Consider the following 55,629-nt stretch of genomic DNA (forward strand, 5'->3'; position numbering starts at 1 on the left):
AAGGCAGCCTCGATCACGTCGGTGATCATGCCGACCGCGTGCTTGAAAACCTCGCGGCCTTCCATGCGCAGGTGGCCGACCGTGCCGGTGCTGGAAGGCCCGCCGTCCACATAGAGCTTTTCCTTGTGGCTGCCGTCGGAGCGCAGATGCGCGGTCAGTATGCCGCGGTCGGCATTGGTGCCCTCGCCTTCGGAAGCTTCGAGCACCAGGGCGCCGGCGCCATCGCCGAACAGCACGCAGGTGGTGCGGTCCTCCCAGTCGAGGATGCGCGAGAAGGTCTCGGCGCCGATCACCAGGGCGCGCTTCGCAAGACCTGCGCGAAGATGGGCATCGGCGGTCGCCATGGCGTAGACGAAGCCGGTGCAGACCGCCTGCATGTCGAAGGCATAGCCATGGGTCATGCCGAGCCGGTTCTGGATATCGACGGCCGTCGCCGGAAAGGTGTTGTCGGGCGTAGAGGTCGCCACCAGCACGAGATCGATATCGTCCGGCGTAAGTCCGGCATTATCGAGTGCCGCGCGCGCCGCAGCGGCGCCGAGCGAGGCCGTCGTCTCCCCCTCGCCCGCGATATAGCGCTGGCGGATACCGGTGCGCTGGACGATCCATTCGTCCGAGGTGTCCACGAGGCTTTCAAGCTCCCGGTTGGACATCACCCGCTTGGGGAGCGCCGCCCCATAACCACGAACCACTGAACGGATCATTCTGCTTCACATCCCATCGTCATGCCGCTTCCGGACCAGCCGGCGGCTGGTGTCGGGCATGATAAATCTTCAAATCCTGCACGATCTTCGCATTGAGGTCGTTGCGCGCCATATCATAGCCGGTATCGATCGCAGCCGCGAAGCCATCGGTATTGGCGCCGCCATGGCTCTTGATGACGATACCGTTCAACCCCAGGAAGACGCCGCCATTGACCTTGTTCGGGTCCATCTTCTCGCGCAGCCGGTCGAATGCGCTCTTGGCCAGCAGATAACCGAGCCTGGCCGCCCAGGTGCGGGACATAGACTCACGCAGAAGCTGGGCGATCTGACGGGCGGTACCCTCCGAGGCCTTGAGCGCAATATTGCCGGTAAAGCCTTCTGTCACCACGACGTCGACCGTTCCCCTGCCGATATCGTCGCCCTCGACAAAGCCGTGATAGGCGATAGTCGGCAGGTTGGCCTCGCGGATGAGCCGGCCGGCCTCCTTGACCTCTTCCTGACCCTTCACTTCCTCGACGCCGACATTCAGAAGGCCGACGGTGGGACGCTCGATCTCGAAGAGAGAGCGGGCCATGGCGCCGCCCATCAGCGCGAAATCGAGGAGCTGCTGGCTGTCGGCGCCGATCGTCGCGCCGACGTCGAGCACGATGCTCTCGCCCTTCAGCGTCGGCCAGATGCCGGCGATCGCCGGACGTTCGATATTGGCCATGGTGCGCAGACAGAACTTGGCCATGGCCATCAGCGCGCCGGTATTGCCGGCGGAAACGACGACGTCCGCCTCACCCAGCTTCACCGCCTCTATCGCGCGCCACATGGTCGAGACGTAGCGGCCCCGGCGAAGCGCCGCACTCGGCTTCTCGTCCATCCGGACGGCAAGCTCGCATTCGTGGAAAACCGATTTTTCCCTGAGCTTCGGGTATTTCGCCAGAAGCGGCTCGCACTCCGCCTTAAGCCCGTAGATGATGAATCTCACATCCGGGTGGCGTTCCAATGCCTTGGCAGCGCCGGGAATGACGACCTCGGGACCATAATCGCCGCCCATGGCATCGAGAGATATTCTGATCACGCGTCCCTGATCCTTGTGGTCCGCCGAAGACAGGGCGTCTTCGGCGAAATGGAGGCCAAAATACTGGTTCTGCGGCCGCTTACAACCCAATCATGTCGAATTGGCAACCGTCTTCATTCCTTTTTCCAGTCCTTAAGGACGGCGAAGGGCGATGGCCGTTTCGTGGTTTCTCCGGCATCTCCTTCAAGATGGGGCGAAAACTCGACATCGGACTTGCGCGGATAGGGATCAATCGCGAGCGCCGCAAACTCCGCCACGACGGCACCGGCATCGATCGTATCGCCGGAGAAGGTTTCCGGCAGGTCCGGGCCATCGGGATCGATCAGCATTTCGGCCGTCTCTCCGGTCACGATCCGCGCGAGCTTGGAATCCTCGGGAACGAAAATCTGCTCGAAGTGCTCATCGAGCCTGGCTTCCACCGGCTCCAGCGTCACCACGCAGGACTGCACGATATCGGCTTCCACCCTGCCCTTGATGCGGATGCCGTCCTTTTTCCAGCGAACGACCTGCAGGTCCGCCTTCAGCGACTTCACCGAAACCACCTGCCAGAGCTTGGCAAGCCCCTCCAGTTCGCGCTCGTTCGCCTCGACGTGAACGCTGACCGGATTGGCGGAGATGTGCCCCACCTTCACGGAATAGGAAAAGGGGGGCTTTTCATCCCCATCATGCCTCGTCTTCATGAGAACCTCGCATTCCCGGCTGCGGCAGGGCCGCCGCGCCTCGGGAAATTTCGTCTTCGGAAACCGCGACAAGCGCCGTCTCCGCCTTCATCATCCAGTCCGCGAGCCCGCGCATGTCCGGCGCCGCTTGCATATCCGGATGGATATTGCGCCGCAGGGCCGCCGCGAGCGCCTCGCGATCTTCGGCCTCCAGCGTCGCCGCATAGGATTCCAGCCGGCCGTAGAACATGCCCGCGAGCTTCTTCATGCGTTTCGGCACGCCCTGGTCGCCGATGCCAAGTTCGCGGATCGAATGGTCGATATCCTGGAAAAAGGCGTCGACGATTTCCTGAGCCAGCTCCTGACCGCTCACGCCCGATTTCGCCGTGCGGCGGAAAAACAGGATCATGACGATCGACAACATCTCGTAACGTCCCATCACCGTGTCCGGAACATCGAGATCGCTATAGAAGAAAGGAGCCCGGGCCAGCGATGTCAAGGTCGCGTATTGCCGGTCAACGATGGCGCGATTGTGGTTTTTCTTCTTCAATAGGCCGAAGATCATGGGAATTCTCTGGGTTGCCACTCGGATTCGGCTCTGCCGCGTTGCATGGAAACGAAAGCTGGTTTACCGAAGCAGGCGCGAATTGCAATGCCGTTCCGCCGCGGTCCGCTAAGACCGGAGCTTGCCGCAGGCGCGAATTCTCCGGTTCCCGGCGCGCCCGTGTCCCCGGAATAGCCACAATGGTATGAGCAGCAGGAAAACCGGCAACCGGTCGGTCTAGTGAAATTGGGGGATGTCGTTGAAGAAGCGGGTTTTCGGGTCTGACATGAAATTCTTGAGCAAAACCGCAGCCGCCGTCGTCGTGATGTCCGTGGCAGTCGCTGGCTGCAACAGCATGAACATCGGCGAGACGATGTATAACGGCTACGTCATCGACCAGGAGTCGCTGGCACTCATCCCCGAGGGTTCGAGCCGCGAACAGGTGCTGCTCACCATGGGAACGCCCTCGACGACTGCGACCTTCGATTCCGAGGTCTTCTACTACATCTCGCAGAAGCGCCAGAAGATCGCTGCCTTCGCCAAGCCGAGGCTGGTGGAGCAGAATGTCGTGGCGATCTACTTCAACAAGGACGGCGTGGTCGAGCGCCGCGCCAATTACACCCTCCAGGACGGCAAGGTCTTCGATACGATCTCGCGCACCACGCCGACCGGCGGCAGGGATCTCACCTTCCTGCAGCAGCTTCTGTCGGGCGGTGCGGCAAGCGGCGCCAATGCGGCGCGCAGCCTCTTCCAGAATCTCGGGCGGTAACTCCGCCGATTCGAAAAGCCCGCGGAGAGAGATCTCCGCGGGCTTTTGCCTGTCCGGTTCAGCCGTATCAGTGAGCGAGAACGGCTAGCAGCAGCAAGGCCACGATATTGGTGATCTTGATCGCCGGGTTGACGGCGGGGCCGGCGGTATCCTTGTAGGGATCGCCCACCGTATCGCCCGTGACGGAAGCCTTGTGGGCCTCGGACCCCTTCATGTGCCGGGTCCCGTCCTTGTCGACGAAACCATCCTCGAAGCTCTTCTTGGCATTGTCCCAGGCGCCGCCGCCCGAGGTCATGGAGATCGCCACGAAGAGGCCGTTGACGATGACGCCGAGCAGCGAAGCGCCGAGCGCGGCGAAGGCCGACGCCTTCGAACCCGAGATCGCGAGCACGCCGAAATAGACGACGATCGGCGCCAGCACCGGCAGAAGCGAGGGCAGGACCATCTCGCGGATCGCAGCCTTGGTCAGCAGGTCGACGGCCTTGCCGTAATCCGGACGCTCGCGGCCTTCCATGATGCCCGGTTTTTCGCGGAACTGCCTGCGCACCTCTTCCACGATCGAGCCGGCCGCCCTGCCTACCGCTGTCATCGCGATGCCGCCGAAGAGATAGGGGATGAGACCGCCGAAGATGAGGCCAGCGACGACATAAGGGTTGGAGAGGCTGAAGGAGATTTCGCCGATGCCGGCGAAATACGGGTAACGATCGCCATTGGCGGCGAAATAGCTCAAGTCGTTGGAATAGGCAGCGAAGAGCACCAGAGCGCCGAGACCGGCGGAGCCGATCGCATAGCCCTTGGTCACGGCCTTGGTCGTATTGCCGACCGCATCGAGCGCATCGGTGGACTTGCGGACCTCGGACGGCATTCCCGACATTTCGGCGATGCCGCCGGCATTGTCTGTCACCGGGCCGAAGGCGTCGAGCGCGACGATCATGCCCGCCAGACCGAGCATGGCGGTGACCGCGATAGCCGTGCCGAACAGGCCGCCGAGCTGATAGGTCGAGATGATGCCGCCGACGATGACGATCGCCGGCAGCGCCGTCGATTCCAGCGAAACGGCAAGCCCCTGGATGACGTTGGTGCCGTGGCCGGTGACGGAGGCCTGGGCGATGGAATTGACCGGCCGTTTCCCGGTTCCCGTGTAGTATTCGGTGATGACGACGATCAGGGCCGTCACCACGAGGCCGAGCAGGCCGCAGAGGAAGAGGCTGGTGCCGGTGACCTCCATGCCCGCCACATTGCCGATCGTACCCCAGCCGACGGTCAGGGAGGTTGCCGCGGCAAGGCCGAGGATCGACAGGAGGCCGGTGACGATGAGGCCCTTGTAGAGAGCACCCATGATCGAGTTGTTGGAGCCGAGCTTCACGAAGAAGGTGCCGATGATGGAGGTGACGATGCAGGCGCCGCAGATCGCCAGCGGATAGAGCATGGTGCTTTCAAGCACAGGCGCGCCGGCAAAGAAGATCGCCGCGAGCACCATGGTGGCGACCACGGTCACGGCATAAGTCTCGAACAGGTCGGCCGCCATGCCGGCGCAATCGCCGACATTGTCGCCCACGTTATCGGCGATGGTTGCCGGGTTACGCGGGTCATCCTCCGGGATGCCGGCCTCCACCTTGCCGACCAGATCGCCGCCGACATCCGCACCCTTGGTGAAGATGCCGCCGCCGAGGCGGGCGAAGATCGAGATCAGCGAAGCGCCGAAGCCGAGCGCCACGAGGGAATCGATAACCTCGCGCGAGCCGCCCTCGTAGCCGAAACCCGCTGTCAGGATCAGGTAGTAGATGGAGACGCCGAGGAGCGCGAGACCCGCAACCAGGAGGCCGGTGATGGCACCGGACTTGAAGGCGATGTCGAGACCCGCGGAGAGGCTCTGCGATGCCGCCTGCGCCGTGCGAACATTCGCGCGGACCGAAACATGCATTCCGATGAACCCGGCCGCGCCGGAAAGCAGCGCGCCGATCATGAAGCCCAGGGCCGCCGTGCCCGACAGCAGAAACCAGGTCGCCACGGCAACCACAGCGCCGACGATCGCGATCGTCATGTATTGACGCGTCAGATAGGCCTGGGCCCCCTCGCGGATATAGCCCGCGATCTCCTGCATGCGCTGATTGCCCTGATCAGCGGCGAGAACCGCCTGCGTTGCCCATACTGCATAGATGATCGCCAGCAAGCCGCAAACGATCACACCCAGAATTACGGTCATTCGCTTTTCCTCTCTCCCAGATAAGACCGGCTAAGAACACCCCCGCCGGCCGCGCGTGACGGCAAACCGCCTCCCCTCCCAAGGAGTTTACGGCTTGCCGAGCGAGGCGAGATTGCGGTGGAGATGAATTGGCGTCAAGCCCCGGCGGGAACAAGACCCGAGGAACGGCCGGTCAGATCGCCTTTGCAGGCCCCCTGCGGATGAGGAGCAGGACGAGGATGAGGCAGACAATCGTCACCGGCCAGATGACCAGATTGATGAACGACCACCCATAGGCGATGAAAATCTTGCCGGACGAAAAAGACGACAGGGCGACGGTGCCGAACAGAACGATATCGTGGAACCCCTGCACCTTGTCCGCTTCATGCGGGCGATAGCTGGACGCGACGATCGCGGTAGAGCCGATGAAGCCGAAATTCCAGCCAACACCCAGAAGCACGAGAGACAACCAGAAATTCCACAATTCGACGCCCATATGGGCCACGACGGCGCAAGCCATGAGGATGACGAGGCCCGCGGCAACCACCTTTTCCGCGCTGAAACGGGTAATGAGCATGCCGGTGAAGAAACTCGGACCAAACATGGCGAGCACGTGCCACTGGATGCCGAGCGTCGCCATCTCGGTCGGGAAACCGCAGCCGATCACCATCGCAAGCGGCGCGCCGGTCATGACGAAGGTCATCAGCGCATAGGTGCATATGCCGCAGATCATGCCGATCATGAAGCGCTGGGTCAGCACGATTTCACCCAGCGGCCGGGCGGGTTGAGCGTGGGCAGATGAGGTAGAGGGCTTCGGCAACTTCAGAAATGTCAGGATACCGAAGGCGACAATGCAAAGCGGGATGATTGCCAGGAAGGCACCGGCGAAGGTCACGGGCGCCAGGAGGTCCTTGGCCCAGATGGCGATCTGCGGGCCGAGCACTGCGGAAACGACGCCGGCACCGAGGATCCAGGAGATCGCCTTCGGCTTATAGGAGGAAGGCGACGCATCCGCCGCTGCAAACCGAATCTTCTGGGTAAAGCCTGCGCAGGTACCGATCAGGATGAGTGCGGCAACGAACAGCCAGAAATCGCCGCGCAGCAGGGCGATCGCGGCGACCGCTCCGCCAAGCACGCCGATCACGCTGCCGAGCATGAAGGCCTGCTTGCGGCCGAGCCAGCGCGATGCGATCGCGATCGCCACCGCACCGCAGGCGGTGCCGACGTTGAATCCGGTGATCGGCGCGGTCGCAAGCGACTTGTCTTCGGCGAGAAGCTGGTATCCGGCAAGCGAACCAAGAGAAATGGAGAGCGGCGCGATCGAGCCCAAAATCGCCTGAGCGCCAGCAAGAAGCGCGACACTGCGCCGGGCGGTCCGCATCTGCATTTGAAGATCCAGCCCAGCGTCCATGTCTTTCACCTCAGGCTACTTCTTCGCTTCGCCGCGTACCTGCTTGGCGATGCGGTCGAGAACGGCGTTGACGATGCGCGGCGGCTCCTCTTCGAAGAAGGCGCGGGCGATCTCGACATATTCGGTGACGATGACGGCGACCGGCACGTCCTTGCGCTCCAGGATTTCGAACGTGCCGGCGCGCAGGATGGCGCGCAGCGTCGAATCGAGGCGCGACAGCGGCCAATCCTCCTGCAGCGATGAGCGGATCAGCGGGTCGATCTTCGTCTGATCACGCACGACGCCCGAGACGATCGAGCGGAACCAGGCGGCATCCGCCTTCAGATAGGTATCGCCGTCGAGTTCCTGGCCAAGCCGGTGCGCTTCGTATTCGGCCACGACTTCCAGGACGCCGGTCCCGCCGACGTCCATCTGGTAGAGCGCCTGCACGGCGGCAAGGCGTGCCGCTCCGCGCTGATTGGCCGTTCTGACCGGCTGTTCCGGGTCCTTCGCCATTTTCTCAACCACCATTCAACTTCTCGCGCAGCGCGATCATCGTCAGCGCGGCGCGGGCGGCGAAGCCGCCCTTGTCCTTATCCGAGCGGCGGGCGCGCGCCCAGGCCTGCTCGTCGTTCTCGACCGTCAGAATGCCGTTGCCGATCGGCAGAGATTCCGAAACCGCCAGATCCATCAGCGCGCGGGAGGATTCGTTGGCGACGATCTCGAAATGATAGGTCTCGCCGCGAATGACCATGCCGAGCGCGACGAAGCCATGATACTCCGTTCCGCCCTCTTCCGCCGCATCGAGCGCCATGGCGATCGCGGGCGGGATTTCCAGCGCGCCGGGAACGGTCACCACGTCATAGGTCGCACCGGCTTCTTCGAGCGCGGCGGTCGCGCCTTCGAGCAGCGCGTCGGCCATGTCGTCATAGAAGCGAGCCTCGACGATCAGGAGATGGGGCTTTGTAGCGGGCATGGGTGTTCCTGGTGATAGACGGCCAACGGGCCCTTGAAATGCCGGGTCAAACCATGACGCGCGACGGAAGGCAAGTGTTTTTAACCCTCAGGTCCTCGGATCGCGCTTCGCTTTCCTCGGGTCAGGCCCGAGGACGAGGATGTCCTCGGGTCTCACTACGTTCGCCCGAGGATGACGAGTAGACGGACTCCTGCCTTGCCCTCGGGTCAAGCCCGAGGGTGACGAGTGGACGGACTCCTCTCTTGGCGATCCTCGGTTTCTTTCTTTCGTCATCCTCGGATGATCCTCGGGTTTAACCCGAGGACGAGGATCGGCCGGGACACGTCGTGTGCCTCGTATTGAATTTTATAGGTGACACGCGACGTGTCCCGTTCGGTGTGTTTTTCCGCGCAACTCCGGTCCCTCTGCGGCGGCCCATATGTTGTTGATTATTAGCCGGGCCGGGTTGTGTGCGACACACGCACGCCCCGCCGTTTCTCAGGCGAGAGGGAGACCATTTTCTGCGCAGCCCCTGACGCCCCGCCTGCATCAACGGCGGATCGAAAGGGCACCGGCCCCATCTCGCCGGCGATGCTTGACCGGTGCAGCCGAAACAGGACCGGGAGATTATGGAGCGGATTTGGAGAGCGGGGACGGAGAAATGGGTAAGTTATTGAAATATCGGGAAAGAGGTGCCGGATCATCCCCACTTGAACGAAGAGAACGGCTTGTTTGTGCGGTAGATCCTCGGGACAAGCCCGAGGATGACGAACCTTGAGGTTCTGCAAAAGGTGCCAAACTCGATGCCGTGCCTGGGCACAGCCAGCGATACCAGCCCTCGCTGCGGTGCCTCTAGTGATGCCGGCAGTGATCCAATCCTCGGCGACTGATCGGGACACCCTTGCTCCAACCTTCCCTTTCGTCATCCTCGGGCTTGTCCCGAGGATCTACGCACAAACAACAGCCTTAAGACGGCATGGGTCTTCTCGCCGTGCAGACGCACGGCGGCTGGATTCCTGTGACTGATCCCCGGATCAAGTCCGGGGACAGGAATGACGGGAGTGCGCGGCAACCGTGGCGTCCTACTTGCTCGCCGAGTGCCATCTCGACTCCACCAGCCACTCTGGCCTGCCGACCATTCCTCACCCCCTTGACGGCATCTGCCGGATCTCCATCTCAAGGGGATTGGCAGAAGGAAGACGGCCATGTCCGACGATCATGAAGCCGTGCTGGTGCGGGTAAGAGGCAGGGTACAGGGCGTCAGCTTTCGTGTCTGGACACGTAACGAAGCGGTGCGGCTCGGTCTCACCGGTTGGGTGCGCAACGAGGCGGACGGATCGGTGGCCGCGCTGATCGCCGGCCCGAAGGCTGCCGTCGCGGCGATGATCGAGCGCTTGGAGCGCGGGCCTCCCGCTGCCTCGGTCTCCAGCGTGGAGACGCAGCCGGCCGCGCCCGCCGAGATACCGAGAGAATTCCGCATCACCGGCTGACGACTCGGCAAATTCGCCAATACGGCCTGCCTCCGCGCGCCCGTCGAGGACCGCGCGGAAGCTTGTACCCGATGGCGGTTTTCAGAGCGCCATGTCCGGAACGCGGGGAACCTCGCCGGCCGGTGCGGGAGCTCCCAGAGCGGACGTGTCGATGGCCGGCGGCGCGATGGCCAATTGCAGCCGCTCGCTGGTGGCGGCCCATTCTTTGGCAAGAATCTCCGGATTTTCGTTGAGCTTCATGCCGTAGCTCGGAACGATCCTGCGGACCTTTTCCTGCCATTCGGGCGTTGCGAGCCGATCCGGGAAAACCTTTTTCAGCACATCCAGCATGATGGGCGCGGCGGTGGACGCGCCCGGCGAAGCGCCGAGCAGCGCGGCGATGCTGCCATCCCCGGACGCCACGATTTCCGTGCCCAGCTTCAGGACGCCACCCTTTTCCGCATCGCGCTTGATGATCTGCACGCGCTGGCCGGCCTGCCACAGGCGCCAGTCCTCGGCATTGGCCTGCGGGAAATATTCGCGCAGAGCCGTCAGGTGATCCTCATCCGACATCATCAACTGGCCGGCGAGATATTGGACAAGACCGAATTCGTCCATGCCGACCTTCAGCATCGGCCAGATGTTGTCGAGCGTGACGGAGGCCGGCAGATCGAAATAGGAGCCGTCCTTCAGGAACTTGGTCGAGAAGGTGGCGAAGGGTCCGAAAAGGATGACACGCTTGCCGTCGAGCATGCGGGTATCGAGATGCGGAACGGACATCGGCGGTGCGCCGACGGAGGCCTGGCCATAGGCCTTGGCGAGATGCCTGTTCACGATCTCCGGCTTTTCGCAGACGAGGAAGGACCCGCCCACGGGGAATCCGGCATAATCATCCCCCTCGGGGATGCCCGACATCTGGAGCAGCGGCAGCGCGGCACCGCCGGCGCCGAGGAACAGGAACTTCGCCCTCGTCGTGCCTTTCTGCGAGCCGTCCTTGGTGTCGACGTAAGAGACGCTCCAGGTGCCGTCGTCGTTGCGGCGGATATCCCGCACTTCGGACGAGGTGCGCAGATTGAATGCCGGCTGCTGCTTCAGATGCCCGACATACTGGCGAGTGATCTCACCGAAATTCACATCGGTGCCGAGCGGGCTCCAGGTGGCGGCGATCCTCTGCGACGGATCGCGACCTTCGATCATGAGCGGCACCCATTCGGCGATCTCGTCGTGATCGGTGGAAAAGCGCATTCCGGAGAACAGCGCGCTCGCCTTCAGCGCCTCGTGGCGCTTTTCAAGGAACGCGACATTCTCGTCTCCCCAGACGAAACTCATATGCGGCGTGGAGTTGATGAAGGAGCGCGGCTCCTTCAGGACGCCCATGTCCATCTGATGGGCGAAGAACTGGCGGGAAATCTGGAAGGCTTCGTTGATCTCCACCGCCCGGCCGATCTGGACATTGCCGTTCACGTCTTCGGGCGTGTAATTGAGTTCGGCGAGCGCGGAGTGGCCGGTGCCGGCATTGTTCCAGCCGTTGGAGCTTTCCAGCGCGACATCATCGAGCCGCTCGATCATCTCGATCGTCCAGGAGGGCTCCAGCTCGCTCAGCAGGACGCCGAGCGTCGCGCTCATGATGCCACCGCCGATGAGGAGGACATCGACCGTGGTTTCACCGGGAGCTGCCCAGCTCGGCAGCGCGGGAAGGCTGAGAGCGGCGGCGCCGGTGGCGGCAGAGCCGAGAAGTTGCCGACGGCTCATCGCGAAATCACGGGAGCGCGGATGGATGCTCTTGTTCTGGGAAGGCATCGCTCACCTCGAATGTTGGTTATCGATCCTCCCGAGGTGCGTCTATAAGGGTAAGGCAAGAGGGTGACAAGACCGCGCGCGACATCGTGACACCGGCGCAAGAGATCGGAAGGAGGGTTCAATGAACGGCATACCCACGCTCGAAACCAGAAGGCTGATCCTGAGGGCGCACCGGCTGGAGGATTTCGATGCCTATGCGGAATTCTGGGCCATGCCGGAGGTCGTCCGCTTCATCAGCGGCGTTCCGATGACCCGGGAAGGCGCATGGGGGCGGATGCTGCGCGTCAACGGCATGTGGCACCTGATGGGCTTCGGCTTCCTGGCGATCGAGGAAAAGGAGACGGGCCGGCTCCTGGGCGAGGCAGGCTTCCAGGACATGCGCCGCGGCTTCGAGCCTTCCATCGAAGGCACGCTCGAAACGGGCTGGGCGCTCATCCCCTCCGCCCACGGGAAGGGATATGCGACGGAAGCGATGGGTGCGCTGATCGCCTGGGCGGAAACGCATTTTCCGGACCGGCGGATGACCTGCATCATCAGCCCGGAAAACGAGGCTTCGCTGCGCGTCGCCTCCAAGTTCGGCTTCCGCGAATTCGCCCGCAGCGATTATCACGGCCCGATCGTCGTTCTCAGCCGCGAGAATGCGGGGTCGCAGGCGGCCTAAGCACTCAGGTCTTGGCGGGAAACTCAGCCAGGCGCGCGGCATAGCGCGCCATGGTATCCACCTCGAAGTTGACGAAATCGCCCGCCTTCCGCTCGCCCCAGGTGGTGACGGCAAGGGTATGGCGGATGAGAAGCACGTCGAAATCCGCGCCATCCACGGCGTTCACCGTGAGCGAGGTTCCGTCGAGCGCCACCGAGCCCTTGGGCGCCACGAAGCGGGCAAGATGCTCCGGCGCGCGAAGCCGGATGCGGACGGCCTCCCCTTCCGACTCGACCGAGAGGATTTCCGCCTTGTCGTCCACATGGCCGGAGACGATGTGGCCGCCGAGCTCGTCGCCGACCTTCAACGGGCGCTCCAGATTGACGCGGGTGCCCTCCCCCCAGGTGGAGATGGTGGTGAGCCGCAGGGCCTCTTCCCAGGCCTCGACCTCGAACCAGCGTTCGTTGCTGCCGTCCTGCGGCAGGCCGGTCACCGTCAGGCATACGCCGGCATGGGCGATAGACGCCCCCATGTCGATGGTCTTCGGATCGTAATTGGTGGCGATCCGGAGCTTCAGGCCCTCGTCCATGGGCGTGAGTTTCTCGACAGTGCCGACATCGGTGACAATTCCGGTGAACATCAGGAAACCCTTTCGTAATCGAATGCGCGATCGCGGCCGTAGACGCCCTCGCCGACAAGCCTGAACGCCGATGGCATATCGGATGGCGTCAGCGGGGATTCAAGCCCGCCCTCGCCTATCGCCTCGGGGCTCTGGAACAGGAGGATGCGGTCCACCAGCCCGGCATCGAGGAAGGCCCGGCCCGTGACGGCTCCGCCTTCCACCAGCAGCGAGGACATGCCGCGGGCGGCGAGCGTGGTCAGGAGGGTGGGGAGATCGGGTGTTTCGAGAATTTCGACGCCGGCGGCCTGGAGGGCTTTCATTTTACCGACCAATGCACCCCCCTCCGGCCCAGAGGGTAAAGCCACGGCAACTACCGGCACAACCTTCGCCGTCTGCACCAGTTTGGAATCAACAGGCAGTTCCAGCCGCCGGTCGAGCACGATGCGGACGGGGGACCGGTCTTCGAGGCCGGGAAGCCGGACGGTGAGCTCGGGATCGTCCGCCAGCGCCGTGCCGATGCCGATAAGGATCGCATCCGACTGGGCGCGCAGGCGATGAACCTCCTCGCGGACCTCGGGCCCGGTGATCGCCACCTCCTCGCCCCGCCGGCCGAGCATGCCATCGGCGGAAACCGCAAGCTTCAGAGTCACATGCGGGCGGCCGTTCGTCTGGCGCATGAGGTAGCCGGCGAGCGCGCGGCTCCCCTCCTCCTCCAGCACGCCGGTTTCCACCTCGATGCCGGCCTCGCTCAAGATCGCAAGGCCGCGGCCGGAGACACGCGGGTCCGGATCGGTGACGGCGACGACGACGCGCGCGACGCCGGATGCCACCAGCGCGTTGGCGCAGGGCGGCGTCTTGCCGTGGTGGGAACAGGGTTCGAGCGTGACATAGGCGGTGGCACCGCGGGCCGCCTCGCCGGCGATCGCCAGCGCCTGGGTTTCCGCATGCGGCCGGCCGCCGGGTGCTGTCACCGCCTCGCCGACGATCACGCCATCCTTGACGATGACGCAGCCGACGGAGGGATTGGTGCCGGTGAGCCCGAGATTGCGGCGCGACAGCCGAATGGCGGCCGCCATGAATTCCCGGTCCTCGGGCGCGCCGCCCATGACCTTAAGGCTCCCCGCCCGTATCGCGGGCGATCTTGGCGTTGATTTCCTGAATGACCTTCTCGAAATCCTCCGCATGGGAGAAATCGCGATAGACCGAGGCGTAGCGCACGAAGGCCACGTCATCGAGGCTCTTCAGCGCTTCCAGAACCTGCAGGCCGATTTCCTCGGAGGAAATCTCGTTCTCGCCGGAGCTTTCTAGCCTGCGGACGATGCCGGATACGGCCCGCTCGATGCGGTCGTTATCGACGGGCCGCTTGCGCAGCGCGATCTGGAAGGAGCGCACCAGCTTGTTGCGATCGAAAGGCACCTTGCGGCCGGTCTTCTTGGTGACCATCAGCTCGCGGAGCTGCACCCGCTCGAACGTGGTGAAGCGGCCGCCGCAATCCGGGCAGATGCGCCGCCGGCGGATGGAGGTGGAATCCTCCGCCGGGCGCGAATCCTTGACCTGCGTATCCTCCGAACCGCAATAGGGGCAGCGCATAAGCTCTTCCCGATCACATGTACGGATACATGGGGAAACGGTCGGTGAGCTTCACGACTTTTTCCCGCACGGCGGCCTCGACTGCGGCATTGCCCTCGTCGGAATTGGCGACCTTGAGGCCATCCAGCACTTCGACGATGAGGCGGCCGATCTCGGCGAACTCGGCTTCCTTGAAGCCGCGGGTCGTACCGGCCGGTGTGCCGAGGCGGACGCCGGAGGTGACGAAGGGCTTTTCCGGATCGAAGGGGATGCCGTTCTTGTTGCAGGTGATGTAGCCGCGGCCGAGCGCCGCCTCGGCGCGCTTGCCGGTGGCGTTCTTCTTGCGCAGGTCCACCAGCATCAGGTGGTTGTCGGTGCCGCCCGATACGATATCGAGGCCGCCTTCCGTCAGGGTCGCGGCGAGCGTCTTGGCGTTCTTGACGACCTGCGCGGCATAATCCTTGAAGTCCGGCTGCAGCGCCTCGCCGAAGGCGACCGCCTTGGCGGCGATGATGTGCATCAGCGGACCGCCCTGGAGGCCGGGGAAGACCGCCGAGTTGATCTTCTTGGCGATATCCTCGTCATTGGTCATGACGACGCCGCCGCGCGGACCACGGAGCGACTTGTGGGTCGTGGTGGTCGCGACATGGCAATGCGGGAACGGAGACGGATGCTGGCCGCCGGCGACGAGGCCGGCAATGTGGGCCATATCGACCATGAGGTAGGCGCCGACCGAATCGGCGATCTCGCGGAAGCGCTTCCAGTCCCAGATGCGGGAATAGGCCGTGCCGCCGGCGATGATGAGCTTCGGCTTGTGCTTCAGCGCCTTCTCGGCGACATCGTCCATATCGAGCAGGTGGTCGCTTTCGCGGACACCGTAGGAAATGACGTTGAACCACTTGCCGGACATGTTGACCGGCGAACCGTGGGTCAGGTGGCCGCCCGAGTTCAAGTCGAGGCCCATGAAGGTATCGCCCGGCTGCAGGAGCGCCAGGAAGACCGCCTGGTTCATCTGCGAACCCGAGTTCGGCTGAACGTTGACGAAATCAACGCCGAAGAGCTTCTTGGCGCGCTCGATGGCCAGTTCCTCGGCGATATCGACGAACTGGCAGCCGCCGTAATAGCGCTTGCCCGGATAGCCCTCGGCATACTTGTTCGTCATGATCGAGCCCTGCGCTTCGAGAACGGCGCGCGAGACGATGTTTTCGGAGGCGATCAGCTCGATCTCATGCCGCTGTCGACCGAGTTCCTTCTCGATCGCGCCAAAGATTTCCGGGTCGGATTCTGCAAGCGGACGAGAAAAGAATGCGTCGGTGTTCGACATGGGCTGAGCTCCTCGGAGGCAAGGGAAAGCGTGAGAACCGCGTCTTAACCTTACGGCCTTCCCAGAGCAATACGGGGAACGACATTTGCAGGCCGGACTCCGATTGCAAGTGCCCTAAAAACGAAAAAGCCGCGTTCGCGAACGAACACGGCTCCGTTTCCTCAGGGAGGAGATAGCTTACTGCGGCAGGAAATCTTCCTCAACCGAGCCGGCCGGCTGCTCGATGCCGGTGGTGGTCTGCAGCGCCAGTTCCTGGTTGCCGTCACGCTGGTAGATATCGTCGCGGAACTGGACAACACGGTCGGTCGCCGACCAGGCGGTGACGTAGACGATGTAGACCGGCACTTCCTGCGCCAGCTTGATCGGATTGTTCTGGCGGGTCGAGATCACCCGCTCGATCTCCTGGCGCGACCAGCCGGGCGTGTCGCGCAGAAGCCAGGTGATGAGATCGCGAACGTTCTGCACGCGAATGCAGCCCGAGGATTCGAAGCGCATCAGCTTGTTGAACAGGCCCTGCTGGGGCGTGTCGTGCATGTATTCGTTGTTCGGATTATGGAAGTTGATCTTCGTCGAGGCCATGGCGTTGATCTTGCCGGGGTCCTGCCGGAACATCAGGTTCGGCGCCTTGGGAGCAAACCAGTCGACCGTCTCGGGAGCCACTTCCTGGCCCCTGCCATCGATCAGGCGGATGTTGTTGCGGGTGAGATAAGTCGGATCCTTGCGCATCAGCGGCACGATGTCCTTCTCGACGATCGAGCGCGGCGCGGTCCAATATGGATTGAGGATGACTTCGTAGATCTTCGAGTTGATGGCGTGCGTCGGGCGATCGATACGGCCGACGACGGCGCTGTTGCGCAGGGCGACGCGGTCGTTCTCGACTGCCTCGATATAGGCTGCCGGAATATTGACCATCACATAGCGAGGTCCGAGATCGCCGGACATGGACTGCAGGCGCACGAGATTGGTCTCGAGCTGGCGCAGGCGGGTATCGGCCGGGATATTCATGGCCTTCAGCGTGTATTCGCCCATCACGCCATCGGCCGGCAGGCCGTGGCGGGCCTGGAAGCGCTTGACAGAGCCGTCGACGTAACTGTCGAACGCGTTCGACATGCCCGCGGAGCGGTCGAGGTCGCCGGAGATCATGAGGCGCTGGCGGAGCTGCTGAACGGCGGGATCGACGGCGCCGATGCGCAGCGTCTGACCCGGATTGACCTGCGGCCAACCGCCGTTGGAGACGATCATCTGGTAATCCATGATCGCCTGCTGAATATTGGCAGGACCCGAGGGACCGAGGACCGGATTGTTGGAGACGACGCTGACGGCCGAACGGGAAACCTTGGCGTCGAACTGGTCATCCCAGGTGCCGCGGCGCGGCGCGTTGATGAGATCGTCGAGAGCCGATTGCGCAAGCGCCGGTGCGGCAAGCGCGGCAGCCCCGGCGGAGACGGCCGAACGCAGCAGCGAGCGGCGGGAAATAGCTTCAGTTCCGATCTTCTTCGACATCATACTACCCATCTGGTCCCGAGCATTCGTCCATGCCTACGGGAATATGGTTAACAAACGCGCAACCGGCGCCGCCGGCCGTCCGTCTTTCGATCGAACGCAACGCTTCAAAAGTGCGATTTCGCCGGCTGTTCAATCTTGCCGGTCCCATAGCAATATGGCCAATTCGTGTCAGGTGTCCGGCGCGTCACGTTCGCGTGTAGGTGTGTGACTTTTTTGCTCTTTCCGGCCGCCTCGCCCAATGCCCGGCACACGCCCCGACCGGCATTCGGAAACGGCGAAAACCGGCTGCGCAGGGACGCATCCGGTTTGCTCTGGAGGTCTTTTTTACCCGGCGCCTTTCCCGTGGATGAGGCCGGCGCGGGTTTTGCCATTACAGGCGATAGAGGATCTGGTCGTTCCAGAAGCGGTCGAGGCGCTGCAGGAGCTTGTTCATCTGCGCGAACTCGCCCTCGCCGATGCCGCCAACCTTCTCGATCGAGCCGATGTGGCGCTCATAGAGTCTCGCCACGGTTTCTGCGATATCCTGGCCGGCCGGCGTCAGGCTGATGCGGACCGAGCGGCGATCGATGCGCGAACGCTGATGGTTGATGAGACCGAGATCGACGAGCTTCTTGACGTTGTAGGAAACGTTGGAGCCGAGATAATAGCCGCGGGAGCGCAGCTCGCCTGCCGTCAGTTCCGAATTGCCGATGTTGAAGAGGAGCAGCGCCTGGACGGCGTTGACATCGTCGCGACCCTGGCGGTCGAACTCGTCCTTGATGACGTCCAGAAGGCGGCGGTGGAGGCGTTCCACCAGGTGCAGCGACTCCATATAGAGGGAGCGGATGGTTTCTTCATGCGGATCAGCAACGGCCGGAGCCTGCGGCTTCAGTTTCGTGTTCATCATGACTGCCTCACTGTTTCGTTTGGCGGTGTATTTTTTCTTCCCGCCTTGAGACAGACCCTATCGAATGCACTTAAAATTCGAATTAAAACATATACTTAACGAGACATTAACGGATTTTTCCCGCCGCCGGGGATCGGTCACCCCTCCCCAACCCACAAAGTTCCATCCCTTGTTTTTCAATCACTTAGGAGGAATTTCCGAGCCGGATTCCGGCGCGAAAGCTTTAGGATCAAGGTAAATCAGTTCTTACCCGCTCGGCCTTGCGGCGTTCCTCCAGCCACAGAACGAGGCGGAAAAGCACGTAGACGAGCGCGACGAGGCCGTGCGTCAGCGACACGAGCATGTTCTGTCCGAAGATCTCCGGCCACATATGATACATGAGAAGCTGGGAGAGAGCGGCAAGCGCCCAGAGCACCGGCCCCCACGATACGGCGAGCCAGAGACCGAGCGAAGCGACCGGGAAGAGAACGGCAAGCGAGGAGGCCGCCACCTTCCAGGGAAGGTTGAGCAAATCGAAACGGGCCTGGCCGTTCAGCGAATAGCCCACCAGCATGCCCCAGTATTGCAGGCCGAACCAGAAGCAGGCGACAGCGACCAGCCTGAGGAAGATGACGAAAAGGATCTCCGTCAGCGTGCGCTTCGGCACGGTAGGTGAATCAGGTTCCATGTCCACACACTATCCGCCATGCCCGCCGATCGCCAGTGCCGGGCAGCCTGCACGATCGTTCAAGAGCCTCCGCCCCCGGCCTGCTAAGCATCAGCGCCAACCGAAGGAGCCGCTATGAGCAACAACAAGACTTCACATATGTCAATCAACCTCGCCGAGAAGCTGGGCCGGATTCCGGACCTCTGGCAGCCGCGCGTCGTCGCCGAGATGAACGACTACCAGTTCAAGCTGGTTCGCATCCAGGGCGACTTCATCTGGCACGATCATCCCGATACCGACGAGACCTTCATCGTGCTCGAAGGAACGCTGCGGATCGATTTCCGCGACGGCAGCGTCCATGTGGGGCCTGGGGAAATGTTCGTGGTGCCGAAGGGCGTCCAGCACAAGCCGTTTGCCGAAAAGGAGGTGAGGATGATGCTGATCGAGCCGCGGGGAACGCTGAACACCGGCCAGGAAGGCGGAGAACGCACGGCGCAGAACGACTTGTGGATTTGAGTGTTTCCACCCCAACCGGCCGGCTTGCGGCGATGGCGCGCATTCGCAAACCGGCAGGCTGCGTGATATGGAGCGGGAACGACGCATTCAAATGATGAGGCAGTTCCATGGACAAGACGCACCTGGTCGACGAGATCACCGGCCATCGCCGCATGCGGCGCAACCGCAAGGCCGACTGGACGCGGCGGATGGTGCAGGAGAACCGGCTGACCGTGGACGACCTCATCTGGCCGATCTTCATCGTGCCCGGCACCGGCATCGTCGACCCGATCGCGGCCATGCCGGGCGTCAGCCGCATGAGCATCGACAAGGCGGTGGAGGCCGTGAAGGAAGCCGCCGACCTCGGCATTCCGGCGATCGCCACCTTTCCGGACATCGAGATGGAACTGCGGGACGAGACGGGCTCCAACAGCCTGGTGGCCGACAACCTCATTAACAAGGCGACGGCGGCGATCAAGAAGGCCGTGCCCAATATCGGCGTCATCACCGACGTGGCGCTCGACCCCTTCACCAGCCACGGCCATGACGGCATCCTGCGCGACGGCGAGATCGTCAACGACGAGACGGTGGATCAGGTCGTCAGGGCGGCCGTCATGCAGGCCGATGCAGGCGCCGACATCATCGCGCCTTCGGAAATGATGGACGGGCGCATCGGGGCGATCCGCCGCGGGCTCGACGCGAGCGGTCACCAGAATGTCGGCATCATGTCCTATGCGACGAAATTCTCCTCGGGCTTCTACGGGCCCTATCGCGAGGCGATCAACACAAGCGGCCTCCTGAAGGGCGACAAGAACAGCTATTACATTTCGCCCGCCAACGGCACGGAGGCGCTGCGCGACGCCGCCCTCGACGTGGAGGAAGGCGCCGACATGCTGATGGTCAAGCCCGGCATCGCCTATCTCGATATCTGCTGGCGCATCAAGGAGGCCTTCGGCCTGCCGGTCTTCGCCTATCAGGTTTCGGGCGAATACACGCAGATCAAGGCGGCCGCGATGAACGGCTGGATCGACGGCGAGCGGATCATGATGGAGACGCTGCTCTGCTTCAAGCGCGCCGGCTGCGACGGCATCCTCACCTATTTCGCCGTGGACGTGGCCAGGAAACTGGCGAAGGGCGGCTGAGCCTTCCGGCTATATCTTGCGGATGAGGGCACTTCTTCCCATATTCCGATCGATAAACGGAGATATGCGACGATGAGCCTCGACCCGAACCCCGCCTATACCGCACCGGAGGACTGGCGCGCCTATAGCGGCGTTCTTTCCCGCCGGGTCTTCGCCTTCATCATCGACTATCTGATCGTGGGACTCTTATGGATTCCCGCCGCCGTGGTGGTCTTCTTCCTCGGCATCATCACGCTCGGGCTCGGCTGGTTCCTCTATCCGGTGCTCTACGTGGTCGTGGCGCTGCTCTATTTCGGCCTGACGCTCGGCGGACCGAGCCAGGCCACCCCCGGCATGCGCGTCATGGGCATTGCGCTGATGCGCGCCGACGGGCGCCCCATGGATTTCCTCACCGCCGTGGTGCACATGGTGCTCTTCTGGATACTCAATTCGGTGCTGACGCCGCTGATCCTGCTCGCAGGCCTGTTCCTCGAGCGCTCGCGGCTCGTGCACGACCTGCTGCTCGGCACCGTGATGGTGCGCACGAACTGACCCGGCCTCCGGGTCTCGCCGAGACGCGGCCCGGAAATATTCGTGCGAGGGGGCCGTTCCCCTAAAGGGCATGGTTGACCTTTTTCCAATCTGCGCCATGGTATGAACAGTATATGACATAGACGGGACCGGTCGCGACGCGATGAACACCCAGACGACGCCTTCACCGCAGTTCTATCTGACGGCTCCGGCAGCGTGTCCCTACCTCCCCGGCGAAATGGAGCGCAAGGTTTTCACCCATCTCGTCGGTCCGCGCGCAGCCGAGATGAACGACCTTTTGACCCAGGGCGGCTTCCGGCGTTCCCAGAACATCGCCTATCGCCCGGCCTGCGAGGGCTGCCGCGCCTGCGTTTCCGTACGCATCCTCGCCAATGAGTTCCGCCCCACCCGCTCGATGCGGCGGGTGCTTGCCGACAATCGCGATGTCGTCTCCACCGTCTATCCCGCCCAGCCCTCCACCGAGCAGTTCTCGCTCTTCCGGAGCTATCTGGACGAGCGGCACCAACGGGGCGGGATGTCGGACATGTCGGCGCTCGACTATGCGATCATGGTGGAGGACACGCACGTCAACACACGGGTGATCGAATACCGCCTTCGCCAGCCGGGCTCGGGCATCAGCGAGCAGCCGCGCGGGGAACTGCTCGCCGTCGCGCTCACCGACATGATGAGCGACGGGCTTTCGATGGTCTATTCCTTTTTCAATCCCGAGGTGGAGAGCCGATCGCTCGGCACTTTCATGATCCTCGACCACATCAGCCGCACCAAGACGCTCGGCCTGCCGCATGTCTATCTCGGATATTGGGTGAAGGGATCGGCGAAAATGGGCTACAAGACCCGCTTTCAGCCGCAGGAGCACCTGACGCCCCGCGGCTGGGAGCTTTTCGACGCCGCCAGGGAAGACTGACAGCCCATGAACGACCACAAGAAGGGCCTCGTGCTCACCACGATCGGCGGGCTCGCGCTCTCCTTCGACGTGCCGCTGGTGCGGCTCGGCCACGGCGAACTCTGGTCCACGATCGCGCTCCGCAGCACCGTCACCTTCGCCGCAAGCCTGCTGCTGTGGTTCGTCATCCGCCGCTTCAGCTCGGCGCGGCCGCCGCTGATGCCAGGCAAGGCGGGACTGCTCGCCGGCCTCTGCTACGGTCTGTCGACCATGACCTTCCTCGGCGCGGTCTTCCATACGGCAACCGCCAATGTGGTGTTCATCGTCGCCTTCACGCCGATGTTCGCCGCGCTGCTCGGCTGGCTTTTCCTGCGAGAGACACCCTCGATTTCCACGCTCGTCACCATGCTGCTGATGCTGACCGGCGTCGGGCTGATCGTCTCCGGCGGCATGGCGGGCGGGCATTTCCTCGGCGACGCGCTGGCGGCGCTGACATCGCTGCTGCTTGCAGGCGCCATCACCATAGGGCGCGCGACCCGCATAGAGATGGGCTTCGTGCCGCTGGTGGCGACCGCCCTTCCCGCGCTCGTCAGCCTCTTCTTCGTGACGGCAAACAGCTTTTCCGTGGAGGCGCCGTTCTGGGTCGCCTTCGACGGCGCGGTGATGATCCCGCTCGCCTTCTGGTGCCTGGCGACCGGCCCGCGCTATCTCTCCGGCCCCGAAGTCGGCATGTTCTACCTGCTCGAAACCATTCTCGCGCCGATCTGGGTGTGGATGATCTTCTCCGAAGTGCCCGCCGCGCGAACGCTTCTCGGCGGCGCGATCCTCATCCTCGCGCTTATCGGCTATTCGGCCTGGCAGATGCGGCGGGTGGAGAGGATGAGAACGGCAACCTGTCAAACTTCATAGTATTCCCCGGCCTCCCTCCATGGCAGAGTACGCGCCTCTACCATGGGTGGTTGTGATGGACCCGAAAGTCACTACTCAACAGATCGGCGAAGAATGCGGCGTCATCCTGCCGCGAGATGTCCTCGACCGCCTCGGGTGGAAAGAAGGCCGAACGCTCGAACTCCGCGTGGATGATACTGGCATCGAAATATTCGATGCCCAGAAAATCTCCGATAAGGAGTTCCAGCGTCAGATCTTCGCCGCCAAAATGGCGATGAGGAAATACCACAAGGCGCTCAGCGAACTCGCAAAGAGCTGATCACCCCGCGAACTTGCCGCTGCGCGGAAAGCCCTTCGGCACGACGCGGCCGGCAGCGGCCCGGTCGCCCATCCACTCCAGCAGTTCTTCCTTGTTGCGCGTGAAGGAGCGGCCGGCGCTGTCCTCCCAGGAAAGGCCATCGGCCATCGCGAAGCACTTGACGTCGGAAATGCCGCCGTCCTTGTATCGCTGCAGGCGCACGCCCTTGCCGCGCGTCATCTCCGGAAGCTGCGAAAGCGGGAAGACCAGCATCTTGCGGTTCTCGCCGACGACGGCGACATGGTCGCCCGTCACCGGGACGACGAGCTTCGTCTCGTCGGGCATCCCGACATTCATGACCTGCTTGCCCTTGCGGGTGTTGGCGATCATCTCGCTCTCGGCCACGATGAAGCCATAGCCGGCGGTGGAGGCTATCACGACCTTGCGGGACGGGTCATGCACGAAGGCGGTCAGGATATCCTGATCGTTCTCCATGTCGACCATGATACGGACGGGTTCGCCATGGCCGCGACCGCCGGGCAGCTTGTCGCCGCCGAGCGTGTAGACCTTGCCGCCGGTGGTGACGAGCAGCAGCTTGTCGGTCGTCTGCGCCGGGAAAGCCAGCTTCAGCACATCGCCTTCCTTGAAGGTGAGCGCGGCCGTATCGGAGATGTGCCCCTTCAGCGCGCGAATCCAGCCCTTCTCCGAGATGACGACGGTGATCGGCTCCTTCTCGATCATCGCCTGCTGGATGGCCTCGATATCGGCATCCGGCGCTTCGGCGAACTGGGTGCGGCGACGGCCGAGTTCGGTCGCCTTGGCGTATTTCTTCTTGACGTCCTGTATCTCGACCTCGATCACCCGCCACTGCTTGTCGTCGGAAGCGAGCAACGCCTCGATGTCAGCCTTTTCCTTGGTGAGATTGTCATGCTCGGTGCGGATCTCGAACTCTTCCAGCTTGCGCAAGGCGCGCAGCCGCATGTTGAGGATCGCTTCGACCTGCATGTCGGTGAGCGACCAGCGCTCCATCATTACCGGCTTCGGCTCGTCCTCCTCGCGGATGATGCGGATCACCTCGTCGATGTTGAGGTAGGCGACGAGCAGGCCGCCGAGGATTTCCAGGCGCCGGTCGATCGCTGCAAGACGATGGCGCGAACGGCGGACCAGCACTTCCTTGCGATGCGCCAGCCATTCGGTCAGCACTTCGCCCAGGCCCATCACCCTCGGCACGCGCCCCAGCGAGAGCACGTTCATGTTGAGGGGAATGCGGTTTTCGAGCTCGGTGAGCTTGAAGAGCGATTCCATCAGCAGCGTCGCATCGACCGTACGGCTCTTCGGCACCAGCACGATGCGGACGTCCTCGGCGGACTCGTCGCGGACGTCTTCCAGCAGCGGCAGCCTGCGGGCGATCAGAAGCTCGGCGATCTTCTCGATCAGCCGCGACTTCTGAACCTGGAAGGGGATTTCGGTAACGACGATCTGATAGCCGCCGCGGCCGAGATCCTCCGTTTCCCACCTGGCGCGAACACGGAACCCGCCGCGGCCGGTCTTATAGGATTCGATGATGGATTCCCGGCCGTCGATGATGATGCCGCCGGTCGGCAGGTCCGGGCCGGGCACGAATTCGACCAGCTTTTCCACCGTCGCATCCGGATGTTTGATGAGGTGCAGCGCCGCATCGCACAGCTCATGGGCGTTGTGCGGCGGGATGGAGGTCGCCATGCCCACCGCAATACCCGACGAGCCGTTCGCCAAGAGGTTCGGAAAGGCGCCCGGCAGAACGACCGGCTCGGAATTGGATTCGTCGTAGGTATCGCGGAAATCCACCGCATCCTGGTCGATGCCCTCGAGCAGAAGCTCGGCGACATCGGTCATCTTGGATTCGGTGTAACGCATGGCGGCGGGGCTATCACCGTCGATATTGCCGAAGTTTCCCTGGCCGTTGACGAGCGGATAGCGCAGCGAGAAATCCTGCGCGAGGCGCGCCAGCGCGTCGTAGATCGACTGGTCGCCATGGGGATGGTAGTTACCCATCACCTCGCCGACGATCTTGGCGCATTTGCGGAATGCGGCATTCGGACGAAGGCCCATCTCGCTCATAGCGTAGACGATGCGGCGGTGGACCGGCTTCAGCCCGTCGCGCACATCCGGCAGGGCGCGCTGCGTGATGGTGGACAGCGCATAGGAAAGGTAACGCTCCTCGAGCGCTGCCTTGAGATCGACCGGAAGAATGTTGTCGCCACCCTCACCGCCGGGCGGAGGCGTAAGATTTTGTCCCATGGGCCTTGACTATCGGAAAGCCTGATTCCCGGCAAGAATTGCGGGGGATCATACTGTGGATGAAAGCCGGTTCAGCGGCTTGCGATCAATATATTCACCCTCATATCCCATCGCACCGCTTGCGGGAACAGAAGACTGGACCTTTCCGAGGCTGTTTATATAAGGTCGCCTCCAAACCACACGCGGGCGGCGCCCGCCAGGAGGAATTCATGAGATATTCCAGCAAGGCTCGGCTTCTGCTCGCCGGCGCGGCCTTAAGCATCCTTTCCGGCCCCGCCTTCGCGCTGGACGGCAACGACCTTCTCACCAAGCTCAATGCGGCATTGATGCAGCAAGGCGGCCTGGTTACGGCTCAATCCGTCGATGTCGAGGGTTCGACCGTGACACTGGCGGGCGCAGCCTTCAAACCGACATCCAGCGCCGAAAGCCTGCCACTTGGCGATATCACTCTGGAAGGCGTGCAGGAAGCCAATGGCGGCTACCATGTCGAGAAGGCCAGCTTCCCGAACATCAATATCACCCAGGACAAGACCACGGTCACGGCAGCGGACATCTCGATGAGCGGCGTCTCCATTCCCGCTGAGACGACGGGCGATACACTCGACACCATATTGTTCTACGAGGAAGCCCATGTGGGGCCGATGAACGTCAGCGTAGACGGAAAGAGTGTTTTCTCCGTCGACGAGACCAACTTCACCGCGACGACCACCGAAGACAAATCCTCGATGAATTTCAGCGGCGCGATGACCGGCGTGAAAGCCGATCTCTCTACCTATCCGGATCCAAAGGCTCAGGAGGCGATTACCGAACTCGGGCTCACCACACTTGATGGCAGGGTTGATCTTGCCGGAAGCTGGGAACTCGCATCGGGTAAAATCGACCTCACCCGATATGCGCTGGATTTCAACAACATCGGCAAGCTCGACTTCCTATTCAGCCTCTCGGGCTACACTTTGCAGTTTCTGAAATCCGTTCAGGAAACGACAGCGGCCATGGAGGCAAACCCCAACAAGGAGGAAGCTCAGCAGGCGGCGAACCTGGCCATGCTGGGGCTGATGCAGCAGCTCACCTTCAACAGTGCCGAAATCCGCTTCGAGGATGCCGGCATCACCGGGCGCGCGCTCGACTTCACCGGAAAGAAGCAGGGCGTTTCCGGCCAGCAGATGGCGCAGATCGTGAAAGGCATGGCTCCGCTGATGCTGGCGCAGCTCAATGTGCCGGAGCTGCAGAACATGGTGAGCGCGGCGATCAACACCTATATCGACAATCCGGGGAACCTGACGATCAGCGCCAGGCCCGAAAAGCCGGTTCCCGTTCCGATGATCATGGGAGCGGCGATGGGTGCGCCGAACACGCTGCCCCAGGTTCTCGGCGTCACGGTGACGGCGAACGAATAACCTCTCCGCGGAGAAAATGAATCATGAAGCCCCGGCAAACTATTGCCGGGGCTTCATGTTTTTAATTCGATTTTTTGTTTGCGGCCTCGTGCAGGTCTTTGACCGTCACGAATTTCTCCTGCAGGTCGTCGGGAATACTCGCATCACAGTCCTTTTCAACGGCCATCACGATTTCTATCCTGTCCAAGTCATCCGCTCCGAGCTCCCCCAAGGAAGACGAGGTTTTGACTTCCTCAAGTGGTTTGTTGATCGTCTTCGCGACTGTGTTCTGTACCTGTTCGAGGGTGCAGGCTGCATTCGCGGTCATCGGAGCCAGGATCAGCAGTCCAATCAGTGACACTTTGGCAAGCATTGCATTTCTCCTCCATTCAAGAGCGGTTGGATGCGATGCTGCAGCCTTAAGGTGCGGCACTAATTTATATATACTTAAAGTTTATTTATGTAAATGCCTGCACGCAATGCGCGGCCAACCGGCCCGCCCCCACGGGCGAGGGCGAAACGCTGCCGCATTTCACGACAACGATTCAGATTGGAAGCCAGTCACTCCCCTGATTATTGGCTCGCCGAACTTGCGAAGGCCGCGTGCTCCTTGTCGTGCAGCGCGAAGCGGTCGATCATGCGGGCGCTTGCCTCGTTGACGCCCCGGACGGTGACCTCGACGCCGCGCCGGCGGAACTTCAGCACGACGTCATCGAGGGCGCCGACGGCCGAAATATCCCACAGATGGGCCTCGGTGACGTCGATCACGACCTTCTTCACCGGCTCCTCGAAATCGAATGATTTCACGAGACTTTCGGTCGACGCGAAGAATATCTGCCCATCCACGTGATAGATGCGCGCCGTCCCGTCCTCGACGGATTCCGAGCGGACATGGAACAGGCGCGCGACCTTGCCGGCAAAGAAGACGCCCGAAAGCAGCACGCCGACAAGCACGCCCTTGGCGAGGTCGTGGGTTGCCACGACGGTAAAGACCGTCGCCAGCATGACGATGGAGGACGGCAGCGGATTATGGCGAAGGTCGCGGATCGAGCGCCAGGAGAAGGTGCCGATCGAGACCATGATCATCACCGCAACGAGCGCGGCCATCGGGATGATGCGGACGAGATCGTCCAGCACCAGGATGAGAAAGAGCAGGAACGCCCCGGCCACGAAGGTGGAAAGCCTTCCGCGCCCGCCGGAGGACACGTTGATGACCGACTGGCCGATCATGGCGCAACCGCCCATGCCGCTGATCAGACCGGAGGCGATGTTGCCGAGACCCTGCCCCACGCATTCCTGGCTCTTGTTGCTTGTCGTATCGGTCATGTCGTCGACGATCTTGGCCGTCAGCAAGGACTCGAGCAGGCCGACAGCGGCAAGCGCCAGCGAATAGGGGAAGATGATCTCCAGCGTCTCCCAGGTCAGCGGCACGGTCGGCAGCGCGAAAACCGGCAGCGCCGAGGGCAATTCGCCGAGATCGCCGACGGTGCGGATATCCATGCCGAGAAAGACCGAAACGCCGGTGAGAACCGCGATCGCCACCAATGGCGACGGGATAGCTTTCGTGACACGCGGAAAGAGATAGATGATCGCAAGACCCGCAGCGATCATGACATAGGTCTCCACAGGCACGCCGATGAGTTCCGGCAACTGCGCCATGAAGATGAGGATCGCCAGCGCATTCACGAAGCCGGTCATGACCGACCTGGACACGAAGCGCATGACGCGGCCGAGCTTGGCGAAGCCCGCCAATATCTGCAGAACGCCCATCAGCAGCGTGGCAGCGAAAAGATACTGCAGCCCATGATCGCGGACCAGCGTGACCATCAGCACGGCCGTTGCCGCCGTCGCGGCGGAGATCATGCCCGGCCGTCCGCCCGTGAAGGCTGAAACGCAGGCGATCGCGAAGGACGCAAACAGGCCGACTTTCGGATCGACACCTGCAATGACAGAAAAGCCGATTGCTTCAGGAATGAGAGCGAGGGCGACGACGATGCCCGAAAGAATATCGGCACGGATGTTGGAAAACCATTCGCGCTTGTAAATGGAAAGACGGTTCATATCTGGATTTTTCGCAAAAGGACGCATCGGCCGAGTAAGGTCGCGGCTGTGGGATTATCGATGCCTTGCGTTGTCTGGCGGATCGGCGGCCAGAAGAGCCACCCGGGAATCTCACCCAGGTCCTTGTGAATGGCCGTTCTATAATGGGGATGGCGCCGCGGCGCAACCTTTGCAGATGGGAGCGCAGGCAGGCGGTCCGACCTGCGCTCCGCTCAGATCACTCCAGAACCTGGATGACCGTGCGGGTCTGAGGATTGACGACCACGCGACGCTCGTTGACCACCGTATAGGCGTAGTCGTTATAGCCTTCCACCTGGTGGATATCCATGGTTTCCGGCAGCGTCGAGCCGACGACGACTTCGCCTTCATAGGCGACCGAGGGAACCTCGTGCTCCATGATATAGGTCCGGACTTCGCCCGGCAGGGTTACCGTGGTCGAGCCGGTGACGGCCGGGTCCTTGGTAATGACCGTCGTCTGGGCGTAGGCGATGCCCGAAAGGGCCATCAAGGCCGCGGCGGCCAGCAATGTCTTGCGCATCTTCTTTCTCCTCACGCTTCTGCTGGCGTCCGAACCTCCGCCCGTGGAGAAAGTTCCCCGAGACCGCCAGCGGCGCGCAGTCACAAGCGGCTATTGGCCACGCGCGGGAAAGGCTCCACCACCGCTACCGCCGGGGCCGGCGCTTCCGCATCCAGCCGGAACATCGAGACCAGTTCGCGCAGATGGGCCGCCTGATCCGCCAGCATGGCGCTGGCGGCATTGTTCTCCTCCACCATGGCCGCGTTCCGCTGGATGCCCTGCTCCATAGTGTTGACGGCGGTATTGACCTCTCCGAGGCCGAGCGACTGCTCGCGCGCGGCAAGCGCGATCGCCTCCATCTGCGTGTTGATCGAACGGATACGGGTGCTGATCTCCTCGAGTGCTGCGCCGGTATCGCGCACGGAACGGGCGCCCTCCTTCACCTCCGCCGCGGAGCCCTGGATGAGGCCCTTGATCTCGCGCGCGGCGGCGGCGGAACGCTGCGCCAGCTCCCTGACCTCATGGGCGACCACGGCGAAGCCGCGACCGGCGTCCCCTGCCCGCGCAGCCTCGACGCCGGCATTGAGAGCCAGAAGGTTCGTCTGGAAGGCGATGCCATCGATCACGCCGATGATGCTGGAGATCCGTTCCGACGACTGCTCGATGCGCTGCATGGCGCTGACCGTTTCGCCGACGAGATTGTTGGTGCGCACCGCGCTCTCATCCGCCTGCCTTGCCGCCTCGCGGGCTTCCCTGGCGCGTTCCGCCGCGCTCGTGACATTGGCGGTGATCTCGTCGAGCGCCGCCGCGGCCTCCTCCAGCGAAGCGGCCTGGCTTTCGGTCCTGCGCGCCAGATCGCCGACGCTCTGGCTGATTTCCCGGCTGCCGCCATCGATCGACTGGCTTGAGCCGACGATGTCGCGCATGACGCCGGCAAGCTGGCGGAGCGTCTGGTTGAGGTCGGCGCGAAGGGCCTCGAAATCGGGCGCGAAGGGCTCCGTCAACTGGAAGGACAGGTCGCCTTCGGCCAGACGGCGCAAACCGGCTGCAAGACCGCCGGTCGCCTGGATGAGCTTTTTCCGGGCGTCTGCCTCCGCCGCGGCCTGCATGCGCAGGCGCTCGCTTTCGGCCCTTGCACGCGCCTCTTCCGCCTCCTCCTCCAGGCGGCGATTGGCAAGCGCCGATTGCCGGAAGACCTCGAGCGCATTGGCCATGGCCCCGAATTCGTTGCGCTGCCCCTGGCCGGGTACGGTGATATCGAGTTCGCCGCCGGCGAGCCGGCGCATCGCCCCCGTCACCGCCAGGATGGGGCGGGTGATCGACCTGCCGATCACCCAGACGCCAGAGAGGAGAATGGCGACGGTGCCGACCAGCAGACCGGCGACGATCGTCAGATTGCGCTCCGCGACCTTCCGGTTTTCCGCAAGGGTGGCGGCTTTCTCCGCCGCGTTGCTTACGAGGACGTTCGCCACGACCGGCTCGATGGCGCGGTAGTTCGCCGAGACCTTGAGCCGCGCTTCGGCCTCACGCAGGCTGGCCTCCGCATAGAACCGGAAGGCGCTCCGGTAGACGTCGAGCGCATCCAGAACGCGGGTGCGCTGCGCACCGGGGCGGAAAGCCTTCTTGACCAGAGCCGTGAAACTCTCCGCCTCACCCGAATGTTTCTCCATATAGGAGGGATCGCGCCTCAGGATGAAATCCTTCTCATGGCGGCGCATCATCAGCATGCTGGCGCGGATTTCCGCATCCTTGACGGTCTGAAGCTGGCCCTCGATGGAATGGACGGCCCCGCGCATGGCGCCTTCCAGCCCGCCGTCCTGATCGAGCCCCAATTCCTCGTTGCTGCGCACAAGCAGCTCAAAATCCGCCTCGTAGCTATCGAGGCCGCTCGCCAGGCGATCGAGTTCGGCGGCAAGCCCGCTATCGGCGGAGACTTGCAGGGCATCAAGGACATTGCGCGCCTCTAGAAGAGCAGCCTTGAACTTGCCCGCCGAAGCCAGATCCTTGTTCAGGAGAAAATCCTGTTCCCACAGCAGGCTATCGCGAAGCCCCGCGCTCATGCGGGCGACATCCACCTCGCGCTGGGTCAACCGATCGGCCGCGGCGCGATAATCTGCCTCGATCCGGCGCTGCCCGAAAAAGATCGCGGCAATGGTGAGGATGCCGGCGAGCGCCACGACGGCCAGCATCATGACGCGATGGGAAATCCTGAGATTGGAAAAAAGGGACACGTTCCAACTCCGCTTATTCAAAAATCGAAGCCACAACTGCCCCTGAAGGCCTTAAGCAAAGCTCAACCGAAGACGAAACTTCCGTGACAATTTCGGGGCCTGTACGATCTCTGGCGCGAGAATGTACGCCAGCACGAGCGGGCATTTCCTGGAACGTTACCCGTGCTTGAGAATTTGAGCGATCAGATGGTCAGGAGAGGAGACCGGACATGGGCACTGTGACCCGGCAGCGATTTCGTCTGTCCAACGGCGCGGAATTATCCTTTCTCACCGCGGGAGAGGCATCCAGACCCGCCGTGCTGCTCCTGCACGGACTACCGAATTCCGCGCGGATGTTTCGGGACGTGATGTCCGAACTGGCGGAGACCGCCTACCTCATCGCGCCCGATCTGCCCGGCTTCGGCGAATCCGACGTGCTGCCGGCGGTCTCGTTTGCTGCCTTCGGCGACGCCGTCTCGGAACTCATGGACCATTTGGCGATCGGGCCGCGCCATATCTATCTGCATGACTACGGAGCACCCGTCGGTTTCCGGATTGCCATGCAGGCGCCGGAACAGGTCCTCGGCCTCATCATCCAGAACGCAAACGCCCACCTGACCGGGCACGGGCCGAACTGGGCCGAAACAAAGGCCTTCTGGGCTCATCCCACTCCGGAAAACGAGGCGGCGGCGACAGCGCATCTGACATTCGAGGGCACGCGCGACCAGTACATCGCGCATGTGCCACCGGACATAGCGGCGCGCATTTCCCCCGAAAGGTGGGAGGAGGACTGGCGGGTGATGTCCCTGCCCGGCCGGATGGAGACGCAATACGCGCTGCTCAAGGACTATGGGAATTATATCGCCCGTTTCGACGACCTCGCCGAATATCTGGCGCGCTGGCAGCCACCTTCCGTGATGATCTGGGGACGGCATGATCCATATTTCGAGCTTGCCGAGGTCCTGTCATGGATGCAGGACCTGCCGAGAATGGACGCCCACATCCTCGATTCCGGGCATCTCCTCCTGGAAACCCATTCGGCCGAGGCTGCGCCCCTCATGCGGGATTTCATCAGGCGCACCGAAGGACGCCGCGGGACCTGAGATTTCACGCGCCCGGTTGCAAGTCTCATCGTGATGACCCTAAGAGTGAAACTTGGGATAACCACACGATAAGGTCGCTTGCCGTTCCACGCAGGGAGGAAACGCATGAAGCGCGTGCTGATCACCGGCATGTCCGGCACCGGAAAATCTTCCGTTATCCGGGAATTGGCCGCCCGAGGATATCGAGCCTACGATCTCGACACGCCCGAATGGTCCGAATGGGTCGATACCGCTCCTTCGGATGCGCTCTCTCCCGCCGAAGGAAAGGATTGGGTCTGGCAGGCGGATCGCGTTCGCCAGCTCCTTGGCACGCCAGGGAACGGGACGTTGTTCATCAGCGGCTGCGCCGAGAACATGGAGAGTGTCTATCCCTTGCTCGACACCGTGATCCTTCTTTCTGCTCCCGTGGAAACCATCATGGAGCGGATCGCGGGGCGATCTGCCGATGGTTACGGCAGCACCGCCGAGGAGCGGCGGAAAGTCGCGGAACTCATCTCGACCATCGAGCCTCTCCTGAGGGGGGCCGCCCATCACGAGATCGACACGAGAGGGCCGATCCCGGCCACGGTCGACGAGATCCTTCGAATGGCATAGCCCGGTTCATTGCTGGGGTAGCCTGAAAGCCGAAAGGGCTTGCCTTTCTGCAAAGGCAAGCCCGGGTCAAAAGACCAGCGTGTCGTTCGAAAGGTCCGGGCCGGAGCCGATCAGTCCTTCTTCTGCGGGACCACGCGCAACGCCAGCTCGCGAAGCTGGGTGGTCGTCGCTTCCGAGGGCGCGTTCATGAGAAGGTCCTGCGCCTGCTGGTTCATCGGGAACAGGGTGATCTCGCGCAGGTTCTTCGCGCCCGTCAGGAGCATGACGATGCGGTCGATGCCGAAGGCAGCGCCGCCATGCGGAGGCGCGCCATACTGGAAGGCGCGGTACATGCCGCCGAAGCGATCCTCGACGTCCTGCTGGCTCAGGCCCACCATCTCGAAGGCCTTGACCATCAGTTCCGGCAACTGGTTGCGGATCGAACCCGAGGCGATCTCGAAGCCGTTGCAGACCGCATCGTACTGGAACGCCTTGATCGACAGCGGCTCCTTGGTTTCCAACGCCTCCAGCCCGCCCTGCGGCATGGAGAAGGGGTTGTGGGCGAAATCGATCTTCTTCTCTTCCTCGTTATATTCGAAGAACGGGAAATCGACGATCCAGCAAAGCTCGAAGCGATCCTTGTCGGTGAGGTTCAGCTCCTCGCCGACGCGGGTGCGGGCCTCGCCGGCGAACCTGTAGAACTTGTCCGGATCCCCCGCCACGAAGAAGCAGGCATCGCCGTCATCCAGGCCGAGCTGGACGCGGATCGCCTCGGTGCGCTCCTCGCCGATGTTCTTGGCAAGCGGACCGGCGCCTTCGAGCTTGTCGCCTTCCTTGCGCCAGAAGATGTAGCCGAGGCCGGGCTGGCCCTGCTGCTGCGCCCAGGCGTTCATCCGGTCGCAGAAGGCTCTGGAGCCGCCGGTCTTGGCCGGGATGCCCCAGACTTCGACCTTCGGGTTGGATGCGATCATGTTGGCGAAGACCTTGAAGCCGGAGCCGGCGAAATGGCTGGTCACCGCTTCCATGACGATCGGGTTGCGCAGGTCCGGCTTGTCGGAACCGTATTTGCGGATCGCCTCGTCATAGGGGATGCGCGGCCATTCCTTGGTGACCGGCTTGCCGTCGGCGAATTCCTCGAAGATCGAGGTGATCAGCGGGCTCATCGTTTCCCAGACTTCTTCCTGGGTGACGAAGCTCATCTCAAGGTCGAGCTGGTAGAACTCGCCCGGCAGGCGGTCGGCGCGCGGGTCCTCGTCGCGGAAGCAGGGGGCGATCTGGAAATAGCGGTCGAAGCCGGCGACCATCAGGAGCTGCTTGTACTGCTGCGGCGCCTGCGGCAGGGCGAAGAACTTGCCCTGGTGGATACGGCTCGGAACCAGGAAGTCGCGTGCGCCTTCCGGCGAAGAGGCGGTGAGGATCGGCGTCGTATATTCGGTGAAGCCGATATTCGTCATCTCGCGGCGCATGGCCGAGATGATCTGGGTGCGCTTGACGATGTTCTTGTGCAGCGTTTCACGGCGAAGATCGAGAAAGCGGTAGCGCAGGCGCACGTCTTCCGGATAATCCGGCTCGCCGAAGACCGGCAGCGGCAGTTCCTTGGCGGCCGAAAGCACCTCGATCTCCTGCGCGTAGAGCTCAATCTCGCCGGTGGCCATGCCCTTGTTGACCGTGTCCTCGGAGCGAGCCTTGACGAGGCCGTCGATGCGGATCACCCATTCGCCGCGTACGGTTTCGGCGATCTTGAAGGCCGGACTGTCCGGGTCCGCCACCACCTGGGTCATGCCGTAGTGATCGCGCAGGTCGATGAAGAGAACGCCGCCGTGGTCTCGCACGCGATGCACCCAACCGGACAAACGGACGGTGGAACCGACATCGGACTTCCGGAGGGCGGCACAGGTGTGGCTGCGGTAACGATGCATTTTCAAGAATCCTGGACTGGTGCACTTGCGGCAATGGGCGACGCGCGCCGCCGGGCCGGCATAGGGGAAAATCGGCGCGAAAAGCGCATGACCCGCCCCGTTTGTCAAGGCTTGGCAGCCGAACCTGCCGCCGCCGGCGCAGGCACGGAGCCGTCTACAACGAGATTATCCGCCATGAAATCCACAAAGGCGCGAATTTTCGGCGACAGAAAGCGGCTTGTCGGCCAGAGCACGCGGAAGCTTCCCGTCTGGACGATATGATCGTCCAGCAAGGTGACGAGGCGCCCGTCCTCGAGCTGCGGCTTGATGACGAAGGGAGGAAGGCAGGCTATGCCAAAACCTTCCTCGGCAAGATGGATGATCGGCTCAAGCGTGCTGGCGGTGACGGCGACCGGCAAGACCAGGCGCGCATTGCCACCTTCAGCGGCGAATGGCCAGGGTTCCAGCTTGCCGGTACTCGGATAGCGATGGTGCAGACATTTGTGATGCAGAAGATCCGCCGGCACTTCAGGCCGGCCCCATGTCGCGATATAACCGGGCGAAGCGACGACCCGGTGGCGGAACGAGCCGAGCTTGCGACTCATCAAACGCGTGTCCCGTACCTCGCCTGTGCGGATGACCGCATCGAACCCCTCCTCGATCACATCCACCAAGCGATCGGTAAAATCGAGATCCATGGTGATTTCGGGATAGGCACGCATGAACGCCGAGATGGTCGGCATCAGGAGTATGCCAACCAGCGGCAGGCTGACCCGCAATATGCCTCCGGGAACTGCGCGCAACCGCGACAACTCCGATTGTGCCGCATCCAGCTCGGACAAGATGCGCCGGCACGTATCGAGGAAATAACTGCCCTCCTCCGTCAGCGTCATGCTGCGCGTGGAGCGGTGGAAGAGGCGTACCCCCATCTCCTGCTCCAGTCTCGCCACCGCCTTGCCCACCGCGGAACTTGATATTCCCAGCCGCCCGGCAGCGGCGACGAAACTGCCGCTTTCCGCCGCCTGGACGAAGATGCCGAGCGTTCCCAACCTGTCCATCGTCACTCCAATTGCGGAATTTTTATCCTGACTATCATGAATACCGGATTATTTATCTTCTATTATCACCCCGGTATCCAGTTTCGGCGCGGCCAAGACCGCTTCCCGACCGAAAGGACCGAACTGATGGACATGCTTTCTACCGCCCATTTCTCCGCAACGCCGGAACCGACCACTTTCATCGTCAACGTGATCCACGCCCATCCCGGCAAGCAGGAGGAAGCCTTCCGCATCATTCAGGACGTCGTGCACTACGTAGCGGAACGGAAGGAAGGCTTTCTCTGGAGCAATCTCGCCAAAAGCACGGATGGCAAGACGGTGGTGAATATCGAAGCCATCCGGGATGCAGGCAATGTGGACGAATTCTTCTCGGACCCGGTCTTCCGTGAGAAATTCAGCAAGCTCGACGAAGTCTCGACATTCGAATTCCACACGTATTCCGTCGGCGATCTCATCCTGCCCAAGCTTGGTCAACAGGGTTAGCGGTATCCTTGCAGAAGCCCTGCCCCACAGGGCTTCTGCACCCGATGCCAAAACTCTTGCGCGAGAAGACCGGGCAAGGTCGTTTATGAGCTGTATCAAGTATCGCTGACGCGATAGAACCGCTTTGTCATCTCCGACAGCGATTCTTTTCCCGGCACCCATGAGCCATATCCGCCCCCTGATTCCCCTGCTCGTCACGGCCGGCATATTGATCGGAGGAAACGGGCTCCAGGGCACGTTCATCGCGCTCCGCGGCACGCATGAGGGCTTCTCCCCATCGACCATCGGCATGATCGGCGCGGGCTACAGCGTCGGCTTTGCGCTCGGCTGCGTCTATGTCACGCGGCTTCTGCGCCAGATCGGACATATCCGCACCTTTTCGGCGATGGCGGCGATCGGCGCTTCATGCTCGCTCGCCATGTCGCTCGTCATCGATCCGACCTTCTGGTTCGCCATGCGCTTCCTGATCGGGATTTCCGTCGCAAGCCTCTTCGCGACCGTGGAAAGCTGGATCAACGCGAAGGTGACCAATGCCAACCGGGCGCGCACGCTTTCCATCTACCGCTTCGTCGATCTCGGCTCGGTGACGGTGGCGCAATATCTCATACCCGGCATCGGCATAGAAGGGCCGATCATCTTCGCCATCATCACCATCGCCATGACGCTCTCGCTGGTGCCGATCTCGCTTGCCGACAAATCCAGCCCCTCCCCGCCGGAAGCCATCGCCTTCGACCTGCGCGCCGTCTGGCGCATCTCGCCGCTCGCGGTCGTCGGCGTCATCGCCGTCGGGCTCTCGATGGCGGCCTTCCGCAATATCGGGCCGATCTATGCCGAAGAGATCGGCATGAGCATCACCTCGATCGCCACCTTCATGAGTGCAGGCATCATCGGCGGCGTGGTGCTGCAATATCCGCTCGGCGCCTATTCCGACCGGCTCGACCGCCGCAAGGTGATCCTCTGGGCGGCGATCGGCTCGGTCGTGACCGGAGCCTATCTCTCCTTCGGTGCCGGAACCGACGAGACCGCCAACATCATCGGCGTCTTCCTGTTCGGCGCCTTTTCGATGCCGCTCTATTCGCTCTGTTCGGCGCATGGCAACGACCACGCGCGAATGGGCGAACATGCGCTGGTTTCGGCGGGGCTGCTGTTCTTCTGGTCCGCCGGCGCGACCGTGGGGCCGCTGCTTGCCTCGATACTGCTCGAATATTACGGCCCCCGCGCCTTCTTCCTCTATACGTCGGTGATCTTCGCGGCCTTCATCCTCTTCACCATCCGGCGCATGGGCGTGCGCGACCCGGTGCCGCCCACTGAGCGCAGGTCGCGCTTCCGGGCGCTCCTCAGGACCTCCGCCTATTTCAACAAACTTGCCGCTCCGGTGGAGAAAGAACGCAAGGATTGAACCGCCACGGTTGACATATGCGGCGTTGAGGAGGAGGAAGACTGATCAACCCTACGTGACCTTGGATATGATCGAAACCACTGCCGCTCTCGAGGAAGCCTGCCGGGCGCTCGCCCAATCCGACTTCATCACCATCGACACCGAATTCCTGCGCGAGACCACGTTCTGGCCGGAACTCTGCCTCATCCAGATGGCGAGCCCGACGCTGGAAGTGCTGGTCGATCCGCTCGCCAAGGGTATGGACCTCCAGCCCTTCTTCGAGCTGATGGCGAACCCGAAGGTGGTCAAGGTCTTCCACGCCGCGCGGCAGGACATCGAAATCGTCCACCATCTCGGCAATCTCGTGCCACACCCGATCTTCGATACGCAGGTCGCCGCCATGGTCTGCGGCTTCGGCGATTCGGTCTCCTACGACCAGCTCGTCAGCCGCATCAAGAACGTGCATATCGACAAGTCCTCGCGCTTTACCGACTGGAGCCGCCGCCCGCTTTCCGAAAAGCAGCTCGAATATGCGCTCGCCGACGTGACGCATCTGCGCGACGTCTATCTGGCGCTGAAGGAGCAGCTCGAACGGGAGGGCCGCGCGCTATGGCTGACCGAGGAGATGGCGATCCTCGAATCGGCCGGCACCTACGATCTCCATCCCGACGACGCCTGGCTTCGGCTGAAATCGCGCCTGCGCAAGCCGCAGGAGCTGGCGATCCTGAAACATGTCGCCGCCTGGCGGGAGCGCGAGGCGCGCGGCCGCAACGTGCCGCGCTCGCGCGTGCTGAAGGACGACGCGATCTACGAGATCGCCCAGCAGCAGCCGAAGGATGCCGAGGCACTTTCGCGCCTCAGGACCATCCCGAGGGGCTGGGAGCGCTCCGCCTCCGGCGCGGCAATCGTAGACGCGGTCAATGCCGCGCTTTCGCTTCCGAAAACGGAGATGCCGCATCCGCCTAAGCACACGCATGTGCCGGAAGGCACGGCTGCGGCGGTCGAGCTTCTCAAGGTGCTCCTGAAGCTCATCTCCGACAAGCAGGGCGTGGCCGCCAAGATCATCGCCAATACCGACGACCTCGAAAAGATCGCCGCCGAGGGCGAGCAGGCTGCGGTTCCGGCGCTGCATGGCTGGCGGCGCGAGCTCTTCGGCGAAACGGCGCTGAAGCTCATCGACGGCGGCGTGGCGCTGCGCTTCGTCAACAAGAAGGTCGAGGCGGTGGAGCTTTAAGCAAGCTCCACGATCCTAGCCTCGTGTCGGCTCTGTTCCTTAAGCGTGCATCTTCGCACCCTTGGTGATCTTGTCGACGGTCTTCTTCTCCGCCCGCATGGCGATGCCGACGACCCTGGCATCCTCGGGCGAGAATTGCGCGAAGACGGCGCGGTTTGCGGCATCGTGGCCGGTTGAGAACATCTCCTCGACATAAAGCGACACCGTCACCTCCCGCTCAAGCGAGCGCCTGTGGATCGAACGCAAGGTTTCCTGATCGGCCGACAAGACGACGACAGGCTGGATGCTGAGCGCGTTATAGACATTGCCGGCCGCATCCCGATATGGTTCGCCGATCACGGCTGGATATTGAGCGACGATGCCGCTCGTCAGGAAGGCGGTGACATTCAGCGCCTGCCAGGGAGCAATGTCATCGCGAAGCACGATCGCGATCTTGGTGTCGAACATGAAGACGAACTCCGTTGAAGGTTTTGCAAAGGCCGAAGACCTAGAGGCGATCTGCGCCGGCGGTCTTGAACGTTCGTGCACACGCGACGGCATCGTCCATGCGCCGATCTCGCGCGGTATCGAGCGCATGGAGGCGCGCTTCCACGGCAACGGGTTTTCGCCGCACCGGCACGACACCTATGCGCTCGGCGTGACGCTTTCCGGCGTGCAGACCTTCCATTACCGCGGGTTTCACGGACAAGCCTGCCGGGCAATGTGATCGTGCTGCACCCGGACGAAGTGCATGACGGTGCGGCGGGGACCGACGACGGCTTGCGCTACCGGATGCTCTACCTGCCGCCCGAGAGCCTGATCGACGCAGCCGACGGGGCGCAGAGGCTGCCCTTCGTGGCAAACCCGGTCTTCGCCGACGAAGCGTTCAAGCAATCGCTGGCGGAAGCGCTGCAGAACCTCGAAACCGAGCCGGACGACCTTCTTCTGGACGACCTGATCGCCCGCTTCGCGGCAAGCCTTTGGCGCCATGCGGATGCAGCCGGCCCGCGCGCGGGCCGGATCGACCGCAATGCGGTGCTGCGCTGCCGGGATTATCTCCATGCCAACAGCAACAGAACCGTCACGTCCGAGGAACTGGAAGAGATCGGCGGGCTCGACCGCTATACGCTTGCCCGGCAGTTCCGGGCGCTGCTCGGCACCAGTCCGCACCGCTATCTGGTGATGCGGCGGCTCGACCGCGCCAAGGCCCGGCTCGCCTCCGGCGGCAGCCTCGCCGATGCGGCCTTCGAGGCGGGCTTTGCCGACCAGAGCCACTTCACCCGGCATTTCAAGAATACCTTCGGAATGACGCCCGGGCGTTGGGTCTTGCTCAGCCGCAGCGCATAACCCACAGGGCCGTCACGAAAATTTCAAGCGATCATCACCTGTCCGTCATGCACCCTCACTAACGGGTTCCGTGTGTTCCACACGCACCCCAGAGGGCTTTTCATGACCAGAATTCTGCTCGCTTCCGTCGCCTTCGCCGCGCTGATCGGCGGCTCTGCCGCGGCCGAAGAAAAGGCCTTCCCGGCCAAGCTCGTCTCTCACGCCATTCTGCCGGCCAAGACGCTGATCCCCGCCCCTGCCGATGCCCCCGAGCACCTGAAGGTTTCCGGCAAGTTCACGACCGCCGACCGCAAGCGCACCACGGAGCTCGGCAGCGTCATGGGCAAGGACGGTATCCGCGAAACCGGTCTCGGACTTCCCTTCGACGGCCAGCCCGTGCAGGGCTTCTCCGGAATCAAGACCATGCCGGACGGAAGTTTCTGGAGCCTTTCGGACAACGGCTTCGGTGGCAAGACGAATTCCAGCGACGCGGCGCTGATGCTGCACAATATCCGTTTCGACTGGAATAACGGCACGGTGGAGCGCTCCAACACCATCTTCCTTTCCGACCCGAACCGGATCGCCCCCTTCCCAATCGTGCTGGAGGGTGCTGAGAAGCGTTATCTGACCGGCGCGGATTTCGACCTGGAATCGATCCAGCCGGTGGCGGAGGGTTTCTGGCTCGGCGAGGAGTTCGGCCCCTACCTCCTGAAAGTGAATGCCAATGGCGAGCTGACCGACGTCATCGCGACCGCCGTGGACGGCAAGCCGGTGCTTTCGCCCGACACCCCGACCATCGCGACGCCCGCCAATCCGACCGCCAAGATGCCGGCCTTCAACCTGAAACGCTCCGGCGGCTATGAGGGGCTGGCCATGTCGAAGGACGGCAGCAAGCTCTACGGTCTCCTGGAAGGGCCGCTCTATCTCGAGGACGGTTCGGTGGAGAAAGCCGACGGCCAGACGGCGCTGCGCATCATTGAGCTCGACGTCGCCTCCAAGGCCTGGACCGGACGCTCCTGGCTCTATCCTCTCTCGGAGGGAGGTGAAGCGATCGGCGATTTCAACATGATCGACGACACGACCGCGCTGGTGATCGAGCGCGACAATGGCGCCGGCACGGCGGACAAGGCTTGCGCCGATCCGAAGAAGCCGGCGCCGGACTGCTTTGCAACGCCGGCCAAGCACAAGCGCATCTACAAGATCGAATTTTCGGATGCAAATGTGGGCCAGGCGGCGCGCAAGATCGGCTATATCGACCTGATGAAGGTGCAGGACCCGGACGGCAAGGCCCGCCAGGGCGGCGGCGAAGGCTTCTACGACATGCCGTTCGTCACCATCGAGAACGTCGATGTGGTGGATGCCACGCATATCGTGGTCGGCAACGACAACAACCTGCCCTTCTCGGCGGGTCGCGAACTCAACAAGGCCGACGACAATGAATTCGTTCTGCTGGAAGTGGGGGAATTCCTGAGCGCGAAGTAAGCTCAGGATCAAAAAGCACGACGCCCGGCAATGCCGGGCGTCTTCGTTTGCGGTCAATCAGCTGTCGTTAAGGGTCGACCGATTGACCAGTTTCAGGCTGCGATCAGGCTGGATGCGATAGATCTCGGAGTATTCCGTGCCATTGCTGGTAAAGCGGTGGAAAACCGGGCTGCCGACGGGAGCCTTTTCCAAACGGGATGCCGGTTCACCGCCATAGGTGATGCTGCCGGGAATGGGTTCCAATGCGAAGGCTGCCGAAGAGCTTGCCAGGGCAGCAAAAAGAGCGGCTGCAAGTGTCTTTTTCATGATCGTATCCTTTTGATGCTTTTATGTGTCGAGCCAGTTGGGAGCTGCTCGACATGCACCGCAGGTCGGATCTCGATGCAGGATTTGCAATGACCGTTTTTGCGACCTCTCTATTTCGCAATTGCGAACAATCGAAAGCGCCGCAATGCGCTCTACCTGAGGCCAATTTTTTCAAGGACTTGCATCTGATATTCGCCATTCACAGGCTCTTGAAAAGATCCGTGCAAGAGCTCTCACATCGATTTGAAAAACCGGTGAACTGACCCTATTCGAACCTGAACGCCAGGCGCTTGCCGGTGAGTTTCGCCAGCTGCTGGAGCCTGCCGTCTAGTCTTTCTCCGGCAAAATCCCGGTACTTCGCCGGCACGACGAATTCGAGATCCAGGTTCGGATCGGAGGATGGCCGGAAGCTCAGGTCGTGCACGATGCCCGGCATGGATGCCGAGAAGAGATAGACGACGCGCAGGAGGCCGCCGAGGAGCTTGGCGAGATCGAGCAGGCGCGGCGTGGCGATCGTCGCGAGCGGCCCGGTGGCGCCGTCGTCGTTCAGGCCTTCGAAACGGTAATAGTTGGCGAGCGCCAGATAGGCGCGGCCGGCATGGGTGATGCCGACGAAAGAGGAATGGGCGATCAGGTTCAGCGCCTGCAGTCCGCGATAATCCGGATGCGCGCGCCAGCTGATATCAGCCAGCAGGCAGGCAGCCTGGCGATAGCGGCTCTCCTCTTCCGTCTCCTCGATGCCGAAGACCGGCACCATGCGGCCGGTCCACTCGGCAAGCTCGCGGGCATGTTCGGGAGAACGGGCGCGCAGGATGGCGAGCTGATCGGCGGCGACGAGAAGCGGATCGGAATCGCGCTCGTCATCGGGCAGCAGCGAATAGAGATAGCCCTCGCGCACGCCCTGCGCGGAAAAGCTCACCCGCGCGGGCCTCATGGCACCGAGCACTTCCTGCATGGCGACGGCCCCGAAGGGAAGCAGCGCGCGGCGGCTTTTCGAGACGACCTGCCAGGCGGGGTCCTTGCTGTCCTTCGACTTGATGATCTGGTCGAGGAAATTCAGCATCTCGTCCAGAGGAAGTTCGTATCCCTGCATCATGTGCAGCGGATACCGGGTTACCTCCATGTGGAGTTTGGCGATGTTTCGCCAGGTGCCGCCGACGGCATAGAAGGTGCGGCCCTCTCCGTTCTTCAGGAAACGGGCGGTCCCGACCTGCTTTCTGGCGAAGGCCCGCGCCCGCGAAAGAGAATTGCCGGAAATTTCGGAAAGTCTCAGGCCGCCGAGCGGCAGCGTGATACCCCGGTCGAACTGCGCGCCCCTGATGTCGATGAGTTCGAGCGAGCCGCCGCCGAGGTCTCCGGCGATGCCGTCCGTATCATGAAAGCCGCTGATGACGCCGAGCGCGGAAAACCGCGCTTCCTCTTCGCCCGAAAGGACCTGCACTTCCTGGCCGAGGATTTCCTCGGCCGCACGGATGAATTCGGGTCCGTTGGAGGCTTCGCGGGCGGCGGCAGTCGCCAGAACGTAGGTGTCGGTGGCGCGCGCCTGGCTGGACAGCGCCTTGAAACGCCGCAAGGAAGCCAGCGCCCGGCCGACCGCCTCCTCGTCCATGCGTCCGGTGGACCCCAGCCCCTTTCCGAGACCGCACATGACCTTTTCGTTGAAAAGGATGGTCGGCGCGCGCGACAGGCCTTCGTAGATAACGACACGGACGGAGTTTGAGCCGATGTCGATGACGGAGACAGGGGCGATTCCCGGAAGACGCCCCTGGGCTTCAGATCGAACCATATTGCCTATTTCTTGCGTCCGGACATCAGACCGGCGATCAGTTTCGGAGCACTCGATTTCAGAGCTTCTCCACGACCGGACAGACTAGGATTGGTCATGAAGTAATGCTGAGCATTGAAAGGCTCCTCGCCTTTGCGCACTTCCATGCGCCGGGAGGTACCGTCCGGCAATATCTCGTAGCTCTGCTGGTTGTCAATCAGGTTGCCCAGCATGATCTGTGAAAGAACCTGCTCGTGCACCGTCGGGTTCAGGAGCGGAACCAGCGTCTCGACCCGGCGGTCGAGGTTTCGAGGCATCATGTCGGCGGAGCCGATATAGACGAGCGCCTTGTCCGAAGGCAGGCCATAGCCGTTGCCGAAGCAGAAGATGCGGCTGTGCTCCAGGAAGCGGCCGACGATAGACTTGACGCGGATGTTGTCCGAAAGCCCCGGCACCTGCGGCCGCAGGCAGCAGATGCCGCGCACGACGAGATCGACTTCCACGCCGGCCCGGCTTGCGCGATAGAGCGCATCGATGATGTCGGGGTCCACCAGCGAGTTCATCTTCATCCAGATCGCCGCCGGCTTGCCGTTCTCAGCGTGGCAGATCTCTTCCTCGATGTGTCGGAGGATGCGCGGACGCAGCGTATAGGGCGAGACTGCGAGCTTCATGCTCTCCTCCGGCTCGCCGTAGCCGGTGATGAAGTTGAAGACGTTCGCCATGTCGTGGGCGATCTTCGGATTGCAGGTGAAGAAGGAAAGGTCGGTGTAGATCTTCGCGGTGACGGGGTGATAGTTGCCGGTGCCGAGATGGCAGTAGGTCCTGAGCCTGCCTTCCTCGCGGCGCACCACCATCGACATCTTGGCGTGAGTCTTGAGCTCGATGAAGCCGAAGACGACCTGCACGCCGGCGCGTTCCAGGTCGCGCGCCCAGCGGATATTGGCCTCCTCGTCGAATCGGGCCTTGAGCTCCACCAGCGCGGTCACCGACTTGCCCATCTCGGCCGCGTCGATCAACGCGCGGACGACCGGGCTGTCGTTCGAGGTGCGGTAAAGCGTCTGCTTTATCGCCAGAACATCCGGATCACGCGCCGCCTGAAGAATGAACTGCACCACCACGTCGAAACTTTCGTAAGGATGGTGGACCACCATGTCCTTTTCGCGGATGGCGGCGAAACAATCTCCGGCGTGTTCGCGGACCCGTTCGGGAAATCGGGCATTGTAGGTTTCGAACCGCAGGTCGTTGCGCGGGGCCTTGGTGATCTCCGACAGCGTGTTGAGAGCCAGAAGGCCGGGCAAGACGGCGACGCGATTTTCCGGCACGCCGAGTTCCTGCACCACGAACTGCCGGAGCGAGGCGGGCATCTCGCTGTCGGTCTCGATGCGGATGACCTTGCCTCGGCGGCGGCGCTTGAGCGCGCTTTCGAAGAAGCGGACGAGGTCTTCGGCTTCTTCCTCGACTTCGATATCGCTGTCGCGAATGATGCGGAAGGTGCCTGCTCCCCTTACCACATAACCGGGGAAGAGCCGGTCGGTGAACATGCCGACGACATCCTCCAGCGTGATGTAGCGGATGGTGTTCGCATCATCGGGAAGGCGGACGAAGCGGTCGAGCGTCGGCGGCAGGCGCAACAGACCCGTCATCGGCTCCTTGCCGTGCATGCTTTCGAGCTGCAGGCCCATGGAGAAGCCGAGGTTGGGAATGAAGGGGAAAGGATGGGCCGGATCGATCGCGAGCGGCGTCAGGACCGGGAAGAGCTCGTCATCGAAAGCCGAGGCAAGCCATGTGCGGTCTTCCGCCGATAGCGCGGCGGGCCGCACGATGAGGATATCTTCCTTGGCGAGATATTGCTGCAGGACCGCGAGCGAAGCCTGCTGCTCCATCTGGAGGTTATCGATCTCCTGAAGGATCGCATCGAGCTGTTCGGCAGGCGACTTGCCGTCCGGGCTGCGCACGACGATGCCCTGGCGCACCTGCCCTTCGAGGCCGGCGACGCGCACCATGAAGAACTCGTCGAGGTTCGCCGCCGAGATCGACAGGAAGCGCACCCGCTCCAGAAGCGGGTGAGCCGTATTCAGCGTTTCTTCCAGAACCCGGCGGTTGAACTGGAGCCAGGAGAATTCGCGGTTGATGAAGCGCTCCGGACTGTTCAACAGGTCATCGAAATTCCCGGCCGTAGCACTTTCCTGCTGATGCGTTTCCGTCGTCATCGAATCCATGATCCACCCCTGGGCTTGCCCTTGTCCGGCCGTATAACAATTTGACGACGGAACTGTGACAGTCAATCGTCGGCGGAGGCATTTCCGAGGTCGTTCAGGACCTCGGCGGCAAGCGGTCGTGTAATCCGCGTGCCGCGGGCAAGCGCCAGACGATCCAGCCGGTCAACGATCGTCTGGGCCGCTCCGAGCGAACGCTCCATCCGGTTAACGATGTAGCCGACAAGTTTGTCATCGATATTAAGCTGGCGATCGGCGAACAATTTCACGATCACCTGGGCCAGGAGTTCCTCGTCAGGCTCGCCGATCTCCACGACGGTCGCCGCCTTCAGCCGCGAGCGGAGGTCCGGCAGGGTGACCGACCAGGAGACGGGCCAGAGACGCGAGGTCATCAGAAGACTGTGGCCGTTCTCCCGCACGCTGTTGATGACGTGGAAGAGCTCCGTTTCGCTGAAGCCGCGACGATCCGCATCCTCGAAGAGAACCGGGCCGGCGGCCGCAAGCTCCACCGCGCCGGAACCGGCAAGCGGATGGATATCGGCCGCGCCGGCCTTTTCCTTCCAGATATTGGCGAGATGGGATTTTCCCGAGCCGACGGGACCTGCCAGCACGACGACGGGTGCCGGCCAGGCCGGCCAATCGTCGACGATCGAGACCGCAGCATTCAACGGGCCGGAAACGAGGAGGTCCTCCCGGCCGCTGGCGGAATCATGTTGAAAAGCGAGCGGCAATTGCTCCTGGCGCTGCCGCTCCCACTCGGTTGTTTCGTTCATTCTGTCTTCTGGGTGTTTGTCTGGCCGGCTGTCTCCGGGCCTGTCGCGGAATGCTCCAGTACCGGCGGCGGCCCGCCATCCTCCCATGGCAGACTTGCCGACCGACCGTAATAAAGATCGCTCTCAAGATAGCGCGAGAGCGCGAAGCGGACAAGGACGCCGACCACGGCGGCCGCGGGCACCGCGATCAGCAGCCCCACGAAGCCGAACATGGCGCCGAAGGCGAAGAGGGCGAACATGAGCCAGACCGGATGCAGGCCGATCCGCGAGCCCATCAGCTTCGGCTGCAGGAAATTGCCCTCGATGAACTGGCCGACGAAGAAGACGGCCGCCGTCGCGATGATCCAGGTATAATCCGGCCAGAACTGCACCAACGCCAAGCCGACCGACATGATGAGGCCGATGAAGGAGCCGATATAGGGGATGAAGCTGATCATGCCGGCGATGAAGCCGATCAGGAGACCGAAATTGAGCCCGACCAGAGAAAGGCCGACCGCATAGAAGATGCCGAGGATGATGCAGATGGAGCCCTGCCCGCGCACGAAGCTCGCGATCACCTCGTCCATTTCGCGGGCAAGGCGGCGAACGGTAGACGTCTGGTCGCGCGGCACCCAGCCATCCACCTTGGCGATCATCCGGTCCCAATCGAGCAGGATATAGAAGGCCACGACCGGCGTGACGATCAACAGGGAAACGACGTCGACGATCGCCTTGCCGGAATTCCAGATCTGCGTGAACAACGTGCCGATGAAGCCGGCGCCCTGGCCCAGCACCTCGGAAAAGTTCTGCTTCATCGTCTCGATCTGGGCGCTGATCCAGCCTGGCAGGATCGAGTTTTCGGGGCTGGCGATCAATTGCTGCAACTGAGAGACATAGCCTGGAAGAGCAGCCGCGAACTCGGTGAACTGATTGACGATGATCGGGATGACGATCATCAGCGACAACGCGAAAATCAGGACGAAGCTGACAAGGATGACCACCGAAGCCATAAGGCGGCTCAAGCCCCGCCGCTCGAGCCAATCGGCCACCGGATCGAGGAAATAGGCGAGCGCCATGCCGGCCACGAAGGGCAGAAGGATGGTGCGGAATGCCCACAGGAAAAGAACGAAGACGAGGAGCGCGCCGATCCAGAAAAGGATGTGGCGCCTGAGGCTCGCGCCGCTGACATGGTATGGCATCTCTGCGTCCCTTCGAGTTGGCCGGGCCGGGTCAGGGATAGGATGATGCTGCCCGCAAGGTCAAGACTAGGACCAATCGACACTCAGGTTTCAGGCGCGGCGCGAGCCGGATTTCGTGGATGGCAAGGAGAAGCGACCGAGGTGGAGCATAACTCCACGAGGGCGGTTCGACGCAGCAAGGCGCGAAATCCGCCGCGTCCCGAAGGGATATGGTGAAAATCGCCCATTTCTGCGTCGCCAACCCTAGATGGAGTTTGGCTCCATCGTCGGTTTGGCTCCTAGAACTGAACGATTTTCCCTCATACCGCGCTCCAAACCCTGAATGTCGATTGGTCCTCGCAAAGCCAGGCGGCATCAAGCGGTGAAAAGCTTTCAAAACCGGCGCTGACGCTTGCATATCGCACCATCTCGTGCAATTGCGAGCCGCTATAGAATTCATTGGAGACGAACGATGAGCGAGCCGGGCAAAAACGGTCTCACCTATAGCGATGCGGGCGTGGATATCGATGCCGGCAATCTGATGGTGGAGAAGATCAAGCCGGCCGTGCGCTCCACCCGCCGCCCCGGCTCCGACAGCGAGATCGGCGGCTTCGGCGGGCTCTTCGACCTCAAGGCCGCCGGCTTCACCGACCCTGTTCTCGTCGCGGCCAATGACGGCGTCGGCACCAAGCTCAAGATCGCGATCGACGCGGATTTCCACGATACCGTCGGCATCGATCTCGTCGCCATGTGCGTCAACGATCTCGTGGTGCAGGGCGCCGAGCCGCTCTTCTTCCTCGATTATTTCGCCACCGGCAAGCTCGACCCCGACCAGGGCGCGGCGATCGTCAACGGGATTGCCGCCGGCTGCCGCGAGGCGGGCTGCGCGCTGATCGGCGGCGAGACGGCCGAAATGCCGGGCATGTATTCCGACGGTGACTATGACCTGGCGGGCTTCGCCGTGGGGGCGGCCGAGCGCGGCCAGCTTCTGCCGGTCGGCGACATAGCCGAAGGCGATGCGATCCTCGGCCTCACCTCTTCGGGCGTGCATTCCAACGGCTTCTCGCTGGTGCGCAAGATCGTCGCCCTTTCCGGCCTCGGCTGGGATGCGCCGGCGCCGTTCTTCACCGGAAAGTCGCTCGGCGAGGCGCTGCTGACGCCCACCCGCATCTATGTGAAGCCGCTCCTGAAGGCGATCCGCGAAACAGGCGCGCTGAAGGCTCTCGCGCATATCACCGGCGGCGGTTTCCCGGAGAACATTCCGCGCGTGCTGCCGAAGAACCTCGCGGCCGAAATCGATCTCGATTCCATTCCCGTGCCGCCCGTCTTCTCCTGGCTCGCCAAGACCGGCGGCGTGGAAGCCAAGGAAATGCTGCGCACCTTCAACTGCGGTATTGGCATGATCGTGGTCGTCGCCGCTGAGAATGTGCAGGCCGTCACGGATATCCTCACCGAGGAAGGCGAGATTGTCGTGCCGCTCGGGCGGATGGCCGCGCGCGCCGAGGGCGAAGCCGGCGTCATCTACAAGGGCACGCTTGGCCTATGAGTTCGGCTAAGAAACGCGTCGTCATCTTCATTTCCGGCAGCGGCTCCAACATGGTGGCGCTCGCTGACGCCTGCGCGGTTGCCGATTTTCCGGCGGAGGTCGTGGCAGTCATTTCCGACACGGCGAATGCCGGCGGACTGGAAAAGGCCAGGGCGCGCGGCATCAGGACGTTCGCCTTCGAGCGGAAGGATTTCGCAAGCAAGGCCGAGCACGAGGCGGCGATCTTCGCGGCACTCGACGAGGTTTCGCCGGATATCCTCTGCCTGGCCGGTTATATGCGGCTGCTTTCGGCGGATTTCATCAACCGCTACGAAGGCCGCATCCTCAACATCCATCCTTCCCTCTTGCCGCTGTTTCCCGGCCTTCACACCCATCAGCGCGCGCTCGATGCCGGCATGAAGGTGGCCGGCTGCACGGTGCATTTCGTGACCGAAGCGATGGACGAAGGCCCGATCGTCGGCCAGGCCGTCGTTCCCGTTCTTCCCGGCGATACGGCCGAGACGCTCGCCGCCCGCCTGCTGACTATCGAGCACAAGCTCTATCCGCTTTCGCTGCGGCTGGTTGCCGAGGGCAAGGCTCGGATGGAGGGCGGAAGGGTTGTCGGCGTAGACTTGCCGCTGAAGGACGAGGCGAGATTGATATCTCCCGCGCCTTAACACAGCCATCGACAAAACTACGTTTTCGACGTAAATTTGTACGTGAATTACGTACAAGAGGCATACATGCCAAACAAACGTCAAGCCGAAGCCTTTCAGGAAGCGCCTTCGATGGAAATCGAAGCGGTATCCTCACGCCTCGGCATTTCCAAAAGGGAACTTGCGGAAACGGCCGGTCTCTCGGTCAATACTCTGCAACGCAAGGAACGGGCTCAAGCACCGGCCGTCGCTGCACGCATCGGCGAGATGGCCGAGATCATCCATCGCGTGAGCGACTGGGCAGGCAGCGAGCGGCAGGCACTGGCATGGTATAGGGCCGAGCCCCTTCCAGCTTTCGGCGGCAGGACCGCCGAAAGCGTTGTGAAAAACGGCAAGGCTGCCGCCCTTCGGGATTACCTCGATCACCTGGCACTCGGCGGTTTTGCTTGAGGTTCCAAGGTGTCTGCTATCGAGCTCATGACCCTCGCTGGGCAATGAGTCCGCTATCTGGTGATGGAGCGGCGATCCGGGGCGCCCGCTTCAATCCCAAAAGCGTCCCTGCCCTTTATCTTTCGACCTCCATTGAGGGTGCCATCATCGAAGCCAGCCAAGGCTTTGGCCATAAAATCCACCCCCTGACGATCTGCTCCTACGAGGTCGACTGCGAAGGTATTGCCGATCTCACGGATAAAGCCGCCCAAGAGGCGCACAGCATCTCTCTCGAGCTCATGGGTTCTGCATGGGCAAGCGCTCTTTCGGACAATAAACGGCCCGGTTCATGGGAGGTCCACGAGAAGCTCAGCATCACCCATGCCGGAATTCTCGTACCATCCTTTGCTCACCGGGCTGGACCTTCAGTCACGAACCTGGTCCTCTGGCAATGGGACACCGCCCTGCCGCACAAGGTAACAGTCATCGATCCGACAGGCCGACTGCCAAAGAACCAAAGATCCTGGGAATAGAATCGCTTAACCGGATGAGATTACAGGCCGGTTCAATGCCGCCCATTGGAGCAGCATGATCGTCTTGGCATCGCAGATCTCGCCTTTCCCGACCATGCTCAGGGCTTGATCCAGCGGCACTTCCATAACCTCGATATCCTCGTGCTCCTCGGCGAGCCCGCCGCCGTCATGCACCCGGTCAGCGAGATCAACGGAAGCAAAGAAGAAGTGGACGACCTCGGTAACCGCGCCGGGTGATGGGAAGGCCTTGAAGAGGAACCGGACATCGCGGACGCGGTAGCCGGTCTCCTCCATAGCCTCGCGGCGGATCGCATCCTCCGGATGGTCGTCGTCCAGAAGACCGGCCGGCACCTCGATCATCCAGCCCTCACCGCCGAGGAGATGGTGCGGAAGACGAAATTGCCTCACCAGCACCACGACATCCCGTTTCGGATCATGGAGCAGGATGCAGGCGGCGGGCGTGCGATGATAGACTTCGCGTTTCAGCCGATGGGTCTCACCGGCCCGATCCGTGTAATCCACATCATAGTTCGACAGCCGCGTCCATCCATTGGAAAGCGTCCACTCGCCGAGGATCGCCACCCGAGACCTCTGCTCGCTCATGCGGCGTCCTTGCGCAGCCAGACGCGGTTGTCGTGAACGGCCGCGCCGCCATAGGGCGCGACAGGATCGGCGCCGGTCAGCACGTTGATGCCCTCGCCATCGAGATGGGCGCTGTTCGGCCATAGCCCTTCGGCAATCAGCACGCCCGGTCGGGCGCCCGGAACGATCCTGGCATGCAGGCGGATTTCGCCGCGCTTGTTGCCGAGGCGAACGATATCACCATCGACGATGCCGAGCCGCTCGGCATCGGTCGGCTCGATCATCACGTCCGGCCGCCCTTCCCGCTCATAGGAGCTCTTCGTCTCGCTGAAGGAGGAATTCAGGAAGCTGCGCGAGGGAGAGGTCGCAAGCCGGAATGGATGCTCCGCATCCACCACCTCGATCACCTCCACGTGGTCGGGGAATTTCGGCAGCGCCGCGACGGGGCCGAGCGGCCCGACGCTCGCGGGCGGCTTATCCGGCGACGGGCCGTTTGCCCAATCCGGACTGAAGCGGAACTTGCCGTCCGGATAGCCGAAGCCCTTGATGAAGTGGGCGGTCTCGAAATCCGGCTGGGCGTCGATCCACTTATCTTGCTTGAGCGCATCATATCCTGGCCAGCCGCTGCCCGTCAGAATGCGATCAATGTGCTCGCGCTCGCTGAGGCCGAAACCGGGGAAGTGATCGACGCCGAGGCGCTTGGCCAATTCCTCGATGACGAAGAGATTGGTGCGCACTGTCGGCGGCGGCTCGGTGAGCTTCGGGCCGAGCAGGATGTGCTGCTGGCCGCCGGCGCGGTAGAGATCGTCATGCTCCACGAACATGGTTGCCGGCAGGACGATATCCGCCACCTTGGCGGTATCGGTCATGAAATGCTCGTGTACGGCGACGAAGAGATCATTGCGCATGAAACCGCGGCGGACGAGGCGCTGTTCCGGCGCGATATTCATCGGATTGGTATTCTGGATGAGGAGTGCCGTCACCGGCCCGCGATGACGCAGAGCTTCGGGATCGCCCGTCAGCACCCGGCCGATCTGCGACTGGTCGAGCATGCGGATGTCCGGGTCCGCGTAGGCGGTGCCCATCAGCTCCGCCTTGCTCAAGCGGAATATCTCGCCATTGTTGTGGAAGGCACCGCCGCCCTCGTATTGCCATGAGCCGAGCACGGTGGCGACCGAAAGTGCCGAGTGCATGGCGACGGTGCCGTTGCGCTGGCGAGAGAAACCGTAGCCGAGGCGGAAGAAGGTTTTCCTCGTGGTGCCGACGAGCCGGGCGAAGGCTTCGATCTCTTCCACCGGCAGGCCGGTGATGGCGGAAGCCCATTCCGGCGTGCGGGTCTTGAGATGCGCTTCCAATCCGGCGGGATCGTCGGCGAACTTGGCCATGTATTCGCGATCGGCATAACCATCGCGGAAGGCGACGTGCATGACGGCGCAGGCGAGCGCCGCATCGGTGCCGGGACGCAGTACGAGCTTGACGTCCGCCTGCTTCATGGTGGGGTTATCATAAATGTCGATGACGACGATCTTCGCGCCGCGTTCCTTGCGGGCCTTCACCGCATGGGTCATGACATTGATCTGGGTGGAGACCGCGTTGGTGCCCCAGATCACCACACAATCGGCCTTCGCCATCTCGCGCGGATCGGGACCACGAAGCGCGCCGGTGCCCATGACATAGCCGGTCCAGGCCATGTTGGTGCAGATCGTGCCGAAGAAGCCCGAATATTTCTTGGCGTGACGAAGGCGCTCGATCGAATCGCGCTGCACCTGACCCATGGTGCCGGCGTAGAAATAGGGCCAGACCGCTTCCGTGCCGTGCCTGGCCTCCGCCTTGACGAAGGCCTCGGCGATCTCGTCCAGCGCCGCTTCCCAGGAAACCTCCTGCCAGCTCCCCTCGCCCTTGGCTCCGGTGCGCCGCTGCGGCACCATCAGGCGACCGGGGTGGTAGAGCCGTTCGGCATAGCGCGCGACCTTGGCGCAGATGACGCCGGCCGTATAGGTGTTCTCGGCCGAGCCGCGCACGCGGCCGATGCGGCCGTCAGGGGTAAGGTCGACATCCAGCGCGCAGGCCGAGGGACAGTCGTGCGGACAGACGGTATGCCCGACGGTCGAGTGATTGACGGAAGTTTTGGCGGTGATCGGGGTCGCAACGTTCATAGCTTTTCTATATTGCATGCGTAGCCACTCAAAAAGCGCCATTTGCGCTGCATCAAATTAATTGAGGCGAGACAGCAGCCACGATGAACTATCGCCATATCTATCACGCGGGCAATTTCGCCGATGTCCTGAAGCACGCCATTCTGGCGCGGCTGGTCCGCTACGCGCAGAAGAAGGACAAGGCCTTCCGCGTGCTCGACACCCATGCGGGCATCGGGCTCTATGATCTCTCCTCCGAGGAAGCGCAGAAAACGGGCGAATGGCGGGACGGCATCGGCCGGCTGATGGAAGCGGAGCTTCCGGTCGACATCGCCGAGTTGCTGGAGCCCTATCTCGCCGCCGTGAAGGAGCTGAACCCCGGTGGTGCGATGAAGCTCTATCCGGGCTCGCCGAAGCTGGCGCGCATGCTCTTCCGGCCGCAGGACCGGCTTTCAGCCATGGAACTGCACCCGGAGGACCACGGCCGCCTCGCCCGTCTTTTCGAAGGCGATTTCCAGGTGCGCGTCACCGAACTCGACGGCTGGCTAGCGCTCGGCGCGCATCTGCCGCCGAAGGAAAAACGTGGCATCGTGCTGGTCGATCCGCCCTTCGAGGAAGAGGGCGAATATCAGCGGATCGTGAACGGGTTGGCGAACGCCTATAAGCGCTTTTCGGGCGGCACCTACTGCCTCTGGTACCCGCTGAAGAAAGGCGCGCCGATCAAGGCCTTCCACGAGGAACTGCAGGCGCTGGAGATTCCCAAGATGCTCTGCGCGGAACTCATCGTGAAGAGCGACCGGGAGACGACGGGCCTCATCGGCTCGGGACTCATCATCGTCAACCCGCCCTTCACGCTGAAGAACGAGTTGCACGCGCTGCTGCCTTTCCTCAAGACGGTGATGGCGCAGGACCGTTTCGCCTCGCAGCGCGCCTTCTGGCTGCGCGCAGAATAGGTTCTTCCTTACGCAATTCCGGACGAAAAACCGGTTCCCACTTTTCCTGGAATTGCCCCCTTTAGTACACGCAATTCCGGACGGAAAACCGGTTCCCACTTTTCCTTGAATTGCTCAGGGAGAATGCTGCTTGCCGCGCTCCATATCCGGCGGGTGCTGCGCCCGGAATTGCGAGCGTTCGAAGAAGAGGATCACCACGAGCGCGATCGCGAAGGGGATGAGCAGGTAGAACAGCCGGAAAACGAGGAGCGCAGCGATGACATCGGCCGGGTCCATGTCCGGCAGTCCCATCACGAAGACCAGTTCGAGCACGCCGAGCCCGCCCGGCACATGCGAGATCAGCGCGGCCGAAAAGGAGAGGAGGAAGATGCCCAGCACGACGACAAAGCCGGGATTGCCTGCCTCCGGAAGCGCGAAATAGATGATTCCGGCGGCGCCGATCAATTCCAGCGGCGCGATGATCAATTGCGGCAGCACCACACGCGGCGACGGATAGACGATCTTGAACGGACCGATCGTCAGCGCCCGCATTTTCAGAAAACTTCCTGCAACGTAAAGCGCAACGAGCGCGAGCACCACATAACCGGTGGCCGAGGAGGCGGTCACGGGCAAGAGGTCGCCGAAGCGTTCCGTGATATGCGGCTTGAGAATGAGCACTATGCCGGCAAGCAGC

53 protein-coding genes, 1 pseudogene and 1 other annotated feature (2 of these 55 cut by a window edge) are annotated in these 55,629 nt (G+C 62.5%); of the genes and pseudogenes, 22 read left to right on the top strand and 32 right to left on the bottom strand.

The window, feature by feature from the left end:
* From YH62_RS03985 to YH62_RS04000, 4 genes are all read right to left on the bottom strand, one after another.
* Positions 1-701, bottom strand: partial view of a beta-ketoacyl-ACP synthase III gene (locus tag YH62_RS03985; RefSeq protein WP_046792808.1) — the 5' portion only. 271 nt of this gene lie to the left of the window's left edge; only the first 701 of its 972 coding nucleotides appear in the window; the start codon lies at positions 699-701; the stop codon falls past the left edge of the window.
* A 19-nt stretch (positions 702-720) separates the two neighbouring features.
* Positions 721-1,767 (bottom strand): phosphate acyltransferase PlsX, encoded by a 1,047-nt coding sequence (plsX, locus tag YH62_RS03990; protein WP_046793036.1) that lies wholly within the window; start codon positions 1,765-1,767, stop codon positions 721-723.
* A gap of 113 nt (positions 1,768-1,880) precedes the next feature.
* Positions 1,881-2,447 carry a DUF177 domain-containing protein gene (locus YH62_RS03995; RefSeq protein WP_046792809.1) on the bottom strand — a complete coding sequence of 189 codons (567 nt, stop codon included), beginning with the start codon at positions 2,445-2,447 and terminating at the stop codon, positions 1,881-1,883.
* On the bottom strand, positions 2,431-2,991 hold the full coding sequence (locus YH62_RS04000) for a ubiquinol-cytochrome C chaperone family protein (protein WP_046792810.1): 561 nt from the start codon (positions 2,989-2,991) through the stop codon (positions 2,431-2,433). Before YH62_RS04000 ends, YH62_RS03995 begins: the two co-directional genes overlap by 17 nt.
* 232 nt (positions 2,992-3,223) lie before the next feature.
* On the opposite strand from YH62_RS04000, the gene YH62_RS04005 reads away from it, so the two are divergent.
* Positions 3,224-3,739: an outer membrane protein assembly factor BamE gene (locus tag YH62_RS04005; RefSeq protein ID WP_046792811.1), complete on the top strand. Its 516-nt coding sequence runs from the start codon at positions 3,224-3,226 to the stop codon at positions 3,737-3,739.
* Between the two features lie 67 nt (positions 3,740-3,806).
* Here the strand turns inward: YH62_RS04005 and YH62_RS04010 are convergent, their stop codons facing one another.
* From YH62_RS04010 to ribH, 4 genes are all read right to left on the bottom strand, one after another.
* Positions 3,807-5,945: a sodium-translocating pyrophosphatase gene (locus tag YH62_RS04010; protein ID WP_046792812.1), complete on the bottom strand. Its 2,139-nt coding sequence runs from the start codon at positions 5,943-5,945 to the stop codon at positions 3,807-3,809.
* Positions 5,946-6,117: 172 nt separating this feature from the next.
* Complete coding sequence (locus YH62_RS04015) at positions 6,118-7,335, bottom strand: MFS transporter (RefSeq protein WP_046792813.1); 1,218 nt, start codon at positions 7,333-7,335, stop codon at positions 6,118-6,120.
* Between the two features lie 15 nt (positions 7,336-7,350).
* The gene (gene nusB / locus YH62_RS04020; RefSeq protein WP_046793037.1) at positions 7,351-7,830 is read right to left on the bottom strand and encodes a transcription antitermination factor NusB; all 480 of its coding nucleotides are present in this window, start codon (positions 7,828-7,830) and stop codon (positions 7,351-7,353) included.
* A gap of 4 nt (positions 7,831-7,834) precedes the next feature.
* Positions 7,835-8,290, bottom strand: a complete 456-nt coding sequence (gene ribH / locus YH62_RS04025; RefSeq protein ID WP_046792814.1) for a 6,7-dimethyl-8-ribityllumazine synthase — start codon at positions 8,288-8,290, stop codon at positions 7,835-7,837.
* A gap of 1,184 nt (positions 8,291-9,474) precedes the next feature.
* On the opposite strand from ribH, the gene YH62_RS04030 reads away from it, so the two are divergent.
* Entirely contained in the window at positions 9,475-9,759 is a 285-nt protein-coding gene (locus YH62_RS04030) for an acylphosphatase (protein WP_046792815.1), read from the top strand.
* 81 nt (positions 9,760-9,840) lie between these two features.
* Here YH62_RS04030 and mqo read toward each other — a convergent pair whose 3' ends face one another.
* Complete coding sequence (gene mqo, locus YH62_RS04035; RefSeq protein ID WP_046792816.1) at positions 9,841-11,538, bottom strand: malate dehydrogenase (quinone); 1,698 nt, start codon at positions 11,536-11,538, stop codon at positions 9,841-9,843.
* Positions 11,539-11,659: 121 nt separating this feature from the next.
* Between mqo and YH62_RS04040 the strand changes: the two genes are divergently transcribed.
* Complete coding sequence (locus YH62_RS04040; RefSeq protein ID WP_046792817.1) at positions 11,660-12,199, top strand: GNAT family N-acetyltransferase; 540 nt, start codon at positions 11,660-11,662, stop codon at positions 12,197-12,199.
* Between the two features lie 4 nt (positions 12,200-12,203).
* Here the strand turns inward: YH62_RS04040 and YH62_RS04045 are convergent, their stop codons facing one another.
* From YH62_RS04045 to YH62_RS04075, 7 genes are all read right to left on the bottom strand, one after another.
* Positions 12,204-12,818, bottom strand: a complete 615-nt coding sequence (locus YH62_RS04045; protein WP_046792818.1) for a riboflavin synthase — start codon at positions 12,816-12,818, stop codon at positions 12,204-12,206.
* Positions 12,818-13,906 carry a bifunctional diaminohydroxyphosphoribosylaminopyrimidine deaminase/5-amino-6-(5-phosphoribosylamino)uracil reductase RibD gene (gene ribD, locus YH62_RS04050; RefSeq protein ID WP_046792819.1) on the bottom strand — a complete coding sequence of 363 codons (1,089 nt, stop codon included), beginning with the start codon at positions 13,904-13,906 and terminating at the stop codon, positions 12,818-12,820. The genes YH62_RS04045 and ribD overlap by 1 nt, the downstream gene beginning before the upstream one ends.
* A gap of 4 nt (positions 13,907-13,910) precedes the next feature.
* Positions 13,911-14,390, bottom strand: coding sequence for a transcriptional regulator NrdR (gene nrdR, locus YH62_RS04055; protein WP_046792820.1), 480 nt, complete (start codon positions 14,388-14,390; stop codon positions 13,911-13,913).
* A 13-nt stretch (positions 14,391-14,403) separates the two neighbouring features.
* Positions 14,404-15,693 (bottom strand): serine hydroxymethyltransferase, encoded by a 1,290-nt coding sequence (gene glyA / locus YH62_RS04060; protein WP_046792821.1) that lies wholly within the window; start codon positions 15,691-15,693, stop codon positions 14,404-14,406.
* 177 nt (positions 15,694-15,870) lie between these two features.
* A complete protein-coding gene (locus tag YH62_RS04065; RefSeq protein ID WP_046793038.1) occupies positions 15,871-17,196 on the bottom strand; it encodes a L,D-transpeptidase family protein in 1,326 nt (441 codons plus the stop codon).
* A gap of 373 nt (positions 17,197-17,569) precedes the next feature.
* Positions 17,570-18,082, bottom strand: coding sequence for a MarR family winged helix-turn-helix transcriptional regulator (locus tag YH62_RS04070; protein ID WP_046793039.1), 513 nt, complete (start codon positions 18,080-18,082; stop codon positions 17,570-17,572).
* 232 nt (positions 18,083-18,314) lie between these two features.
* Positions 18,315-18,752, bottom strand: a complete 438-nt coding sequence (locus tag YH62_RS04075) for a DUF6163 family protein (protein ID WP_046792822.1) — start codon at positions 18,750-18,752, stop codon at positions 18,315-18,317.
* A 114-nt stretch (positions 18,753-18,866) separates the two neighbouring features.
* Here YH62_RS04075 and YH62_RS04080 point away from each other — a divergent pair, with 114 nt between their 5' ends.
* The 6 genes from YH62_RS04080 to YH62_RS04105 all read left to right on the top strand — a co-directional run bounded on the left by YH62_RS04080 (position 18,867) and on the right by YH62_RS04105 (position 22,989).
* Positions 18,867-19,247, top strand: a complete 381-nt coding sequence (locus tag YH62_RS04080; protein WP_046792823.1) for a cupin domain-containing protein — start codon at positions 18,867-18,869, stop codon at positions 19,245-19,247.
* 107 nt (positions 19,248-19,354) lie between these two features.
* A complete protein-coding gene (gene hemB, locus YH62_RS04085) occupies positions 19,355-20,368 on the top strand; it encodes a porphobilinogen synthase (protein ID WP_046792824.1) in 1,014 nt (337 codons plus the stop codon).
* 72 nt (positions 20,369-20,440) lie between these two features.
* Positions 20,441-20,899: an RDD family protein gene (locus YH62_RS04090; protein WP_046792825.1), complete on the top strand. Its 459-nt coding sequence runs from the start codon at positions 20,441-20,443 to the stop codon at positions 20,897-20,899.
* A 142-nt stretch (positions 20,900-21,041) separates the two neighbouring features.
* A complete protein-coding gene (locus tag YH62_RS04095) occupies positions 21,042-21,803 on the top strand; it encodes an arginyltransferase (RefSeq protein WP_046792826.1) in 762 nt (253 codons plus the stop codon).
* 6 nt (positions 21,804-21,809) lie between these two features.
* Entirely contained in the window at positions 21,810-22,691 is an 882-nt protein-coding gene (locus YH62_RS04100; RefSeq protein ID WP_046792827.1) for a DMT family transporter, read from the top strand.
* Between the two features lie 19 nt (positions 22,692-22,710).
* Positions 22,711-22,989 (top strand): AbrB/MazE/SpoVT family DNA-binding domain-containing protein, encoded by a 279-nt coding sequence (locus YH62_RS04105; RefSeq protein ID WP_245282035.1) that lies wholly within the window; start codon positions 22,711-22,713, stop codon positions 22,987-22,989.
* On the opposite strand, the gene parC is transcribed toward YH62_RS04105, so the two are convergent.
* Entirely contained in the window at positions 22,990-25,248 is a 2,259-nt protein-coding gene (gene parC / locus YH62_RS04110) for a DNA topoisomerase IV subunit A (protein ID WP_046792829.1), read from the bottom strand.
* Positions 25,249-25,457: 209 nt separating this feature from the next.
* On the opposite strand from parC, the gene YH62_RS04115 reads away from it, so the two are divergent.
* Positions 25,458-26,645: a hypothetical protein gene (locus tag YH62_RS04115; protein ID WP_046792830.1), complete on the top strand. Its 1,188-nt coding sequence runs from the start codon at positions 25,458-25,460 to the stop codon at positions 26,643-26,645.
* A 61-nt stretch (positions 26,646-26,706) separates the two neighbouring features.
* Here the strand turns inward: YH62_RS04115 and YH62_RS04120 are convergent, their stop codons facing one another.
* The 4 genes from YH62_RS04120 to YH62_RS04135 form a co-directional block, all read right to left on the bottom strand.
* On the bottom strand, positions 26,707-26,997 hold the full coding sequence (locus YH62_RS04120; protein WP_052760337.1) for a phosphopantetheine-binding protein: 291 nt from the start codon (positions 26,995-26,997) through the stop codon (positions 26,707-26,709).
* A gap of 200 nt (positions 26,998-27,197) precedes the next feature.
* Positions 27,198-28,685: a SulP family inorganic anion transporter gene (locus YH62_RS04125; RefSeq protein WP_046792831.1), complete on the bottom strand. Its 1,488-nt coding sequence runs from the start codon at positions 28,683-28,685 to the stop codon at positions 27,198-27,200.
* 68 nt (positions 28,686-28,753) lie between these two features.
* Positions 28,754-28,811, bottom strand: a sequence feature (sul1 is cis-regulatory element that is thought to sense ions involved in sulfur or methionine metabolism; They are found in Alphaproteobacteria).
* A gap of 91 nt (positions 28,812-28,902) precedes the next feature.
* On the bottom strand, positions 28,903-29,223 hold the full coding sequence (locus tag YH62_RS04130) for a DUF1236 domain-containing protein (protein ID WP_046792832.1): 321 nt from the start codon (positions 29,221-29,223) through the stop codon (positions 28,903-28,905).
* Positions 29,224-29,303: 80 nt separating this feature from the next.
* Positions 29,304-31,433, bottom strand: a complete 2,130-nt coding sequence (locus tag YH62_RS04135) for a HAMP domain-containing methyl-accepting chemotaxis protein (RefSeq protein ID WP_245282036.1) — start codon at positions 31,431-31,433, stop codon at positions 29,304-29,306.
* 209 nt (positions 31,434-31,642) lie between these two features.
* Here YH62_RS04135 and YH62_RS04140 point away from each other — a divergent pair, with 209 nt between their 5' ends.
* Both YH62_RS04140 and YH62_RS04145 read left to right on the top strand, forming a co-directional pair.
* On the top strand, positions 31,643-32,515 hold the full coding sequence (locus tag YH62_RS04140) for an alpha/beta hydrolase (protein ID WP_046792833.1): 873 nt from the start codon (positions 31,643-31,645) through the stop codon (positions 32,513-32,515).
* Between the two features lie 105 nt (positions 32,516-32,620).
* On the top strand, positions 32,621-33,109 hold the full coding sequence (locus YH62_RS04145) for an AAA family ATPase (protein WP_046792834.1): 489 nt from the start codon (positions 32,621-32,623) through the stop codon (positions 33,107-33,109).
* A 110-nt stretch (positions 33,110-33,219) separates the two neighbouring features.
* Here the strand turns inward: YH62_RS04145 and aspS are convergent, their stop codons facing one another.
* On the bottom strand, positions 33,220-35,007 hold the full coding sequence (gene aspS, locus YH62_RS04150; RefSeq protein ID WP_046793042.1) for an aspartate--tRNA ligase: 1,788 nt from the start codon (positions 35,005-35,007) through the stop codon (positions 33,220-33,222).
* 104 nt (positions 35,008-35,111) lie between these two features.
* Positions 35,112-36,044 carry a LysR family transcriptional regulator gene (locus YH62_RS04155; protein WP_046792835.1) on the bottom strand — a complete coding sequence of 311 codons (933 nt, stop codon included), beginning with the start codon at positions 36,042-36,044 and terminating at the stop codon, positions 35,112-35,114.
* Between the two features lie 126 nt (positions 36,045-36,170).
* On the opposite strand from YH62_RS04155, the gene YH62_RS04160 reads away from it, so the two are divergent.
* The 3 genes from YH62_RS04160 to rnd all read left to right on the top strand — a co-directional run bounded on the left by YH62_RS04160 (position 36,171) and on the right by rnd (position 39,139).
* Complete coding sequence (locus YH62_RS04160) at positions 36,171-36,527, top strand: antibiotic biosynthesis monooxygenase (RefSeq protein WP_046793043.1); 357 nt, start codon at positions 36,171-36,173, stop codon at positions 36,525-36,527.
* Positions 36,528-36,687: 160 nt separating this feature from the next.
* Entirely contained in the window at positions 36,688-37,926 is a 1,239-nt protein-coding gene (locus tag YH62_RS04165; RefSeq protein ID WP_046792836.1) for an MFS transporter, read from the top strand.
* Positions 37,927-37,993: 67 nt separating this feature from the next.
* A complete protein-coding gene (rnd, locus tag YH62_RS04170; protein ID WP_046792837.1) occupies positions 37,994-39,139 on the top strand; it encodes a ribonuclease D in 1,146 nt (381 codons plus the stop codon).
* 39 nt (positions 39,140-39,178) lie between these two features.
* Here rnd and YH62_RS04175 read toward each other — a convergent pair whose 3' ends face one another.
* On the bottom strand, positions 39,179-39,586 hold the full coding sequence (locus YH62_RS04175; protein ID WP_046792838.1) for a DUF2000 family protein: 408 nt from the start codon (positions 39,584-39,586) through the stop codon (positions 39,179-39,181).
* Between the two features lie 127 nt (positions 39,587-39,713).
* On the opposite strand from YH62_RS04175, the pseudogene YH62_RS04180 reads away from it, so the two are divergent.
* Positions 39,714-40,465, top strand: a pseudogene (locus YH62_RS04180) (AraC family transcriptional regulator).
* A gap of 102 nt (positions 40,466-40,567) precedes the next feature.
* Complete coding sequence (locus tag YH62_RS04185) at positions 40,568-41,926, top strand: esterase-like activity of phytase family protein (protein WP_046792839.1); 1,359 nt, start codon at positions 40,568-40,570, stop codon at positions 41,924-41,926.
* Positions 41,927-41,983: 57 nt separating this feature from the next.
* On the opposite strand, the gene YH62_RS04190 is transcribed toward YH62_RS04185, so the two are convergent.
* From YH62_RS04190 to YH62_RS04210, 5 genes are all read right to left on the bottom strand, one after another.
* Positions 41,984-42,232: a hypothetical protein gene (locus tag YH62_RS04190; protein ID WP_046792840.1), complete on the bottom strand. Its 249-nt coding sequence runs from the start codon at positions 42,230-42,232 to the stop codon at positions 41,984-41,986.
* A gap of 265 nt (positions 42,233-42,497) precedes the next feature.
* On the bottom strand, positions 42,498-44,018 hold the full coding sequence (gene ppx, locus YH62_RS04195; protein WP_046792841.1) for an exopolyphosphatase: 1,521 nt from the start codon (positions 44,016-44,018) through the stop codon (positions 42,498-42,500).
* A gap of 5 nt (positions 44,019-44,023) precedes the next feature.
* Positions 44,024-46,207 carry an RNA degradosome polyphosphate kinase gene (locus YH62_RS04200; protein WP_245282045.1) on the bottom strand — a complete coding sequence of 728 codons (2,184 nt, stop codon included), beginning with the start codon at positions 46,205-46,207 and terminating at the stop codon, positions 44,024-44,026.
* Between the two features lie 71 nt (positions 46,208-46,278).
* Positions 46,279-46,986 carry a DnaA regulatory inactivator HdaA gene (gene hdaA / locus YH62_RS04205; RefSeq protein ID WP_046792843.1) on the bottom strand — a complete coding sequence of 236 codons (708 nt, stop codon included), beginning with the start codon at positions 46,984-46,986 and terminating at the stop codon, positions 46,279-46,281.
* The gene (locus YH62_RS04210) at positions 46,983-48,164 is read right to left on the bottom strand and encodes an AI-2E family transporter (protein WP_046792844.1); all 1,182 of its coding nucleotides are present in this window, start codon (positions 48,162-48,164) and stop codon (positions 46,983-46,985) included. Before YH62_RS04210 ends, hdaA begins: the two co-directional genes overlap by 4 nt.
* 451 nt (positions 48,165-48,615) lie before the next feature.
* Here YH62_RS04210 and purM point away from each other — a divergent pair, with 451 nt between their 5' ends.
* From purM to YH62_RS04230, 4 genes are all read left to right on the top strand, one after another.
* Positions 48,616-49,689: a phosphoribosylformylglycinamidine cyclo-ligase gene (purM, locus tag YH62_RS04215; RefSeq protein ID WP_046792845.1), complete on the top strand. Its 1,074-nt coding sequence runs from the start codon at positions 48,616-48,618 to the stop codon at positions 49,687-49,689.
* The gene (gene purN / locus YH62_RS04220; protein ID WP_046792846.1) at positions 49,686-50,345 is read left to right on the top strand and encodes a phosphoribosylglycinamide formyltransferase; all 660 of its coding nucleotides are present in this window, start codon (positions 49,686-49,688) and stop codon (positions 50,343-50,345) included. The genes purM and purN overlap by 4 nt, the downstream gene beginning before the upstream one ends.
* Positions 50,346-50,411: 66 nt before the next feature.
* Positions 50,412-50,774: an antitoxin Xre/MbcA/ParS toxin-binding domain-containing protein gene (locus tag YH62_RS04225; protein ID WP_046792847.1), complete on the top strand. Its 363-nt coding sequence runs from the start codon at positions 50,412-50,414 to the stop codon at positions 50,772-50,774.
* The gene (locus YH62_RS04230; RefSeq protein ID WP_046792848.1) at positions 50,771-51,286 is read left to right on the top strand and encodes an RES domain-containing protein; all 516 of its coding nucleotides are present in this window, start codon (positions 50,771-50,773) and stop codon (positions 51,284-51,286) included. The genes YH62_RS04225 and YH62_RS04230 overlap by 4 nt, the downstream gene beginning before the upstream one ends.
* A gap of 6 nt (positions 51,287-51,292) precedes the next feature.
* Here the strand turns inward: YH62_RS04230 and YH62_RS04235 are convergent, their stop codons facing one another.
* Complete coding sequence (locus YH62_RS04235; RefSeq protein ID WP_046792849.1) at positions 51,293-51,889, bottom strand: NUDIX domain-containing protein; 597 nt, start codon at positions 51,887-51,889, stop codon at positions 51,293-51,295.
* Entirely contained in the window at positions 51,886-54,024 is a 2,139-nt protein-coding gene (locus YH62_RS04240; RefSeq protein ID WP_082118225.1) for a molybdopterin oxidoreductase family protein, read from the bottom strand. Before YH62_RS04240 ends, YH62_RS04235 begins: the two co-directional genes overlap by 4 nt.
* Positions 54,025-54,107: 83 nt before the next feature.
* On the opposite strand from YH62_RS04240, the gene YH62_RS04245 reads away from it, so the two are divergent.
* Positions 54,108-54,956 (top strand): 23S rRNA (adenine(2030)-N(6))-methyltransferase RlmJ, encoded by an 849-nt coding sequence (locus tag YH62_RS04245; RefSeq protein WP_046792851.1) that lies wholly within the window; start codon positions 54,108-54,110, stop codon positions 54,954-54,956.
* A gap of 114 nt (positions 54,957-55,070) precedes the next feature.
* Here YH62_RS04245 and YH62_RS04250 read toward each other — a convergent pair whose 3' ends face one another.
* A protein-coding gene (locus tag YH62_RS04250; RefSeq protein WP_046792852.1) for a lysylphosphatidylglycerol synthase domain-containing protein crosses the window boundary here: on the bottom strand, positions 55,071-55,629 show its 3' portion. 407 nt of this gene lie beyond the right edge of the window; the window shows 559 of its 966 coding nt (coding positions 408-966); its start codon lies off the right edge, out of view; its stop codon occupies positions 55,071-55,073.

Origin of the sequence: Rhizobium sp. LC145 (assembly GCF_001005825.1) — a bacterium.
GTDB lineage: Bacteria > Pseudomonadota > Alphaproteobacteria > Rhizobiales > Rhizobiaceae > Neorhizobium.

What these genes read in the sequence shown, in the direction of transcription:
- YH62_RS04185 (WP_046792839.1), top strand. Translation starts at nt 40,568, where the DNA reads ATGACCAGAATTCTGCTCGCTTCCGTCGCCTTCGCCGCGCTGATCGGC.
- YH62_RS04140 (WP_046792833.1), top strand. Translation starts at nt 31,643, where the DNA reads ATGGGCACTGTGACCCGGCAGCGATTTCGTCTGTCCAACGGCGCGGAA.
- ppx (WP_046792841.1), bottom strand. Translation starts at nt 44,018, where the DNA reads ATGGTTCGATCTGAAGCCCAGGGGCGTCTTCCGGGAATCGCCCCTGTC.
- YH62_RS04200 (WP_245282045.1), bottom strand. Translation starts at nt 46,207, where the DNA reads ATGACGACGGAAACGCATCAGCAGGAAAGTGCTACGGCCGGGAATTTC.
- YH62_RS04010 (WP_046792812.1), bottom strand. Translation starts at nt 5,945, where the DNA reads ATGACCGTAATTCTGGGTGTGATCGTTTGCGGCTTGCTGGCGATCATC.
- YH62_RS04235 (WP_046792849.1), bottom strand. Translation starts at nt 51,889, where the DNA reads ATGAGCGAGCAGAGGTCTCGGGTGGCGATCCTCGGCGAGTGGACGCTT.
- YH62_RS04160 (WP_046793043.1), top strand. Translation starts at nt 36,171, where the DNA reads ATGGACATGCTTTCTACCGCCCATTTCTCCGCAACGCCGGAACCGACC.
- YH62_RS04130 (WP_046792832.1), bottom strand. Translation starts at nt 29,223, where the DNA reads ATGCGCAAGACATTGCTGGCCGCCGCGGCCTTGATGGCCCTTTCGGGC.
- YH62_RS04210 (WP_046792844.1), bottom strand. Translation starts at nt 48,164, where the DNA reads ATGCCATACCATGTCAGCGGCGCGAGCCTCAGGCGCCACATCCTTTTC.
- YH62_RS04115 (WP_046792830.1), top strand. Translation starts at nt 25,458, where the DNA reads ATGAGATATTCCAGCAAGGCTCGGCTTCTGCTCGCCGGCGCGGCCTTA.
- glyA (WP_046792821.1), bottom strand. Translation starts at nt 15,693, where the DNA reads ATGTCGAACACCGACGCATTCTTTTCTCGTCCGCTTGCAGAATCCGAC.
- YH62_RS04090 (WP_046792825.1), top strand. Translation starts at nt 20,441, where the DNA reads ATGAGCCTCGACCCGAACCCCGCCTATACCGCACCGGAGGACTGGCGC.
- parC (WP_046792829.1), bottom strand. Translation starts at nt 25,248, where the DNA reads ATGGGACAAAATCTTACGCCTCCGCCCGGCGGTGAGGGTGGCGACAAC.
- YH62_RS04155 (WP_046792835.1), bottom strand. Translation starts at nt 36,044, where the DNA reads ATGGACAGGTTGGGAACGCTCGGCATCTTCGTCCAGGCGGCGGAAAGC.
- YH62_RS04045 (WP_046792818.1), bottom strand. Translation starts at nt 12,818, where the DNA reads ATGTTCACCGGAATTGTCACCGATGTCGGCACTGTCGAGAAACTCACG.
- YH62_RS04225 (WP_046792847.1), top strand. Translation starts at nt 50,412, where the DNA reads ATGCCAAACAAACGTCAAGCCGAAGCCTTTCAGGAAGCGCCTTCGATG.
- YH62_RS04145 (WP_046792834.1), top strand. Translation starts at nt 32,621, where the DNA reads ATGAAGCGCGTGCTGATCACCGGCATGTCCGGCACCGGAAAATCTTCC.
- YH62_RS04030 (WP_046792815.1), top strand. Translation starts at nt 9,475, where the DNA reads ATGTCCGACGATCATGAAGCCGTGCTGGTGCGGGTAAGAGGCAGGGTA.
- YH62_RS04165 (WP_046792836.1), top strand. Translation starts at nt 36,688, where the DNA reads ATGAGCCATATCCGCCCCCTGATTCCCCTGCTCGTCACGGCCGGCATA.
- YH62_RS04075 (WP_046792822.1), bottom strand. Translation starts at nt 18,752, where the DNA reads ATGGAACCTGATTCACCTACCGTGCCGAAGCGCACGCTGACGGAGATC.
- purM (WP_046792845.1), top strand. Translation starts at nt 48,616, where the DNA reads ATGAGCGAGCCGGGCAAAAACGGTCTCACCTATAGCGATGCGGGCGTG.
- YH62_RS04065 (WP_046793038.1), bottom strand. Translation starts at nt 17,196, where the DNA reads ATGTCGAAGAAGATCGGAACTGAAGCTATTTCCCGCCGCTCGCTGCTG.
- YH62_RS04245 (WP_046792851.1), top strand. Translation starts at nt 54,108, where the DNA reads ATGAACTATCGCCATATCTATCACGCGGGCAATTTCGCCGATGTCCTG.
- YH62_RS04240 (WP_082118225.1), bottom strand. Translation starts at nt 54,024, where the DNA reads ATGAACGTTGCGACCCCGATCACCGCCAAAACTTCCGTCAATCACTCG.
- YH62_RS04080 (WP_046792823.1), top strand. Translation starts at nt 18,867, where the DNA reads ATGAGCAACAACAAGACTTCACATATGTCAATCAACCTCGCCGAGAAG.
- YH62_RS04100 (WP_046792827.1), top strand. Translation starts at nt 21,810, where the DNA reads ATGAACGACCACAAGAAGGGCCTCGTGCTCACCACGATCGGCGGGCTC.
- mqo (WP_046792816.1), bottom strand. Translation starts at nt 11,538, where the DNA reads ATGCCTTCCCAGAACAAGAGCATCCATCCGCGCTCCCGTGATTTCGCG.
- YH62_RS04125 (WP_046792831.1), bottom strand. Translation starts at nt 28,685, where the DNA reads ATGAACCGTCTTTCCATTTACAAGCGCGAATGGTTTTCCAACATCCGT.
- YH62_RS04000 (WP_046792810.1), bottom strand. Translation starts at nt 2,991, where the DNA reads ATGATCTTCGGCCTATTGAAGAAGAAAAACCACAATCGCGCCATCGTT.
- purN (WP_046792846.1), top strand. Translation starts at nt 49,686, where the DNA reads ATGAGTTCGGCTAAGAAACGCGTCGTCATCTTCATTTCCGGCAGCGGC.
- ribD (WP_046792819.1), bottom strand. Translation starts at nt 13,906, where the DNA reads ATGGGCGGCGCGCCCGAGGACCGGGAATTCATGGCGGCCGCCATTCGG.
- hemB (WP_046792824.1), top strand. Translation starts at nt 19,355, where the DNA reads ATGGACAAGACGCACCTGGTCGACGAGATCACCGGCCATCGCCGCATG.
- YH62_RS04005 (WP_046792811.1), top strand. Translation starts at nt 3,224, where the DNA reads ATGTCGTTGAAGAAGCGGGTTTTCGGGTCTGACATGAAATTCTTGAGC.
- YH62_RS04095 (WP_046792826.1), top strand. Translation starts at nt 21,042, where the DNA reads ATGAACACCCAGACGACGCCTTCACCGCAGTTCTATCTGACGGCTCCG.
- rnd (WP_046792837.1), top strand. Translation starts at nt 37,994, where the DNA reads ATGATCGAAACCACTGCCGCTCTCGAGGAAGCCTGCCGGGCGCTCGCC.
- hdaA (WP_046792843.1), bottom strand. Translation starts at nt 46,986, where the DNA reads ATGAACGAAACAACCGAGTGGGAGCGGCAGCGCCAGGAGCAATTGCCG.
- YH62_RS03995 (WP_046792809.1), bottom strand. Translation starts at nt 2,447, where the DNA reads ATGAAGACGAGGCATGATGGGGATGAAAAGCCCCCCTTTTCCTATTCC.
- YH62_RS04105 (WP_245282035.1), top strand. Translation starts at nt 22,711, where the DNA reads ATGGCAGAGTACGCGCCTCTACCATGGGTGGTTGTGATGGACCCGAAA.
- YH62_RS04040 (WP_046792817.1), top strand. Translation starts at nt 11,660, where the DNA reads ATGAACGGCATACCCACGCTCGAAACCAGAAGGCTGATCCTGAGGGCG.
- nusB (WP_046793037.1), bottom strand. Translation starts at nt 7,830, where the DNA reads ATGGCGAAGGACCCGGAACAGCCGGTCAGAACGGCCAATCAGCGCGGA.
- YH62_RS04120 (WP_052760337.1), bottom strand. Translation starts at nt 26,997, where the DNA reads ATGCTTGCCAAAGTGTCACTGATTGGACTGCTGATCCTGGCTCCGATG.
- ribH (WP_046792814.1), bottom strand. Translation starts at nt 8,290, where the DNA reads ATGCCCGCTACAAAGCCCCATCTCCTGATCGTCGAGGCTCGCTTCTAT.
- YH62_RS04015 (WP_046792813.1), bottom strand. Translation starts at nt 7,335, where the DNA reads ATGGACGCTGGGCTGGATCTTCAAATGCAGATGCGGACCGCCCGGCGC.
- YH62_RS04070 (WP_046793039.1), bottom strand. Translation starts at nt 18,082, where the DNA reads ATGAACACGAAACTGAAGCCGCAGGCTCCGGCCGTTGCTGATCCGCAT.
- YH62_RS04190 (WP_046792840.1), bottom strand. Translation starts at nt 42,232, where the DNA reads ATGAAAAAGACACTTGCAGCCGCTCTTTTTGCTGCCCTGGCAAGCTCT.
- nrdR (WP_046792820.1), bottom strand. Translation starts at nt 14,390, where the DNA reads ATGCGCTGCCCCTATTGCGGTTCGGAGGATACGCAGGTCAAGGATTCG.
- aspS (WP_046793042.1), bottom strand. Translation starts at nt 35,007, where the DNA reads ATGCATCGTTACCGCAGCCACACCTGTGCCGCCCTCCGGAAGTCCGAT.
- YH62_RS04175 (WP_046792838.1), bottom strand. Translation starts at nt 39,586, where the DNA reads ATGTTCGACACCAAGATCGCGATCGTGCTTCGCGATGACATTGCTCCC.